The sequence below is a fragment of the Kitasatospora sp. NPDC059146 genome, from assembly GCF_042786665.1.
GTDB lineage: Bacteria > Actinomycetota > Actinomycetes > Streptomycetales > Streptomycetaceae > Kitasatospora.
Window position 1 is genome coordinate 1 of record NZ_JBHZCY010000033.1, and the last position, 57,671, is coordinate 57,671.

46 protein-coding genes (1 of these 46 running past the window's edge) are annotated in these 57,671 nt (G+C 75.1%); 20 read left to right on the forward strand and 26 right to left on the reverse strand.

The window, feature by feature from the left end; genetic code table 11:
• The 4 genes from ACFXPX_RS16875 to gdhA all read right to left on the reverse strand — a co-directional run.
• A partial coding sequence (locus tag ACFXPX_RS16875; protein ID WP_380641929.1) for a VOC family protein occupies positions 1-328 on the reverse strand: 328 nt, incomplete at its 3' end.
• Between the two features lie 95 nt (positions 329-423).
• Positions 424-1,332 (reverse strand): NADP-dependent oxidoreductase, encoded by a 909-nt coding sequence (locus ACFXPX_RS16880; protein WP_380641932.1) that lies wholly within the window; start codon positions 1,330-1,332, stop codon positions 424-426.
• A gap of 232 nt (positions 1,333-1,564) precedes the next feature.
• Positions 1,565-2,440, reverse strand: coding sequence for a GyrI-like domain-containing protein (locus tag ACFXPX_RS16885; RefSeq protein ID WP_380522591.1), 876 nt, complete (start codon positions 2,438-2,440; stop codon positions 1,565-1,567).
• A 109-nt stretch (positions 2,441-2,549) separates the two neighbouring features.
• Positions 2,550-3,965, reverse strand: a complete 1,416-nt coding sequence (gene gdhA / locus ACFXPX_RS16890) for an NADP-specific glutamate dehydrogenase (RefSeq protein WP_380641934.1) — start codon at positions 3,963-3,965, stop codon at positions 2,550-2,552.
• 300 nt (positions 3,966-4,265) lie between these two features.
• Between gdhA and ribA the strand changes: the two genes are divergently transcribed.
• The gene (gene ribA / locus ACFXPX_RS16895; RefSeq protein WP_380522589.1) at positions 4,266-4,895 is read left to right on the forward strand and encodes a GTP cyclohydrolase II; all 630 of its coding nucleotides are present in this window, start codon (positions 4,266-4,268) and stop codon (positions 4,893-4,895) included.
• A 117-nt stretch (positions 4,896-5,012) separates the two neighbouring features.
• On the opposite strand, the gene ACFXPX_RS16900 is transcribed toward ribA, so the two are convergent.
• From ACFXPX_RS16900 to ACFXPX_RS16910, 3 genes are all read right to left on the reverse strand, one after another.
• Positions 5,013-8,429, reverse strand: coding sequence for a hypothetical protein (locus tag ACFXPX_RS16900; RefSeq protein WP_380641980.1), 3,417 nt, complete (start codon positions 8,427-8,429; stop codon positions 5,013-5,015).
• Between the two features lie 216 nt (positions 8,430-8,645).
• Positions 8,646-10,766 carry a putative bifunctional diguanylate cyclase/phosphodiesterase gene (locus ACFXPX_RS16905; protein ID WP_380641936.1) on the reverse strand — a complete coding sequence of 707 codons (2,121 nt, stop codon included), beginning with the start codon at positions 10,764-10,766 and terminating at the stop codon, positions 8,646-8,648.
• 151 nt (positions 10,767-10,917) lie between these two features.
• Positions 10,918-11,724 carry an SAM-dependent methyltransferase gene (locus ACFXPX_RS16910; protein WP_375885001.1) on the reverse strand — a complete coding sequence of 269 codons (807 nt, stop codon included), beginning with the start codon at positions 11,722-11,724 and terminating at the stop codon, positions 10,918-10,920.
• A 158-nt stretch (positions 11,725-11,882) separates the two neighbouring features.
• On the opposite strand from ACFXPX_RS16910, the gene ACFXPX_RS16915 reads away from it, so the two are divergent.
• The 8 genes from ACFXPX_RS16915 to ACFXPX_RS16950 all read left to right on the forward strand — a co-directional run bounded on the left by ACFXPX_RS16915 (position 11,883) and on the right by ACFXPX_RS16950 (position 21,486).
• The gene (locus ACFXPX_RS16915; protein ID WP_380594340.1) at positions 11,883-12,371 is read left to right on the forward strand and encodes an SRPBCC family protein; all 489 of its coding nucleotides are present in this window, start codon (positions 11,883-11,885) and stop codon (positions 12,369-12,371) included.
• Positions 12,361-13,641 (forward strand): aminotransferase class I/II-fold pyridoxal phosphate-dependent enzyme, encoded by a 1,281-nt coding sequence (locus ACFXPX_RS16920; protein ID WP_380641939.1) that lies wholly within the window; start codon positions 12,361-12,363, stop codon positions 13,639-13,641. Before ACFXPX_RS16915 ends, ACFXPX_RS16920 begins: the two co-directional genes overlap by 11 nt.
• A 253-nt stretch (positions 13,642-13,894) precedes the next feature.
• A complete protein-coding gene (gene egtA / locus ACFXPX_RS16925) occupies positions 13,895-15,199 on the forward strand; it encodes an ergothioneine biosynthesis glutamate--cysteine ligase EgtA (protein ID WP_375885307.1) in 1,305 nt (434 codons plus the stop codon).
• Positions 15,196-16,641, forward strand: a complete 1,446-nt coding sequence (gene egtB, locus ACFXPX_RS16930) for an ergothioneine biosynthesis protein EgtB (protein ID WP_380641941.1) — start codon at positions 15,196-15,198, stop codon at positions 16,639-16,641. Before egtA ends, egtB begins: the two co-directional genes overlap by 4 nt.
• Positions 16,641-17,390 carry an ergothioneine biosynthesis protein EgtC gene (egtC, locus tag ACFXPX_RS16935; RefSeq protein WP_380641943.1) on the forward strand — a complete coding sequence of 250 codons (750 nt, stop codon included), beginning with the start codon at positions 16,641-16,643 and terminating at the stop codon, positions 17,388-17,390. Before egtB ends, egtC begins: the two co-directional genes overlap by 1 nt.
• Positions 17,391-17,435: 45 nt before the next feature.
• On the forward strand, positions 17,436-18,407 hold the full coding sequence (gene egtD, locus ACFXPX_RS16940; RefSeq protein WP_380641945.1) for an L-histidine N(alpha)-methyltransferase: 972 nt from the start codon (positions 17,436-17,438) through the stop codon (positions 18,405-18,407).
• Positions 18,408-18,575: 168 nt separating this feature from the next.
• Entirely contained in the window at positions 18,576-20,000 is a 1,425-nt protein-coding gene (locus ACFXPX_RS16945) for a sugar porter family MFS transporter (protein WP_375884984.1), read from the forward strand.
• A gap of 382 nt (positions 20,001-20,382) precedes the next feature.
• Entirely contained in the window at positions 20,383-21,486 is a 1,104-nt protein-coding gene (locus ACFXPX_RS16950; RefSeq protein ID WP_380641948.1) for a nitric oxide synthase oxygenase, read from the forward strand.
• Between the two features lie 219 nt (positions 21,487-21,705).
• On the opposite strand, the gene ACFXPX_RS16955 is transcribed toward ACFXPX_RS16950, so the two are convergent.
• On the reverse strand, positions 21,706-22,356 hold the full coding sequence (locus ACFXPX_RS16955) for a TetR/AcrR family transcriptional regulator (protein ID WP_375884982.1): 651 nt from the start codon (positions 22,354-22,356) through the stop codon (positions 21,706-21,708).
• A gap of 129 nt (positions 22,357-22,485) precedes the next feature.
• On the opposite strand from ACFXPX_RS16955, the gene ACFXPX_RS16960 reads away from it, so the two are divergent.
• The 4 genes from ACFXPX_RS16960 to ACFXPX_RS16975 all read left to right on the forward strand — a co-directional run bounded on the left by ACFXPX_RS16960 (position 22,486) and on the right by ACFXPX_RS16975 (position 27,458).
• Entirely contained in the window at positions 22,486-23,649 is a 1,164-nt protein-coding gene (locus ACFXPX_RS16960; protein WP_380641982.1) for an acyl-CoA dehydrogenase family protein, read from the forward strand.
• 76 nt (positions 23,650-23,725) lie between these two features.
• A complete protein-coding gene (locus ACFXPX_RS16965; protein WP_380532782.1) occupies positions 23,726-24,925 on the forward strand; it encodes a thiolase family protein in 1,200 nt (399 codons plus the stop codon).
• Positions 24,926-25,007: 82 nt separating this feature from the next.
• Positions 25,008-25,766, forward strand: coding sequence for a 3-oxoacyl-ACP reductase FabG (gene fabG / locus ACFXPX_RS16970; RefSeq protein WP_380407496.1), 759 nt, complete (start codon positions 25,008-25,010; stop codon positions 25,764-25,766).
• Between the two features lie 285 nt (positions 25,767-26,051).
• Positions 26,052-27,458 carry a S8 family serine peptidase gene (locus ACFXPX_RS16975; RefSeq protein ID WP_375884975.1) on the forward strand — a complete coding sequence of 469 codons (1,407 nt, stop codon included), beginning with the start codon at positions 26,052-26,054 and terminating at the stop codon, positions 27,456-27,458.
• Positions 27,459-27,663: 205 nt separating this feature from the next.
• Here ACFXPX_RS16975 and ACFXPX_RS16980 read toward each other — a convergent pair whose 3' ends face one another.
• A complete protein-coding gene (locus ACFXPX_RS16980) occupies positions 27,664-29,862 on the reverse strand; it encodes a hypothetical protein (RefSeq protein WP_380641951.1) in 2,199 nt (732 codons plus the stop codon).
• Between the two features lie 172 nt (positions 29,863-30,034).
• Here ACFXPX_RS16980 and ACFXPX_RS16985 point away from each other — a divergent pair, with 172 nt between their 5' ends.
• Positions 30,035-30,550 (forward strand): HAD domain-containing protein, encoded by a 516-nt coding sequence (locus ACFXPX_RS16985; protein WP_380641954.1) that lies wholly within the window; start codon positions 30,035-30,037, stop codon positions 30,548-30,550.
• Between the two features lie 146 nt (positions 30,551-30,696).
• Here the strand turns inward: ACFXPX_RS16985 and ACFXPX_RS16990 are convergent, their stop codons facing one another.
• The 13 genes from ACFXPX_RS16990 to ACFXPX_RS17050 form a co-directional block, all read right to left on the reverse strand.
• Positions 30,697-34,833 carry a LysM peptidoglycan-binding domain-containing protein gene (locus ACFXPX_RS16990; RefSeq protein WP_380641957.1) on the reverse strand — a complete coding sequence of 1,379 codons (4,137 nt, stop codon included), beginning with the start codon at positions 34,831-34,833 and terminating at the stop codon, positions 30,697-30,699.
• Positions 34,833-35,315, reverse strand: a complete 483-nt coding sequence (locus ACFXPX_RS16995; protein ID WP_375884965.1) for a hypothetical protein — start codon at positions 35,313-35,315, stop codon at positions 34,833-34,835. The genes ACFXPX_RS16990 and ACFXPX_RS16995 overlap by 1 nt, the downstream gene beginning before the upstream one ends.
• 149 nt (positions 35,316-35,464) lie before the next feature.
• The gene (locus ACFXPX_RS17000) at positions 35,465-35,833 is read right to left on the reverse strand and encodes a pilus assembly protein (protein ID WP_375884962.1); all 369 of its coding nucleotides are present in this window, start codon (positions 35,831-35,833) and stop codon (positions 35,465-35,467) included.
• A 140-nt stretch (positions 35,834-35,973) separates the two neighbouring features.
• Positions 35,974-36,348: a TadE/TadG family type IV pilus assembly protein gene (locus ACFXPX_RS17005; RefSeq protein ID WP_375884959.1), complete on the reverse strand. Its 375-nt coding sequence runs from the start codon at positions 36,346-36,348 to the stop codon at positions 35,974-35,976.
• A 47-nt stretch (positions 36,349-36,395) separates the two neighbouring features.
• Entirely contained in the window at positions 36,396-36,707 is a 312-nt protein-coding gene (locus tag ACFXPX_RS17010; RefSeq protein WP_380594652.1) for a hypothetical protein, read from the reverse strand.
• A gap of 61 nt (positions 36,708-36,768) precedes the next feature.
• Complete coding sequence (locus tag ACFXPX_RS17015; protein ID WP_375884955.1) at positions 36,769-37,647, reverse strand: hypothetical protein; 879 nt, start codon at positions 37,645-37,647, stop codon at positions 36,769-36,771.
• Positions 37,644-38,606: a type II secretion system F family protein gene (locus ACFXPX_RS17020; protein WP_380526866.1), complete on the reverse strand. Its 963-nt coding sequence runs from the start codon at positions 38,604-38,606 to the stop codon at positions 37,644-37,646. Before ACFXPX_RS17020 ends, ACFXPX_RS17015 begins: the two co-directional genes overlap by 4 nt.
• The gene (locus tag ACFXPX_RS17025; RefSeq protein ID WP_380641960.1) at positions 38,603-40,231 is read right to left on the reverse strand and encodes a CpaF family protein; all 1,629 of its coding nucleotides are present in this window, start codon (positions 40,229-40,231) and stop codon (positions 38,603-38,605) included. The genes ACFXPX_RS17020 and ACFXPX_RS17025 overlap by 4 nt, the downstream gene beginning before the upstream one ends.
• Positions 40,221-41,570: a hypothetical protein gene (locus ACFXPX_RS17030; protein WP_380641962.1), complete on the reverse strand. Its 1,350-nt coding sequence runs from the start codon at positions 41,568-41,570 to the stop codon at positions 40,221-40,223. The genes ACFXPX_RS17025 and ACFXPX_RS17030 overlap by 11 nt, the downstream gene beginning before the upstream one ends.
• Entirely contained in the window at positions 41,570-42,418 is an 849-nt protein-coding gene (locus ACFXPX_RS17035; protein WP_380593727.1) for an SAF domain-containing protein, read from the reverse strand. Before ACFXPX_RS17035 ends, ACFXPX_RS17030 begins: the two co-directional genes overlap by 1 nt.
• Positions 42,419-42,483: 65 nt before the next feature.
• On the reverse strand, positions 42,484-43,422 hold the full coding sequence (locus ACFXPX_RS17040) for a hypothetical protein (RefSeq protein ID WP_375884943.1): 939 nt from the start codon (positions 43,420-43,422) through the stop codon (positions 42,484-42,486).
• Positions 43,416-43,895 (reverse strand): hypothetical protein, encoded by a 480-nt coding sequence (locus ACFXPX_RS17045; protein ID WP_380641964.1) that lies wholly within the window; start codon positions 43,893-43,895, stop codon positions 43,416-43,418. The genes ACFXPX_RS17040 and ACFXPX_RS17045 overlap by 7 nt, the downstream gene beginning before the upstream one ends.
• Before the next feature lie 281 nt (positions 43,896-44,176).
• The gene (locus ACFXPX_RS17050; RefSeq protein WP_375884939.1) at positions 44,177-45,028 is read right to left on the reverse strand and encodes a hypothetical protein; all 852 of its coding nucleotides are present in this window, start codon (positions 45,026-45,028) and stop codon (positions 44,177-44,179) included.
• 149 nt (positions 45,029-45,177) lie between these two features.
• Between ACFXPX_RS17050 and ACFXPX_RS17055 the strand changes: the two genes are divergently transcribed.
• From ACFXPX_RS17055 to ACFXPX_RS17065, 3 genes are all read left to right on the forward strand, one after another.
• Complete coding sequence (locus ACFXPX_RS17055) at positions 45,178-45,636, forward strand: pyridoxamine 5'-phosphate oxidase family protein (RefSeq protein ID WP_375884936.1); 459 nt, start codon at positions 45,178-45,180, stop codon at positions 45,634-45,636.
• A 108-nt stretch (positions 45,637-45,744) separates the two neighbouring features.
• The gene (locus tag ACFXPX_RS17060; protein WP_380641967.1) at positions 45,745-46,197 is read left to right on the forward strand and encodes a MaoC family dehydratase; all 453 of its coding nucleotides are present in this window, start codon (positions 45,745-45,747) and stop codon (positions 46,195-46,197) included.
• A gap of 379 nt (positions 46,198-46,576) precedes the next feature.
• Complete coding sequence (locus ACFXPX_RS17065) at positions 46,577-47,746, forward strand: MBL fold metallo-hydrolase (protein WP_375885300.1); 1,170 nt, start codon at positions 46,577-46,579, stop codon at positions 47,744-47,746.
• A gap of 55 nt (positions 47,747-47,801) precedes the next feature.
• Here ACFXPX_RS17065 and ACFXPX_RS17070 read toward each other — a convergent pair whose 3' ends face one another.
• From ACFXPX_RS17070 to ACFXPX_RS17080, 3 genes are all read right to left on the reverse strand, one after another.
• Positions 47,802-48,749, reverse strand: a complete 948-nt coding sequence (locus ACFXPX_RS17070; RefSeq protein WP_380526875.1) for a DUF389 domain-containing protein — start codon at positions 48,747-48,749, stop codon at positions 47,802-47,804.
• Between the two features lie 129 nt (positions 48,750-48,878).
• Positions 48,879-51,605 (reverse strand): DUF6493 family protein, encoded by a 2,727-nt coding sequence (locus ACFXPX_RS17075; protein ID WP_380641969.1) that lies wholly within the window; start codon positions 51,603-51,605, stop codon positions 48,879-48,881.
• Positions 51,606-51,655: 50 nt separating this feature from the next.
• Entirely contained in the window at positions 51,656-53,011 is a 1,356-nt protein-coding gene (locus ACFXPX_RS17080) for an SWIM zinc finger family protein (protein ID WP_380593735.1), read from the reverse strand.
• A 126-nt stretch (positions 53,012-53,137) separates the two neighbouring features.
• Between ACFXPX_RS17080 and ACFXPX_RS17085 the strand changes: the two genes are divergently transcribed.
• Complete coding sequence (locus ACFXPX_RS17085) at positions 53,138-54,049, forward strand: acyl-CoA thioesterase (RefSeq protein WP_380593737.1); 912 nt, start codon at positions 53,138-53,140, stop codon at positions 54,047-54,049.
• A 176-nt stretch (positions 54,050-54,225) separates the two neighbouring features.
• The gene (locus ACFXPX_RS17090) at positions 54,226-54,876 is read left to right on the forward strand and encodes a TetR/AcrR family transcriptional regulator (RefSeq protein WP_375884924.1); all 651 of its coding nucleotides are present in this window, start codon (positions 54,226-54,228) and stop codon (positions 54,874-54,876) included.
• Positions 54,877-54,959: 83 nt separating this feature from the next.
• Here ACFXPX_RS17090 and ACFXPX_RS17095 read toward each other — a convergent pair whose 3' ends face one another.
• A complete protein-coding gene (locus ACFXPX_RS17095) occupies positions 54,960-56,270 on the reverse strand; it encodes a sulfite oxidase (protein WP_380593739.1) in 1,311 nt (436 codons plus the stop codon).
• Positions 56,271-56,597: 327 nt separating this feature from the next.
• On the opposite strand from ACFXPX_RS17095, the gene ACFXPX_RS17100 reads away from it, so the two are divergent.
• A protein-coding gene (locus ACFXPX_RS17100) for a BCCT family transporter (RefSeq protein WP_380526885.1) crosses the window boundary here: on the forward strand, positions 56,598-57,671 show its 5' portion. Its footprint extends 579 nt past the window's final position; only the first 1,074 of its 1,653 coding nucleotides appear in the window; its start codon is at positions 56,598-56,600; its stop codon lies off the right edge, out of view.

Sequence of the window (57,671 nt, forward strand, 5' to 3'; positions counted from 1 at the left end):
CCGAGAAGCGGCCCAGGTCCGTCACGTCGGTGGGCTCCTTGCGGACCTTGCCGCCGGCCGCCTCGGCCCTCGCCGCGGTGGCGTCGGCGTCGGCGACCGCGATGGCGACCGTCCAGGCCACCGGCTGCTGCGGGGCGTAGCGCGGGGTGACGGCGGCGGCCGCGGCCTCGCCCAGGAACATCTGGGTGTAGCCGTCGTCCTCGGGGCGGACACCGCTCTCGGGGCGCCAGCCGAACAGTTCGGCGTAGAAGACCCGGGCGGCGGCCGGGTCGTCGGTGCCCAGCTCGACCCAGCAGGGGGCATCGGTGGTGACGGAGGTCTGCTTCATGGCTCTCGGCCCTTGACTCTCGGTTCTCGGCTCTCGGGGACGCTCGGGCTGTGTTGCGGCGCCTTGACCTGACTGGCCATCAAAGCTCTGCTCTCTCAGGAGACTTCGAGCACCACCTTGCCGCGCGTGTGCCCGGACTCGACCTCGGCGAGCGCCTCGCCGGCGCGGCCGAACGGGTAGCGGCCGGTGACCTGGGGGTCGAGGTCGCCGGCGGCGACCAGGGCGGCGAGGGCGGCCAGGGTTTCGGAGCTGGTCGAGCGGGTGACGTAAGCGCCGCCGAGCTCGGCGGCGGTGGCCGGGTCGGCGGTGCTGACCAGCTCGGTCCGGTCGGTCCGGACTCCGGCCACCGCCCGTAGGGCGTCGCCGCCGACCAGGTCGAGGATGCCGTCGACACCGTCGGGGGCGGCCTCGGCGATCCGCTCGGCGACGCCGTCGCCGTAGCGGATCTGCGCCGCGCCGAGGGACTCCACGTACGACCGGTTGGCGTCGCTCGCGGTGCCGAGCACGACCAGGCCCCGGCTGCGGGCGATCTGGGCGGCGGCGCTGCCGACGCCGCCGGCGATCCCGAGGATCAGCAGCGTACGCCCGGCGCCGAGGGCGAGTTGGCGCAGCGCGTCATCGGCGGTGGCGACCGAGACGCCGAGCGTGGCGGCCAGGTCGAAGCCGACGCCATCGGGCTTGAGGGCGCTCAACTCGGCCCGCAGCAGGGTCTGTTCGGCGAAGGCGCCGGCGGCGACGAGGCCGAACACCTCGTCGCCGGGGGTGAAGCCGGTGACCCCGGGACCGATCCGCTGCACCACTCCGGAGGCCTCCTGGCCCATCACGGCGGGGAGTTGGCGCTCGCGGCCGAGGAAGCCCCGGCGGATCTTCCAGTCCACGGGGTTGACTCCGGCGGCCCGAACGGTGACCGCCAGTTGCCCCGGGCCGGGGTCGAGCACCGGGCGGTCGAGGAACTCCTGCGTCTCCGGTCCGCCGTAATCGATGAAGCCGAACGCCTTGGCCATCGGTGATCCCACTCCTCGGGTAGCGCCCTGCGGCACCTGCTCCCCCGCCCCAGCATGGGGGGCGCGGCGGGGCGGGGGCGGGCGCTGGTGGGCCGAACGGGGGCGGACGAACAAAAGACAGCTGACGGATGACAGATTTCAACATCTGTTATCCGTCAGCTGTCATCTGTTTTCTGTCATCTGTTAGCTGTCGGCTGTCGGCCGTTACCCGTCAGCCGCCACCTGCCGGCCGTCAGCCCCGCACCGCCCGCGTCACCGGGAGCCAGAGCTCCGCCTCCGCGTCGCCCGTCCCCGGGACGAAGCTGGTCCGGAGGATCTCCGGACCCGGGCGGGTCTCGTACGGGTTGGAGGGGAACCACTGGCTGTAGGTGTCCCCCCACATCTCCTGGAGGGCCTGCGGGAACGGCCCGCGGTTGGTGAACACCGCCCAGGTCCCGGCCGGGACGTGCAGGACGTCCAGGTCGTCCGGGACGACGGCGTCCTCGCGCGCCACCACCGCGTGCCAGTAGTCGAGTTCGGACCCCTCCTCCCGGTTGGGCGAGAAGTCGTCCGTCACCGACACGATGCCGAGCGGGTTCTTCGCCGTCAGGGCGGTGATCCGCTCGACGGTCTCCGCGCCCAACCCCCGGATGAACTCGGCGATGTGCGGGTTGACCCCCAGGTAGATCAAGGGGACCCGGGCCTTCTTCCCGACGATCCGGAAGTCCGGCTTCTCGACGATCCGGTACTCCATGCTGCTGCTTCCCTCCACGATGAGTCGGAAGGACATCCGGGGTTGGGAGATGAGCGCCGCACCCTCGCGCCGGGCCTCTCCGGGCCCGACCCCGTGCATCGCCCGGAACGCCCGGGCGAACGCCTCCCCCGAGGTGTAGCCGTAGCTGACCGCGATGTCGAGCAGCGTCCGCCCGCCGTCGAGGACCTCCGCCCCGGCGACGGTCAGCCGCCGGCGCCGTACGTATTCCGACAGCGGCATCCCGGCGAGCATCGAGAACAGCCGCCGGAAGTGGTACTCCGACGTCATCGCGATCCGCGCCAGTTCGGCCACGTCGATCTCCTGGTCCAGGCGCCGTTCGATGTGCTCCATCGCCCGGTTCAGGTGCTCCAGCACTGCCGCCCCGTCCTTCCCTTGCCGATCACCACCGTAGGAAGGACCCACCTTGCCGTACCCGACGATCGGTGCCCGCTCCGGTCGGGCACCGATCGCCGGGTGACCGGCCTCAGACCAGGCCCTGGGCCAGCATCGCGTCCGCGACCAGTTCGAAGCCCGCGATGTTCGCGCCCACCACGTAGTCGCCCGGGTGCCCGTAGCGCTCGGCGGTGGTGTGGCAGGAGTCGTGGATGTGCTTCATGATCCCGGCGAGCCGCTGCTCGGTGTGCTCGAAGGTCCAGGAGTCGCGGGAGGCGTTCTGCTGCATCTCCAGCGCGCTGGTCGCGACGCCGCCCGCGTTGGCCGCCTTGCCCGGCCCGAAGGCCACCCCGGCCTCCTGGAAGACCCGCACCGCCTCGGGGGTGGTGGGCATGTTGGCGCCCTCGGCGACGGCCAGCACCCCGTTGCGGACCAGGGCGAGCGCGTCGGCCTCGGTCAGCTCGTTCTGGGTGGCGCAGGGCAGCGCCACGTCGGCGGGCACGCTCCACACGCCCGGGCCCTCGACGAACCGCACGTGGCTGCCGCGCAGTTCGGCGTACTCGGAGATCCGTCCGCGCCGGACCTCCTTGACCTCCTTGAGCAGGTCGAGGTCGATGCCCTTCTCGTCCACCACGTAGCCGGAGGAGTCGGAGCAGGTCAGCACCGTCGCGCCGAGCTGCTGGGCCTTCTCGATCGCGTACACGGCCACGTTGCCGGAGCCGGAGACGAGCACCCGGCGCCCGTCCAGGCCGTCGCCGCGGCTGGCCAGCATCTCGGCGGTGAACAGGACGCAGCCGTAGCCGGTGGCCTCGGTGCGGACCTGCGCGCCGCCCCAGCCGAGGCCCTTGCCGGTCAGCACGCCGGCCTCGTAGCGGTTGGTGATCCGCTTGTACTGGCCGAACAGGTAGCCGATCTCCCGGCCGCCGACGCCGATGTCACCGGCCGGCACGTCGGTGTGCTCGCCGAGGTGCCGGTGCAGCTCGGTCATGAAGGACTGGCAGAACCGCATGATCTCGGCGTCCGAACGGCCCTTGGGGTCGAAGTCGGAGCCGCCCTTGCCGCCGCCGATCGCCAGCCCGGTGAGCGCGTTCTTGAAGATCTGCTCGAAGCCGAGGAACTTGACGATCCCGAGGTTCACCGAGGGGTGGAACCGCAGGCCGCCCTTGTACGGGCCGAGGGCGCTGCTGAACTCGACCCGGAAGCCGCGGTTGACGTGGATGTCGCCGGAGTCGTCCGTCCACGGCACCCGGAACATCAGCTGGCGCTCGGGTTCGCAGATCCGCTCGATGATCCGGGCGTCGAGGAGCTCGGGGCGGTGGGCGAGCACCGGGGCGAGGGTCTCCAGCACCTCGTGGACGGCCTGGTGGAACTCGGTCTCGCCCTTGTTGCGGCGGACCACGTCCGCGTAGAGCGATTCGATCGCGCGCTGCTCGGCGTCGAGGCGGGGCCGGTCGGCGGCGGGAGCGGCGGAGGCGGCGGAGGGAGTGGTGGCGCGGCTCGTGGGCATCTGATCAGGACCTTCCGTGGTCGTCGGTGGTCGTGCGCGAGGCGTTCCCGTGCCCAGGAAACGGGACGAAGTGTCGCAGTGTCCATGCCTCGGGTCCCGTCCCTTCCACATGCTGGACCGCCGTACGGGAACAGCGGGGGCGGGCGGGGTGTTGTTCGCCTCCGTAGTCGCCGCGGTCACCGGCAGTAAGCAGTTGTTCAAATTGGAACGACCGAGTACGGTCGACATCCGACCCGCCCTGATCCGTCCGGATCCGGAGCGGTTCACCCCGGTCCACCCCCGATCGACGGAGGCCCCACCATGCCTCAGCCCGGCTCCGCCACGGTGCGCTCGCACGTGCGCATCCCGCTGACCTTCCCGGACGGCTACCGCGCCGATGCGGAGGTCTCCACCTTCCACGGCCTCGCCGACGGCGCCGAACACCTCGCGCTCGCCCTCGGCACCGTCCCGGCCGGCGGAACCCCCCTGGTGCGGCTGCACTCCGAGTGCCTGACCGGCGACGTCTTCGGCTCGGACCGCTGCGACTGCGGCCCGCAGCTGCGCGAATCGGTGGAGCGGATCAGCGAGGCCGGCGGCTACCTGCTCTACCTCCGCCAGGAGGGCCGGGGCATCGGCCTCTACAACAAGCTGGACGCCTACGCCCTCCAGGACTCCGGCCTGGACACCTACGACGCCAACACCGCGCTGGGCCTGCCCGAGGACGGCCGGGACTACACCGCGGCCGCCCAGATGCTCACCGCGCTCGGCGTCGACGACGTCGACCTGCTGAGCAACAACCCGGACAAGGCCGCCCAGTTGGCCGGGCTCGGGATCACCGTCCGCCGTCGGGTGCCGACCGGCGTCCACCTGTCCGCGAGCAACGTCCGCTACCTGACCGCGAAGGTGGAGCGGACCGGGCACTCGATCGAGCTCTCCCGACTGGTCGGCTGACCACCGCGATCGGCGCGGGCGGGTCGGCACGGCCCGGACAGCCCGGACGGCGCGGTCGGGACGCTGCGAACCGGGCGGGGCAAACCGGACGGCGCGCCCCCGGGCCGGACGGGGCCGTCAGCCGACGCCGCCCCGCCCCCGGGCCCGCGCCGCCCGCAGCACCCCGTACGCCGCCAGCGGCAGCGCCACCAGTAGCGCGGCCCAGAAGGCGCCGTGCCCCCACCAGCCCGCGACCGCGCCGAACAGCCCCTCGAACACCGGGATCCGCAGCGCCTCCACCGGCCCCAGCGCCCCGGGCCACGCGCCCAGGAGCAGGGTGCCGAGGATCCAACCGACCAGCAGCACCCGGGCGGTGACCAGCGTGCCCAGGGTGCTCAGCAACGACACCGCGGCCAGCAGGACGACGAACCCCGCCTGGTAGGCCGCACCGGTCTGCCCCGTGCCCCAGGACTCCGGCGTGCGGTGCGGGCCGGTGGCCGCGAGCCGCACCTCGACCGCCGCCCACAGCAGCAGGACCAGCACCCCGGTACCGGTGAGCGCGAACCGCAGCCGGTCCCAGGTGCCGGCCCGGCCCGGCCGCCACGCCCCGGCGGCCTCCGTCCCCGCCCTCGCGCCCGCTCCCGTACCCGTCCCCGCCCTCGCGCCCGTACCGGAACCCGTCCCGGTACCCGCCACCCGGGCGGCCCGCGCGGCCCGCCGGTCGAGGTCCCGCCAGGCCTCCCGCACCTGCCGCCGGGCCCGCTGGGCGGGCCTCAGCAGCCGGTTGGCCCCCCGTTCGATCAGCACCACGGCCACCACGACCGCCACCACCGCCGCGATCCCGGCCCAACTCCCCATCCCGCCCTCGAACATGACCACCCGCTCGGCCACCGGCCGCGGCGCCTCCACCGCCGTCATCGGCGGTCCGAGCCGCAGGTAGCCGATCGCGAGCGCGCCCACCCCGGCCAGCAGCGCCGTACCGAGGCCGACCGGGGCCGGGAAGAAGGCGAGCACGGCGGCCGCCACGAAGGCCGCCCCCAGCTTCCCGGCCACCTGCTCGGCCGCCTGCTGCCCCGCGAGGTGCAGCGGCCCGCCGAACAGGTCCGGCGAGAGGTCGAGCCCGTGACCGGCCTCGACCGGGTAGCGCAGCACCGCTCCCGCCCACAGCAGCAGCCCGAGGCCCACCACCAGCAGGGCCACCGCCGCCACCCGGCGCGGCAGCATGGTGCGGGCGTACGGCCACCAGAGCCGCAGCCGGGCCGCCCGGTCCACCGGCGGCCGCCGGCGCCGCTCCCCCCACAGCCGCTCCGCCCAGAGCCGGGCCGCCCGCCCGGGCCGCGCACCGCCCTCCCGCAGCGCCCCCGGTTCCGGTTCGGGCCGCTCCGCCCGGCCCCGACCGCGCCGCCGCACCGCCTCCGCGGCCACCAGCGCCGCCCGCCCCGCGACCTGGTCCGGGTCGGCTCCCACCGCCCGCCGCCGCAGCGCCGACCAGCGCCGCCGCACCACGTCCCGCGGGGTGGCCGCCGCCGGGTCGGGCGCCGGCCGCCGGGCCGCCGAGCGCGCCGCCGTACGGGCCCCGGCGCCGACCGTCAGCGCCCCGTCCACCACCGCCGACGCGACCAGCGCGGCCAGCTCCGACACCCGTACCGGCAGCGGCAACCGGTGCAGCGCGGCGGGCAGCGGGGACAGCCGGCCGAGCAGCCGGTACCGCTCCTCCGGACGGATGCTCAGCCAGACCGCCAGCCGGTGCGCCTCCTCCCGCTCCTCGGGGCTGAGGCCGCCGTCACCGCGCCGGCCGCCGCCGACCGTCCGGGCCGTGCGCTCCACCTCGGCGAGCACGTCCGGGAGCGCGGCGAGGGCGAGCAGCCGGGAGCAGTGCTCGCCGGAGCACTCGGGGTGGAAGCAGTGGTAGCGCGCGGCGACGGCCGGGGCACCGCCGCGGACCAGTTCGTCGATGAACGCGGCGCCGTCCGGCTCGGTGGCGACGCGTTCCAGCCCGGCCGGGTCGACCGGCCGGTCACGGTAGTGCGGGACGGCTCCCGGTGCGAAGGCGGCGCCGAGGGCGAGCACCGCGACGCCGGCCACCGCCTCGCGCCGGGAGCCGGGGGCGCGGACCACGTCGGTGAGGTAGTGGAGGTCGAACACGGAGTCCTTGACCTCGTCGCGCAGCCAGTCGCGCAGCCGCTCCGCCCCGACCGCCGCGAGCCAGCGCGCCGCCGCACCGGAGTTGCGCAGCAGCACCTCGGTGAGCCGGACCGGGTCGGTGAACGGGTCGCCCAGGAAGGTGATCGGCCGCAGGGCCTGCGGGCGGCGCCGGATCACCGCCGGGCTGCCGCCGGCCAACCAGCTGCGGACCTCCGCAGCAGTCCAGCGGTCCTCCGGCTTCTTGGTGAACAGGCCCTGGAGTAGGAGCAGTTGACGCCGGTCGGAGACGGCGGAGAGGTCCACCTCCTCGCCCATGACGAGTTCCAGCTCCAGGTCGTGGTCGGCCGCCCGCTCGCCGTCCGCCCCGACGAACCGGGGCCGGCCGACGAACAGTTCGTACAGCACGTTGCCGAGCCCCCACCAGGGCCCGGCCTCGTGGTTCTTGCCGGCCAGCTGCTCGGGGGCCATGTAGGCGACGGTGACCATCATCGTGGAGGTGAACCGGCGGCTGTCGGTGAGCCGGTCGACGCCGCCGAAGTCGGCGATCACGAACTCCCCGGGGCCGCGGCCGGGGCGCACCAGGATGTTGACCGGCTTGAAGTCCAGCGGGTTGCGCTGGATCCGCCGCTGCCAGAACTCCAGCAGCGAGACCAGCTCGTAGACGATCTGCTCGGTGGTCCGCGGGTCGGCGTGGGCACCGCCGCGGCGCAGCGCGGCGACGTGCGCGGAGAGGGTGACGGGCAGGTACTCCATCGCCACCCAGTCGACCGGCACGCCGTGGTGGCGGACCCGCCCGTAGTCGATCAGGTGCGGGACGTGCCGGCGGAAGCCGTCGTTGCGCAGGTGGGCGAGCAGGTCGTGGTCCATCCGCTGGCCGCCGACGGCCACCTTGACCGCGGCGTCGGCGCCGCCGTCGGTGCGTCGGACGTACCAGACGGTGCCCTCCGCGCCGGCACCCGCCCTGCCCAGCGGGGTGAAGCGGTCCAGCAGGGCCTCGGGGAAGTCGTCCTCGAAGGGGCTGCCCGTGGGCGCGGGCCCGGCCGCGGGTGCGGGTGCGGGTCCGCCGCCCGGCGCGGGCCCCGGGCCGATGTTGTCCTGCCAGGACGGGCCGCCGGCTGCGGAGCGCGGTCGGCGCACCTCGGTGGCGGCCTCCGGGTCGTGGCGGGGCCCGGGCGTCCGCCGGGTGGCGGCCTCGGGATCGTGGCGGACCTCCTCCGCGGCCCGGTCCCGGGCTCCGCCCCGCCCGCGCCGCGGGTCCCACGACCCCCGGAACCGGGTGCCCCGCTCCCGGGAGCCCCAGTCGACCCTGGTCCGCGGCGACTCCTCCGGCCGCCCCCGGCGCCCGTCCCCCTCGCCCGGACCGCCCGGACCACCCGGACCATCCGGACCGGAGCCCTCCGTTGCGCCCATCACGGCGTACCCCTCCCCCGATCCCCGGGGCCGGTGCGGAGGCGTTGACCACGGGCGCACCGGTGCCGGGTGGTGATTTTGACGCGCCATCATCCCGCATACCGGGCAGGGCCGCAGGGCGCTTTCCGGATCGGTTCCGAGACGGTTCCGGAACCCGTGCGCGCGGAGGTGGGAGCCGAGCCGGGAGCTGCCGGGCCCGCCCCTCCCCGGGCGGGTTCACCCCTCCTCGACCGGGCGCCCCTCCGGCTCCTCGACGATCCGGCGGGCGATCTCCTCGGGCCGCACCGGGCGGCCGAAGTGCCAGCCCTGCGCCCAGTCGCAGCCCATCCCGCGCAGCCGCTCGGCGTCCTTGCGGGTCTCCACGCCCTCGGCGGTGACGTTCAGGCCGAGCGTGTGCGCCATCGACACCAGGCCGCTGACGATGCGCCACCCGGTGGCGCCGTCCTTCGCCGGGTCGTGCAGGTCGCCGACGAAGGACCCGGCGATCTTGAGCCCGGAGACCGGCAGGTCGCGCAGGTAGGAGAGGTTGGACCAGCCGGTGCCGAAGTCGTCCACCGCCAGCGACACCCCGAGGTCGACCAGCCCGTGCAGGGTGCGCAGCGCCTCGTCCTCGGGGCCGACCACCGTCGACTCGGTGATCTCCAGCTGCAGCCGGGCCGGGTCGAGTCCGGTGCCGTCCAGGATCCGGCCGAGGTCGGTGACCAGCGCGGCGCTGCGCGCCTGCCGCACCGCCAGGTTGACGTTCAGCTGCGGCGCGGCGTCGCCGTAGTGCTTGATCCAGTCCGCGGCCTGGCCGCAGGCCTGCTCCAGCACCCAGCGGCCGAGCGGCATGATCAGCCCGGTCTCCTCGGCGGTGGTGACGAACTCGTCCGGGCCGAGCACCCCGAGCTGCGGGTGGCGCCAGCGCACCAGCGCCTCCACGGCGGCCATCCGGCCGTCGGCGAGACGGTAGAGCGGCTGGTAGTCGATGAAGAACTCGCCGCGGTCGAGGGCGGCCGGCATCCGCACCGAGACCGCGTAGCGGCTGACCGCGCGGGCGTTCTCCTTGGGGTCGAACAGCGTCCAGCGGCCGCGGCCGGCCTCCTTGGCGCGGTACAGCGTCAGGTCGGCGGCCCGGACGGCGGCGCCGGGGGTGGTGGTGGAGACCCTCCGCTCCAGCACGCCGACGCTGGCGCCGACGGCGAGCTTGTGGTCACCGATGAGCACCGGCCCGGCCAGGGCCTTGAGCACGGTCTTGGCGGCGGCCACCGCCTCCTGCTCGCCGCGGCAGTTCTCCAGCAGCACCACGAACTCGTCGCCGCCGAGCCGGGCGACCAGGTGGCCGAGCGGGGTGAGGGCGGCCTTGAGGCGGGCGGCGACGGCGGACAGCAGCTGGTCGCCCATGTCGTGGCCGAGGCTGTCGTTGACCACCTTGAAGCCGTCGAGGTCGACGTAGCAGAGGCCGAAGCGGGCGCCCGGCTCCGGCTCGTCGAAGACCTTCTCCAACCGCTCGAAGAAGGCGGCGCGGTTGGGCAGGCCGGTGAGCGGGTCGTGGGTGGCCTGGTGGCGCAGCCGCTCCTGGAGGCGGTAGCGGTCGGTGACGTCCTCCAGCATCGCGACCTGGTACTGCGGGGCCCCGTCGTCGTCACGGATCAGCGAGACCGTCAGGTGGGTCCAGACCACCTCGCCGTCCTGCCGGTAGTACGGCTTGTCGAACTGGAAGTACTCCCGCTTGCCGCTGATCAGCTCCTCGTACGCCTCCCAGACGCCCGGGGTGTCCTCGGGGTGGACGAGGTCGTCGACCCGGCGCCCGACCATGTCCCCCGGCCCGGCGCCGAACAGCTCCTGCACGGCCTTGTTGACCGCGAGGATGGTGCCGTCGGTGTCACCGATCGCGATGCCGATCGCGGCGCTCTCGAACAGGGCGCGGAAGCGGGCCTCGGAGGCGCGCAGCGCGCGTTCGGCCTCCTTGCGGGCGGCGTCGGCGGCGGTGCGGATGGCCTCCTGCTCGCGCAGCGTGCGCTCGCGCAGGGCGTTCGCCCAGCCGGCCGCGAAGGCGCCGGTGAGGGCGGGGCCGCGGCCGTCGTGGAGCGGCTGGGCCTGAAGCAGTTCGACGGCGCGGGCGAGCAGCACCGGGTCGGTGAAGTGCCCGTCGACCAGTTCGGCACCGGCCCGGGAGGCCAGCCGGGGCTCGAAGGGGTCGTTCTGCTGGGCCCGGTGCAGCAGCGCGGCGGTGCGCGCGACCAGCCGGCCGAGCAGGCCGGGGTGGACGGCGATGCCGTGGTCGGCGGAGAGCAGCCGGGACCAGTCCTCGTGGAACCGCTCCGCGTCGCCGCCCGGCGGGGTCGCGCCGCTCACCGGAGCGTCCCGACGGCGCTGCCCGTCGCGGCGGAGGCCGGGGCGTCGGGGGTCACAGCGGCGGGGCTCACGGCGGCGCTGGGCAGGGCCGGGCGTCCGGCGGCCGCCGCACGGGGCGTGCGGGCGTCGGCTGCTCTCCCGGCGCGACCGCTCAAGGGCGGAACCCCACGCCCGCCACCCCGGCGATCCGCTCGGGGTGCTCGCCGACCGTGCCCGGCTGGTCGGGGCGCCACTGCGGCAGGTGCACCACGCCCGGTTCGACCAGCTCGAAGCCGTCGAACATCGCGGTGACCTGGTCGCGGGTGCGCATGGTCAGCGGGGTCGGGGTCATCCGGTAGAGCTTCTGGTGGTCCTCGGCCTGGTCCGGGCGGGCCTCCAGGGAGGCGTGCGAGAGGACCAGCGCGCTTCCGGCGGGGAGGCGGTCGCGGACCGCGGCGATCAGCTTCCAGGGGTCCTCGTCGTCGCTGACGAAGTGGGCGACGGCCACCAGCAGGACGGCCACCGGCTCGTCGCCGGCCAGCAGGGCGGACACCTCGGGGCGGTCCAGCAGGTCCTCGATGTCGCGCAGGTCGGCCTGGACGACGGCGCTGTGCGGGTCCTCCTCCAGCAGCAGGCGGCTGTGGGCGACGGCGACCGGGTCGCGGTCGACGTAGACCACCTCGGCCCCCGGGCGGATCGCCCGGGCGATCTCGTGCACGGCGCCGAAGGTCGGGATGCCGGAGCCGATGTCCAGGAAGCGGCTGATGCCCTGCTCGGCGAGGAAGGCCACGGCGCGGCGCAGGAAGGCCCGGTTGGAGCGCATGATCTGGGGCAGTTCGGGCCACAGGGCCATCGCCCGGCGGGCCATCTCCCGGTCGACCTCGAAGTTGTGGGAGCCCCCGAGGTAGTAGTCGTAGACCCGCGCGGCGTTCGGTTTGTCCAGGTCCATACCTTCCGGTACCCAGCTCGGTCGCCGCATGCCTGTGACTCCTTCACTCCGGATCCGGGGGCGCAGCGCCGGGAGGTGCTGCCGTGACTGATGAGACTACAAGCACACAAGATCCTCCCTTGCACCCCGAACGGGTGCAAGCGGACTGCACCCTTCCTCGCGGACGGCGCTCTCCCTAGGGTGGAGCCGTGGATCCCAACCACTACCGCTTCCGGGGCGAGTGGCGCCTCGCGGCACCGGCCCCGGCGGTGTACGCGGCGCTGGCGGACGTACGGAGCTATCCGCTGTGGTGGCCGGAGGTCCGCGCGGCCCGGGAGACCGGTGCGGGGTCCGGCGAGGTGGTGCTCCGGGCGCTGCTGCCGTACCGGCTGGTGATCGGGCTGGAGGCCCGGCGGCGCGACCCGGCGTCCGGCGTGCTGGAGGCGGCGATGCGGGGCGACCTGGTCGGCTGGTCGCGGTTCACCGTGACGGCGGACGGGCCGGGCGGTACGCGGTGCCGGGTGCTCTTCGAGGAGGACGCCCGCCCCGCCAAGCCCCTGCTGCGACGCCTCGCCCTGCCGCTGCACCCGCTGTTCCGGGCCAACCACGCGGTGATGATGTGCCGGGGAGGCCGCGGACTGGCGGCGTACCTGGCGGGTGACGACGGCGGACGAGGACGGCGAACAGATGACAGATGACAGATTTCAGCGAACAGATTTCAACTTTCGACATCTGTCAGCTGTCAGTTGTTCGCCGGACTCCGGCAGCGACCCCGGCCCCGGCAGCGACCCCGACTCCGAACGCGACCCCGGCCCCGACCCCGGCTCCGCGTTCGGCTTCGACGCCCCCTTCGACCGCACCGGCACCGGCAGCAGCAAGTGGGCCCGGGCCGCCGCCCCCGGCGTGATCCCGATGGGCCTGGCGGACATGGACCTCCCCGGTCCGCCCGCCGTCGCCGAGGCCCTGGCCCGGCGCGCCCGCCACCCCGCCTACGGGTACACCGTCTGCGATCCGGCCGGGCGGACCCTGGTCGCCGACTGGTACCGCGCCCGGCACGGCGTCGAGGTCGACCCGGACTGGGTCCTGCTGCTCCCCTGCGGCCCGCGCACCGCGCTGCGCCTGCTCCTGGAGACCGTCCGGACGGGGACCGCGGACCAGCAGGCCCCCGTCCTCTTCCCCACCCCCGAGTGGGGCGGCTTCGCCCAGCTCTGCCGCGCGGCCGGCCTCCCGTACCGCGAGCTGCCGCTGCGCCCCTCCCCCACCGGCTACCGCTCCCCGGGCGGCCCACTGCCCCGCCCCGCGTCCGCCGTCCTGCTGAGCAACCCCCACAACCCCTCCGGCACGGTGTGGCACACCGGGTACCTGAGCGGGCTGGCCGGGTGGGCCGCGGAGGCGGGCGCCCTGCTGGTCTCGGACGAGGTCCACGGCGACCTCACCCACCCCGGCCGGGCCCACCCCGTCGCCGTGACCACCGCCGACCCGGCGCACCGGCACGCCGTCGTCACCCTGAACTCGGTCGGCAAGACCTTCAACTGCTCGGGCATTCCCAGCAGTTGGGCCCTCGTACCGGACCCGGCACTGCGCGCCCGGCTGACCGACACCCTGGCCGGCTACGGCCTCTGGGAGGGCGGCCTGCTGGAGCAGACCGTGCAGCGGGCCGCGCTCGGCGAGGGCGGCCCGTGGCTGGACGCGCTGCTGGCACACCTCGCCACCGCCCGCGCCCGGCTCACCGAGCGGCTCGGCCCCGCCGTCCGCTCCGTCCCGCGGGCCTCGTACCTGCTCTGGCTGGACGCCGCCGCCCTCGGCCTGCCGCCCACCGGCGCCCGCGCCGCGCTGCTGGAGCGCTGCGGCCTGGAGGCCTCCGACGGCGCCGAGTTCGGCCCGGGCGGCGCGGGTTCGCTGCGCCTCAACTACGCCCTGCCGGGCCCGGTGCTGGACACCGTCCTGCAGCGCCTGGACCGCCTGTGACCGGGGCACGTGCCCCGGCCGGGCAGCCCTCCCCGGAGCCCCCGAGAACCCCGCATTCACCCGATCGCCATGGCCCTGACCTGCGAAAACGAACATTCACGCGATATTTGCGAAGCGCCCCCGCATGCTCCGTAGCAGACTGGGCAAAGTAGACCGGGCCGCAATCGTGATCCCGAGGATGGTGAGTCCGGTGATACCGACGTCCCGCACCACTCCGCCCGACCGGCAGAGCGCAGCACCGCCCCCGACGGGGGTGACCCCGTTGACCGAATCGGGGGCGCGCAGCCACGTGTCGGGCGTCTGCTTCAAGATCGGACCGCCCCGCCTGGTGGGGGTGGAGGTCGAGTGGTTCGTCCATGACGACCGATGTCCCGGCCGGCCGGTTCCTCCCGAACTGCTCCACGCCGCGCTGGAATCGCTGCCCCTGGGCGGCGCCGACGGCACCTCGCTCCCCTCCGGTTCGCGCCTCACGCTCGAACCCGGCGGACAGGTCGAGCTCAGCTCCCCGCCCGCCACCGGCCTGCTGGCCTGCGTCGACGACACCCGACGCGATCTGACCGCCCTGCGGGCCGCCTTCGCGGCGCAGGGCCTGCGCCTCACCGGCACCGGGACGGACCCGCTCGCCCGCCCCCGACGGATGGTGCTGGACCACCCCCGCTACCTCGCGATGGAGCGCTTCTTCGACTCGGCCGGGCCCTGGGGCCGGGTCATGATGACCGGCACCGCGTCCGTCCAGGTGTGCCTGGACGCCGGTGACGCGGCCGGCCCGCACGCGGTCGAGCGGCGCTGGCAGCTGGTCCACCGGCTCGGCCCGGTGCTGGTCGCCGCCTTCGCCAACTCCCCGCTCCTGGACGGGAAGCCGACCGGCCACCGGTCCACCCGGCAGACCGTCTGGTCCCGGATGGACCCGACCCGCACCCTGGCCCCCGAGCCGGACCACGGCGACCCCCGCGAGGCCTGGGCGCAGTACGTGCTGGACGCCGAAGTCCTGTGCGTGCGAAGGCCGGAGGGGCGGCCCTGGACCGCCCCGCCCGGCCTGACCTTCCGCGACTGGACCCGCGGCGCGGGCGAACGCCCGCCCACACTGGCCGACTTGGAGTACCACTGCACCACCCTGTTCCCCCCGGTGCGCCCGCGCGGCCACCTGGAGCTGCGGATGATCGACGCCCAGCCCGGTGACGGCTGGGTGGTGCCCACCGCCCTGGTCACCGCGCTGCTGGACGACCCGGTGGCCGCCGACACCGCACTCGCCGCGCTGGAACCGCTCGACGCCGCCGACCGGCGGGAGGGCGCCGCCGGTGCGCGCCCGCCGCGCAGCGGGGTCTGGCGCCGCGCCGCCACCCTGGGCGTCGCCGACCCCGAGCTGCGCCGCGCCGCCCTCACCTGCTTCGCCGCCGCCGACGCCGCGCTGGGCCGCCTGCCCGGCGCCGGGCGGCTGCGCGCCACCGTCGCCGAGTTCGCCGAGCGCTACCCCGCGCGCGGCCGCTGCCCGGCCGACGACCAGCTGGACGCCCTGCGCTCCGGCACCCGACGCACTCCCCCGGAGGAGGCATCATGACCGACGTCCGACCGCCCGCCACCCCGGGCACCGATCCCACCCCCGGGAGCGATCCCACCCCCGGCATCGATCCCACCCGCGGGACCGAGGCCCTGCGCGAGAGCATCGCCGCCGAACTGCTGGCCGCCCGCGCCCGGACCGCCGCGCTGACCGACTGCGTCGAGGACACCGACCTCACCGCCCAGCACTCCCCGCTGATGTCGCCGCTGGTCTGGGACCTCGCGCACATCGGCAACCAGGAGGAGCTGTGGCTGCTGCGCAACGTCGGCGGCCGGGACCCGATGCACCCCGAGATCGACCCGCTGTACGACGCGTTCGAGCACCCCCGGGCCGAGCGCCCCAGCCTGCCGCTGCTGCCGCCGGCCGAGGCCCGCGCGTACGCCCACGAGGTACGCGGCCGGGTGCTGGACCTGCTGGCCGCCAGCCCCCTGGAGGGCGCACCGCTGCTGGACGCCGGGTTCGCCTTCGGGATGATCGCCCAGCACGAGCAGCAGCACGACGAGACGATGCTGATCACCCACCAGCTCCGCCGGGGCGAACCCGCCCTGGCCGCTCCCCCACCGCCGCCCGCGCCCGCCGACGCCGCCACCCTGCCCGCCGAGGTCCTGATCCCCGCGGGCCCGTTCACCATGGGCACGGACACCGAGCCGTGGGCCCTGGACAACGAGCGCCCGGCGCACCGCGTCGACCTGCCGGCCTACTTCCTGGACACCACCCCGGTCACCAACGCCGCCTACCAGCGCTTCATCGCCGACGGCGGCTACCACGACCCGCACTGGTGGACCGCGGAGGGCTGGCAGCACCGGCTGCGGGCCGACCTGACCGCCCCGCTGTTCTGGCAGCGGCAGGACGGCCAGTGGCTCCGCCGCCGGTTCGGCGCCGTCGAACCCGTGCCGCCGAACGAGCCGGTGCTGCACGTCAGTTGGTACGAGGCGGACGCGTACGCCCGCTGGGCCGGGCGGCGGCTGCCGACCGAGGCCGAGTGGGAGAAGGCCGCCCGGCACGACCCGGCCACCGACCGGTCGCGGCGCTACCCCTGGGGCGACGGCCCACCCGGCCCCGAGCACGCCAACCTCGGCCAGCGGCATCTGCGACCGGCCGCCGCCGGAAGCTATCCGGCGGGCGAATCACCTTACGGGGTACGGCAGTTGATGGGCGATGTGTGGGAGTGGACGGCCAGCGACTTCCACTCCTACCCGGGGTTCCGGGCCTGGCCGTACAAGGAGTACTCGGAGGTCTTCTTCGGACCCGAGCACAAGGTGCTGCGCGGCGGCTGCTTCGCGGTGGCACCGGTCGCCTGCCGGGGCACCTTCCGCAACTGGGACTACCCCGTCCGGCGGCAGATCTTCTCCGGCTTCCGCACCGCCCGCAGCGCGGAGCACGACGCCCGCACCCCGGAGCGCGGCGCCCGCGGCGCGGAGCACGGGCGGGAGGGCGCCTGATGTGCCGTCACATCGCCTACCTGGGCGAGCCGGTGGCACCCCAGGAGCTGCTGGTGCGGCCGCCGTACGCGCTGCACCGGCAGTCCTGGGCGCCGCGCACCCAGCAGTACGGGACGGTCAACGTGGACGGCTTCGGCCTCGGCTGGTACGCGGACGGCGACGAGGTGCCCGCCCGCTACCGCCGGTCCGGGCCGATCTGGGCGGACGCCGGCTTCGCCGACCTCGCCCGGGTGGTCCGCACCCGGGCGCTGCTGGCGGCCGTCCGCTCCGCCACCGACGGCTGCGCGGCGGGCGAGGCCGCGGCCGCGCCGTTCGCCGCCGGGCGCTGGCTGTTCAGCCACAACGGGGCGGTGGCCGGCTGGCCCGGGAAGCTGGACGCGCTCGCCGCCCTGCTGCCGCCCGCCGAGCTGCTGGAGCTGGAGGCCCGGAGCGACTCGGCCCTGCTGTGGGCCCTCACCCTGCACCGGCTGCGCCGGGGCGAGAGCCTCGGCGAGGCGCTCGCGGGCACGGTGGCCGACGTCACCGTGCACACCACCGGACGGCTCAACCTGCTGCTCACCGACGGCACCGCGCTCGCCGCGACCACCTGGGGCGACACCCTGCACCACCGGAGCCTGCCCGGCCTCGGCACGGTGGTGGCCTCCGAGCCGTACGACGACGCCCCGGACTGGACGCCCGTCCCGGAGGGCTCCCTGCTCCTGGCCGACGCCGCGGGCGTCACCGTCCGGCGGCTCCCCAGCCACTACTGACCCTCCACTCTCCCTTCATCTTCTGAACAGAGGAACCACCCTGTCATGGACACATTCGATCTCACCCGACTGCTGCCCGCCGACCACTTCAGCACCGCGCTGCACCACGACGTGCGACACGGACTGACCGCCGACCCCAAGTGGCTGCCGCCGAAGTGGTTCTACGACGCCCGGGGCAGCGAGCTGTTCGAGGAGATCACCCGGCTGCCCGAGTACTACCCGACCCGCGCCGAGCGGGCCATCCTCACCGCCCGGGCCGGCGAGATCGCCGCCGCCACCCGCGCCCGCACCCTGGCCGAGCTGGGCTCCGGCTCCTCCGAGAAGACCCGGCTGCTGCTGGACGCGCTGCGCTCGACCGGCGACCTGGAGACCTACGTCCCGGTGGACGTCAGCGAGAGCGCCCTGGTCGCGGCCGGCACCGCGCTCGCCGCCGAGTACCCCGGGCTGGCCGTGCACGGCGTCCTGGCCGACTTCACCGCCCGCCTCGGCCTGCCCCCGGAGGGCGGCCCCCGGCTGGTCGCCTTCCTCGGCGGCACCCTCGGCAACCTGCTGCCGCAGGAGCGGGCCGGCTTCCTGCGCGGCCTGCGCGCCGCCCTCGACCCGGGCGACTTCCTGCTGCTCGGCACCGACCTGGTCAAGGACCCGGCCGTCCTGGTCGCCGCCTACGACGACGGCGCCGGGGTGACCGCCGAGTTCAACCGCAACGTGCTCAACGTGCTCAACCGCGAGCTGGGCGCCGACTTCGACCTGGAGGCCTTCGAGCACGTCGCGCTCTGGGACCCGGAGCAGGAGTGGATCGAGATGCGGCTGCGCTCGCTGCGCACGCAGACCGTGAAGATCCCGGCCCTGGACCTGCCGGTGCACTTCGACCGGGGCGAGGAGCTGCGCACCGAGGTGTCGGCCAAGTTCCGCCGGGAGCGGGTGGCCGGGGAGCTGGCCGCGGCCGGGCTGCGGCTGACCCACTGGTGGACGGACCCGGAGGGCCGGTTCGGGCTCTCGCTCTCCGCCCCGGCCTGAGCGAGCGAGGAGCGAGCCACCAGCGGGTTACCCCGGAGGCCCCAATTTGCTTGTTCACCTTACGAATTCTCAGAGCAAAACTTGAGCCTCCCCGCCTACAAGGCTTGAACGAATAGGGGTTACGATCTCGGCTACCGAGCTCAGCGTTGAGTACCAGGAGTCAAGATCGTGAGCGTCACCCAGAAGCCCTCCGGGGCGGCCGAGGCCACCGCGCCCGGCCGCCTCGGCTTCGTCGTCTTCATCACCGCCGCAGCGGCCCTCGGCGGCTTCCTCTTCGGCTACGACAGCTCCGTGATCAACGGCGCCGTCTCCGGGATCCAGGGGAAGTTCGGAGTCGGCAGCGGCGAGACCGGCCTGATCGTCTCCTCGGCGCTGCTGGGCTCCGCGGTCGGCGCCGCGCTGGCCGGCCGGTTCGCCGACCGCTACGGCCGGATCAAGGTCATGAAGGCGGGCGCGCTGCTGTTCGCGGTCAGCGCCGTCGGTTCGATGCTGCCGTTCTCCCCCTGGGACCTCGCGCTGTGGCGCGTCCTCGGCGGCGCGGCCATCGGCATCGCCTCGGTGATCGCCCCGACCTACATCGCCGAGGTCGCGCCGACCAAGTACCGCGGCCGGCTGGCCTCCTTCCAGCAGGCCGCCATCGTGCTCGGGATCGCGATATCCCAGCTGGTCAACTGGGTGCTGGCGGACGCCGCCGGCGGTGACACCCGCGGCCGACTGCTCGGCCTGGAGGCCTGGCAGTGGATGCTCGGCATCTGCGTCGTGCCGGCCGCGGTCTACTTCGTGCTCTCCTCGGTGATCCCGGAGTCCCCCCGCTACCTGATCCAGGCCGAGCGCCTGGACGACGCCCGCAAGGTGCTGGTCGAGGTCGAGGGCGAGGGCATCGACACCGACGCCCGGATCGCCGAGATCCAGTCGCTGATCGCCTCCGACCACCGCCCGCGCTTCCGCGACCTGCTCGGCGGCCGCTTCGGCCTGCTCCCGATCATCTGGGTCGGCATCGGCCTGTCGGTGTTCCAGCAGCTGGTCGGCATCAACGTGATCTTCTACTACTCGTCGATCCTGTGGCAGTCGGTCGGCATCGACCAGAGCAACTCGCTGCTGATCAGCTTCATCGGCTCGGTCATCAACATCCTCGGCACCGTGATCGCGATCCTGCTGGTCGACCGGATCGGCCGCAAGCCGCTCGCCCTGATCGGCTCGGCCGGCATGGCCGTCACCCTCGCCGCCGCCGGCTGGGCGTTCTCCTCCGCGACCGGCTCCGGCGACAACGTCACGCTGCCCGACCTCCAGGGCACCGTCGCGCTGATCTCCGCCAACGCCTTCGTGCTGTTCTTCGCGATGTCCTGGGGCGTGGTCGTCTGGGTGATGCTCGGCGAGATGTTCCCGAACCGGATCCGCGCCGCCGCGCTCTCCGTCGCCGCCTCCGCGCAGTGGATCGCCAACTGGGTGATCACCGTGTCGTTCCCGTCGCTCGCGCGCTGGAACCTCTCGGCGACCTACCTGGTGTACGCGGCCTTCGCGGCGCTGTCGCTCGTCTTCGTGGCGAAGTACATGAAGGAGACCAAGGGCGTCCGCCTGGAGGACATGGGCTGACCGAAGCCCCCCACAGCCCTCACAACCCGACGCCTTCCGGTCGTACGATCCGACCTTCGGCCCCCGCACCCTAGCGCGCTGAGCGCGGGTGCGGGGGCCGAATCGTTCACTCCCTGCGGTGGGCCGGACACCTCCGGTACTCCTGTTCGCCAGGAGGGATGTGTCCTTGATCTTCAACCGGCTCCGCACCCGCAGAACCGCCACCGCCCCGAGCGGCGGCTGTCCGTACGCCCACGCGCACCCCGCGCCGGACTTCGCACCACCCGTACCGCCGACCCCCGGACCGGGGCTGCGGCCGGACCCGGCCCCGGACCCACGGCTGACCCCGCAACAGACTTCGGAGCGGACTTCGGAGCCGGCACCGGCGCCGCAACTGCCGCCCGTGCCAGCGCCGTTCACCGACCCCGGGCAGGCCGCCGAGTTCGTCCGGCAGTTCCACCGCGAGCAGCCCACCGCCGGCGGCCCGGGGCCGAGGCTGCGCGCCGTCCGGGAGGAGATCGACCGCACCGGCAGCTACCACCACACCCCCGCCGAACTCGCCTACGGCGCCAAGCTCGCCTGGCGCAACGCCGCCCGCTGCATCGGCCGGCTGTACTGGCGCAGCCTGGTGGTCCGCGACCTGCGCCACCTGTCCGACCCCGACGACATCGCCGCCGAGTGCTTCGAGCACCTCCGGCTGGCGGGCAACGGCGGCCGGATCCGCCCGGTGGTCTCGGTGTTCGCCCCCGACCGCCCGGACCGCCCGGCCCCGCGGATCCTCAACCAGCAGCTGGTCCGCTACGCCGGGCACCGGGTCGACGGCGATGTGGTCGGCGCCGTGGTCGGCGACCCGGCGGGCGCCGAACTCGCCGCGCGGGCCCGCGAACTCGGCTGGAAGTGCGCCGAGGACCGCTTCGAGGTGCTGCCGCTGCTGCTCCAGGAAAGCCCCGAGGCGCGCCCGCGCTGGTACGGCCTGCCGGACGACACCACCCTGGAGGTGCCGCTCAGCCACCCCGAGCACGCCTGGTTCGCCGACCTCGGGCTGCGCTGGTACGCGGTGCCCGCGATCAGCGACATGACGCTGGAGATCGGCGGCGTCCGCTACCCCACCGCGCCGTTCAACGGCTGGTACATGGGCACCGAGATCGGCGCCCGCAACCTGGCCGACGCCGACCGCTACGACATGCTCGGCACCGTCGCCGAAGGGCTGGGCCTGGACACCTCCAGCGAGCGCACGCTCTGGCGCGACCGCGCCCTGGTCGAGCTCAACCTCGCGGTGCTGCACTCCTTCCAGGAGGCCGGGGTGACGATCGCGGACCACCACACGGAGTCGGCGCGCTTCCTCAAGCACGTCGCCCAGGAGCAGCGCCTCGGCCGCCCGACCCCGGCGGACTGGAGCTGGATCGTGCCCCCGGTCTCCGGCGGGCTGACCCCGGTCTACCACCGGTACTACGACCCGGTGGACCCGGAGCAGCGGCCGGCCTTCCTGGCCCGCGAGCCCTGGTGACCAGGGCGGCCGCCCCGACGGCGCCGGACACCCCGGCCCGGCCGGTCGCCCGCGACTAGGGCCTGTCCGGCGGATCTTGGCAGATCAGCGCGCGGCGTTGGGCGCCCGGCTGGGCGTGCGCCCGAGTCGGCCTCGTACTGGACGTACTTGGGCGATTCGGGCGTGCGTCCAGGCGGGATGCCCGGCGTCGCGCGCCTGGCAAGATCCGCCGGACAGGCCCTAGGAGGGCGCCCGTACGGCCAGGCGCTCGAAGCGCAGCACGAGCCCGTCCAGCAGCGCCTCCAGGCCGGTCTCGAAGGCGCCCTCGTCGACCGACCCCCGGTGCCCCGCGAGCCGGTGGGCCTCGCCGAGGTGCGGGTAGTCGGCCGCGTCGTACACCTCGGCGTCCGCCGGGAAGCCGGCCGCGAAGGAGGCCAGCGCGGAGCCGGTGACGAAGTAGCGCATCAGCGCGCCGATCCGGGTGGCCTGGCCGCGCGGCCACCCGGATCCGACCAGGTGGCCGAACACGGCGTCGGCCAGCCGCAGCGCGTTGGGCCGCCGCCCCGGCCCCTGGGCGAGCACCGGGACGATGTTGGGGTGGGCGGCCAGCGCGGCGCGGTAGGAGCGGGCCCAGGCGCGCAGCGCCTCCGGCCAGGGGGTGGCCCGGTCGTCGAACATCGACAGGTCGACCTCGCCGATCACGCTGTCCACCACCGCGTCCAGCAGGTCGTCCTTGGTGGCGAAGTGGTTGTAGAGCGAGGGCCCGCTGACCGACAGCCCGGCCGCGAGGCGGCGGGTGGAGAGCGCCTCCAGACCCTCGTCGTCGATCAGCCGCAGGGCGGCCGTGACGATGCGCTCACGGCTGAGCAGCGGGGTGCGCGGGCGAGCCATCGGGTCGCTACCTCCGGTCGGGTGGGGTGGGGACCGATTCTGGCAGGTGCCCCTTCCCAGCGCGGGCGGGTGGGGTCTACAGTCCACACGTAAAACTTGCAGCGCTAGTTTAACGAGGTGGGCACCGTCGTGAACCTGGAGTTGTCCGAGGAGCAGGCCGCCGTCCGCGAGCTGGCCGCCTCGTTCGCCGACCGCGAGATCGTGCCGTACGCCGCCGAGTGGGACCGCGCCGAACAGGTGGACCGCGCGATCATCGGCAAGCTCGGGAAGGTCGGCTTCCTCGGCCTGACCATCCCCGAGGAGTACGGCGGCAGCGGCGGCGACCACCTCGCCTACTGCCTGGTCCTGGAGGAGCTCGGGCGCGGTGACTCGGCCGTGCGCGGGATCGTCTCGGTCTCGCTCGGCCTGGTCGGCAAGTCGATCAACGCCTTCGGCACCGAGGAGCAGAAGCGGCACTGGCTGCCCCGGCTCACCTCGGGCGAGGCCCTGGCCTGCTTCGCCCTCACCGAACCCGGCACCGGATCGGACGCCGCCCACCTCACCACCCGGGCCGTGCGCGACGGCGACCACTGGCTGATCAGCGGCGCCAAGACCTTCATCACCAACGGCACCTGGGCCGACGTCGCCCTGGTCTTCGCCCGCACCGGCGGCGACCACCCCGAGCAGCAGGGCCACCGGGGCATCACCGCCTTCCTCGTCCCCACCGGCCTGCCCGGCTTCGGCCGCACCGAGATCCACGGCAAGCTCGGCCTGCGCGGCCAGGCCACGGCCGGACTCGACCTGGACGGCGTCCGGGTGCCCGACAGCGCCCGGCTCGGCGAGGTCGGCAAGGGCTTCACGGTCGCGATGGCGGCCCTGGCCAAGGGCCGGATGTCGGTCGCGGCCGGCTGCGTCGGCATCGCCCGGGCCTGCCTGGAGGCCGCCGTCCGCTACGCGGGCGAGCGCGAGCAGTTCGGCAAGCCGATCGCCGCGCACCAGCTCGTCCAGGAACTGCTGGCCGGCATCGCGGTCGACGTCGAGGCGGCCCGGCTGCTCACCTGGAAGGTCGCCGACCACATCGACCGCGGCCTCCCGTTCGCCACCGAGTCCTCCGTCGCCAAGCTCTTCGCGAGCGAGGCCGCCGTCCGGGCCGCCAACAACGCGCTCCAGGTGTTCGGCGGCTACGGCTTCATCGACGAGTACCCGGTCGGCAAGTACCTGCGCGACGCGCGGGTGATGACCCTCTACGAGGGCACCAGCCAGATCCACCAACTGCTCATCGGACGCGCCCTGACCGGCGTCAACGCCTTCTGACCGGCCACCGCGTTCCGCCCCACCACTCTCCGACCCGCCACTCCGCGACCCGCCACCCCTCGACAAGGAGCACGACGTGCGACCCGTCTACTTCGCCGCAGCCCGCCGCACACCCATCGGCCGGCTGCGCGGAGCGCTCGCCACGGTCCGTCCGGACGACCTCTCGGCCACCGTGCTGCGCGCCCTGCTCGCCGACGTACCCGCCCTCGACCCGGCCCGGATCGACGACGTCTACTGGGGCGCCGCCAACCAGGCCGGCGAGGACAACCGCAACGCCGCCCGGATGGCCGTCCTGCTGGCCGGCCTGCCGGAGACCGTCCCCGGCGCCACCGTCAACCGGCTCTGCGCCTCCGGCCTGGAGGCCGTCACCCTCGCCGCCCGGGCGATCGGCTCCGGCGAGGCCGACGTGGTGCTGGCGGGCGGCTGCGAGTCGATGACCCGCGCGCCGTTCATCCTGCCGCGCCCCGACGAGGCGCTGCCGCACCGGATCGAGACCTACGACACCCGGCTCGGCTGGCGGCTCACCAACCCCCGGATGGCCGAACTGCACGGCGTGCTCAGCATGGGCGAGACCGCCGAGGAGGTGGCCGGCCGGTACGGCATCGGGCGCGAGCGCCAGGACGCCTTCGCGCTGCGCAGCCACCAGCGGGCCGCCGCCGCCCGCAAGGACGGGCACTTCGACGCCGAGCTGATCCCGGTCGAGCGCCCGGACGGGGTGACGGTGAGCCAGGACGAGGGCATCCGCGAGGACACCAGCCTCGACAAGCTCGCCCGCCTCAAGCCGGCCTTCCGCCCGGGCGGCACCGTCACGGCCGGGAACGCCTCACCGATGAACGACGGCGCGGCCGGGCTCGTCCTGGTCAGCGAGGAGGCGCTGCGCGACCTCGGACTGCAGCCGCTCGGCCGGTACGTGGCCGGGGCCTCGGCCGGGGTGCACCCCGACGTGATGGGCATCGGCCCGGTGCCCGCCACCGCCAAGGTGCTCGGCCGGGCCGGATGGGACCTCGCCGACCTGGACACCGCCGAGCTGAACGAGGCCTTCGCCGCCCAGGCGCTGGCCTCCGCCGACGGCATCGGGTTCGACCCGGAACGGGCCGACGAGGTGGTCAACCCCAGCGGCGGGGCGATCGCCCTCGGCCACCCGCTGGGCGGCTCCGGCGCCCGCATCCTCACCACCCTGCTGCACCGCATGCGCCGCACCGGCGCCCGGCGCGGCCTGGCCACGATGTGCGTGGGCGTGGGGCAGGGTACGGCCGTGCTGGTCGAGAACGCCTGAGACGGGTCGGGACAGGTTGAGCGGGGTTTCGAGTGAGCGGGGTTCGAGTGAGCGGGAGCATCCAGTGAGCGGAGGAACGGACATGGCACGGTTCGCGGGGAAGGTCGCCGTGGTGACCGGCGCGGCGCAGGGCATCGGCGCGGCCACCGCCCGTCGGCTGGCGGAGGAGGGCGCGACCGTCGCGGTGGTCGACCTGACCGCCGAGCGGGCGGCCGGGACGGTCGCCGAGATCACCGCCAAGGGCGGCACCGCCCGGGCCTACGGCTGCGACGTGGCCGACTACGACGCCGTCGACGAGGTCTTCGCCCGGGTCGCCGAGGAGCTCGGCGGACTGCACATCCTGGTCAACAACGCCGGGATCACCCGGGACAACCTGTTCTTCAAGATGCCCAAAGCCGACTGGGACACCGTCCTGACGGTCAACCTGACCAGCGCGTACAACTGCAGCCACGTGGCGCAGAAGTACATGGTCGCGCAGAAGTACGGGAAGATCGTCTCGCTCAGCTCGCGCTCCGCGCTCGGCAACCGGGGCCAGGCCAACTACGCGGCCGCCAAGGCCGGGATCCAGGGGCTCACCGCGACCCTGGCGATCGAGCTGGGCCCGTTCAACATCAACGTCAACGCCGTCGCCCCCGGCTACATCGCCACCCCGATGACGGCCGCCACCGCCGAGCGGGTCGGCGCCACCGCCGAGGACCACCAGACCGAGGTGGCCTCCCGCACGCCGCTGCGGCGGGTCGGGCAGCCGGAGGAGGTCGCCTCGGTGGTGGCCTTCCTGGCGAGCGAGGAGGCCTCGTACGTGAGCGGGCAGACACTGTACGTCAACGGTGGGGCCCGGTAGCTCCGGCCGGGGCGGCTCTCCCGCACCCGTGAGCGAAGTGGGTGGGTGCTGGGTGGATACGGTTGACATTCAGTGAATATTGCTGACGCGCCCTCACATGGCCGTCCCAGGTGCACGGTTACTTTTCCCTGGGACGGCCTTTACCCTTTCGCGTGGCCGATCATGACCATGTGCCTGGTCAATCGACCCCACCAAATGACTATGGCATGATCATGCGGCACTCGATGGGATGTCCGAACCGACCCGACCGGACCTGGTCGGGCCCTCTGCGTCCCAAGGAGTCCCATGGGCAGCCCCGCCTCCCTCCGCCGTGCCCTGGCTCTGCTCGCCGTGGGGGCCACCGCCCTCACCGCCGGCACCGTCGCCGTTCCGGCCGTCGGCGCCGCGACCGCCGCCCCCGCGCACGACCTCTCGGGCGTCCACGTCCGCCCGGCCTCCTTCGGCCACCACCTCGCCACCACCCGCCCGGCGCCGCTGAGCACCACCCAGTGCGTCAGCCAGATCGGCATCCACTGCTACTCGCCGGTCCAGTACCAGGCGGCCTACAACCTGGCCCCGCTGTACAAGGACGGCATCACCGGCAAGGGCCGGACCATCGTCATCGTCGACTCCTTCGGCTCGCCGACCATCCAGCACGACCTGGAGGTCTTCGACAAGCAGTGGGGCATCAAGGACACCCAGGTCGAGGTGCGGAAGTGGGGCAACGTCCCCGTCTTCGACCCGAAGAACCCCGACCACACCGGCTGGGCCGGCGAGACCACCCTGGACGTCGAGTACGCACACGCGATGGCCCCCGACGCCCACATCGTCCTGGTCGAGACCGGCGTCGCCGAGACCGAGGGCACCACCGGCCTGCCCGAGATGATGGACGCCGAGAAGGACCTGATCAAGAAGGGCGTCGGCGACGTCATCTCGCAGAGCTTCGGCGCCACCGAGAACACCTTCCCGGGCTACGACAAGGGCGACTTCAAGTCGCTGACCGACCTGCGCTACGCCTTCAAGGCCGCCGCCGACCGCAACGTCACGGTGCTCGCCGCCTCCGGCGACAACGGCGCCACCGACTCGCAGACCAACGGCACCGACCTGTACCCGTTCAAGGTCAACTCCTGGCCGTCCTCGGACCCGCTGGTCACCTCCATCGGCGGCACCCAGCTGACCCTGGACGACAACGGCAAGCGCACCGCGGCCGACAAGGTGTGGCACGACAAGTCCGGCGCCGGCGGCGGCGGCGTGTCCGGCATCTTCTCCCGCCCGTGGTACCAGGCCGGCGTCTCCGACGTCACCGGCAACCACCGCGGCACCCCGGACATCAGCATGAGCGCCGCCGTCGACGGCGCCGCCTGGACCTACGAGTCCTACGACCCGACCGCGGTCGGCTGGCACCTCACCGGCGGCACCAGCGAGGCCACCCCGCTGTTCTCGGGCATCGTCGCGCTGGCCGACCAGCTCGCCGGCCACCGCCTCGGCCAGCTCAACCCGAGCCTGTACGGCCTGAGCCTGCTGCCGAGCAAGTGGAGCGGCATCGTCGACGTCAAGGACGGCGACAACGGCTGGGGCGGCGTCACCGGCTACAACGCCGTCGAGGGCTACGACCTCGCGAGCGGCCTCGGCACCATCGACGGAGCCAAGTTCGTCCACGCGATCGCGGGCGACGTGCAGTTCGACGACAACAGCCAGGGCAACGAGCAGTAAGCGGTGAGGCAGTAAGCAGTCGGTCAGGACGCGGAGCCTGACAGCTGACAAGTAACAGCGAACGGATAACAGATTTCAACATCTGTTATCCGTTCGCTGTTTTCTGTTATCTGTTACCTGTCTTCTGTTCGCTGTTCGGTGTTCGCGGCCTGCCGTCCCCCCTCGGCGGCCCGCCGAGGGGGGACGAGGGCGACCGGCCCGACCGTCAGCCCTGGTCGGCCACCACCGGTGCAGCGGCGGCGAGTTGGGCCAGGTAGCGCTCGGCTGCACGGAGCTTGCGGTTGTCCGGGCCCGGGAGGAAGGCCCGCAGCTCGATGATCTCCGGGGCGATCCGGATCGCCTCCGCCCGGTCGGCGATCGAACGCCAGCAGGCCTCGGCGTTGGTGGCCGCCCGCTGGGTCTCCTGGTGGTCGGCGCCCTGCGAGCGGAGCAGCGTCAGGGCGACCTCGCGGTAGATGCCGGCCGCCTCCGCGGTCCGGCCGGCGAGCCGGCACACGTGGGCGCGCACCTGGCGCACCTGGAGGACCGGCTCGGAGACGGCCCCGTGCTCGGCGATCGCCTCCAGTTCGAGGGCGAAGGCGAGGTCGGTGGCGGCGGCGTGGTCCCCGGCGTCGGCACTGCGGACGATCCGTCCGATCACCTCGCGGTAGTCCTCGCGCGGCGCGTTGGCGGCCGGTGCCTCGGCCGGGGCGGGCGGCTGGTCGGCCGGTGCCTCGGCAGCCGGCACCGCGTCGGTCGGAACCTCGGCGGCCGGTTCCACGTCCGTCGGGGAGACGTCGGCCGGGACGGCATCGGTCGGCACCGCGTCCTGCGGGGCCTCGGCCGTCGGACCGCTCTCGTCCGGGACGGCGTCCCGGGGCTCCTCGACCGGCTCGACTGTCTCGGTGGGCTCGGTGGGCTCGGTGGGCTCGGTGGGCTCGCCAACCCCCGTGGCACCAACGGCGGTTCCGGCTGCCTCGACCGGCTCCGCGTCCTCCGGCCGGGCCTTGCGCAGCGTGACGCCCGCCGCCGAGGCCTCCTCCGCCGACGACGCGGCATCGGCCGCGGCCGTGGCCGTGACCGCCGCCCCGGCGGGCTTGTGCAGACTCACCCCCGAAGCCGTGTCAGCGGGCTGCTCGCCCGCCTTGCGCAGGCTGACCGGGCGGGACGGACGGGGCGGGGTCGGCGGCACTCCGGGCTTGACCAGGCTCACCGGCCCGCCGACGGGCGTGACGGGCAGTGGGGCGGGCGCCACCGGTGCCCGCCCGGCCACGGCGTCCTGCGGCTCCGCCTGCCGCGGCAGCGGCAGCGGCAGCGGTGCCACGGCGGGCAGCGGTAGCGGCAGTTCGGACGGCACCGCGTCCGCGACGGGCAGCGCCTCCGGCAGCGGCAGCACGACGTCCGCCACCGGGGCCTCGCCCCGGCGGGCGGTGTTGCGGAAGACCGGGCGGTCCGGGGTGTGGGTGGCCAGGATGACCACGTCCGGCCGCAGCACCGAGTACACCTGCTGGCGCAGCTGCTCGGGGGCGAGCACCTCGCCCGCGCCCGGGCGGCCGCCGTGCAGCGCCTCGATCAGGGCGCGGGTGAAGGTGCCGATCTGCTCCGGGTCCGGGCTGACGACCGCCCACAGCGGGATGCCCTCGGTGAGCGGCGAGACGGTGCCCTGGAGGTAGGGCCAGGCGTTCTGGTCGGCGCTCAGGTCGGCGATGACCAGGGTCTGCCACTCGGCCGGACGGTGGCTCAGTTCGGCGGCGATCGCCTGCCAGGGCAGGCCGTCCTGCCTGGCGTCGCGCAGGGTGAGCTGGAGCTGCCCGCCGCGCTTGTCGGCCACCACGTGCCCGCCCAGGTGGACCAGCAGCGGGCCCGGGTGGCGGGAGGCGGCGCGCAGGTGGGCGAGGACGGTGTGCGGATCGCTGGCGCCGGGGAGGTGGACGGCGTCCACCGCGTCCGCGGCGAGCAGCACCTGCGGCGACACGGCCGCGAGCATCGCGGACAGCACCGGTGCCTGGGCGGGACCGCCCCGGCCCCAGGTGCGGCGGCCGGAGTTGCCGTAACCGCCCTCGATCACCAGGATCCGGCCGCGCGGCGCCGCACCGAGCCCACCCGGGGCCGACGGGGCCGCCGGAGCCGCCGGCACCGCAGCCGCGGACGGCGCCGGTGCCTGGGGCTGAACCTGGGGCTGGGCCCCCGCGGCGGGCAGGCCGGTGAGGGTCCATCCGGTGGGCGCGACCGGCGGCGCGGGCGGCACCGGGGCGGTGAACGCCGCGGGCGGCAGCGGGGGCGCGGGCGGCGGCTCGTACAGTGCGGCGGGTCCGGGCGGGTGCTCCTCGGGCCGCCCTGCGCGCTGCTGCGGCGGTACGGCGTCCCAGGGGCCCGAGTCCGCAGACGGCTCGGGACCTCCGGAAACAGCAGTCGTCTCCGCCATCTTCTGGTCACCGCCCCGCCCCGCCGCGTCCGCGGCGTCTGATGCCCTTGCCTTCGTGGTGCCAGCCACCACGTCCCGTGCGCGCCACCCTACGAGATCCCGGCACACCCGAGCCAGGCCGGGTGGCCGATCGGCGTGCCACGGCGCGGGCACCGGCCACTATCGTGCCGTCATGACCGATCCGGGGCTCCCCCTGCTGTTCCTCGACGTCGACGGGCCCCTGATCCCCTTCGGCGCCCCGCCGCCCGGCGGCTACCCCACCTACCCGGGCCCGGGCGCGGGCCCGTCCGGCAACCCGCTGGTGGCCCGGGTCGACCCGGGGCTCGGGCCCCGACTGCTCGCCCTGCCCTGCCAACTGGTCTGGTCCACCACCTGGTTGACGGACGCAAACGCCTGCCTCGCGCCCCGGCTGGGTCTGCCCCGGCTGCCGTACGTGGACTGGCCGGACACCGACCTGCCGGGTGACGGCAGCACCCTGCACGCCCAACTGCACTGGAAGACGAGCACCTTGGTCGCCTGGGCGGCCGGACGCCGGTTCGTCTGTGTGGACGACGAGATCACCCCGGCCGACCGGCGCTGGGTCGAGGCCAACTCCCCGGCCGCCGCGCTGCTCCACCGCGTCGACCCCCGAGTCGGCCTCACCGAGGCCGACTTCACCACCGTCGACACCTGGCTGCACGCCACCTGACCGCGCTCCGCCTGACCGCACGCCCCCGCCACGACCGACACCGACCGGCCGGACCCGGTGGATCGGGTACGGCCGGTCGGACATCCGGGCGGCCTCGCCTGCTCGGGAACCGTCGACTCAGGACCGGCGGCTCAGGAACCGTCGACTCAGGACCCGGCGAGCAGGTCCCGCAGCAGGGCGACCGTGTCGGCGTCCAGGTCCCGGCCGGTGCGACGGCTCAGTGCGTCGAGGCGGTTGACCGCGCGCAGCAACTGGTCCCGCGCGCCGGCCGACGCGTAGGCGTAGAAGAGGTCCCGGTGCAGGAGTTCGACGTCCGGGGCGACGGCGAGGCCGCGGAAGACGGCGGCCTCGGCGCTGCGGTGGTCGCCGTACTGGAGGCGGCGGGCGGCGAGTTCGTGGGCGGTGTCCACGATCGCGGCGATCATGTCCTGGCGCTCGGCCTCGGCCCAGCCGTAGGAGGCCGGCGGCGCCTCGGCGAACGGGGCACCGCGGACCAGCGCCAGGGCGTGGGCGAGGGCGGCGTCGGCGGTGGCACTGGTGCTGCGCATGCCGCGCCGGTAGAGACTGCGGAACTCGTCCCAGTCGCAGGTGACGACGGGGGCGAAGGAGTAGCCCTCGGTGGTGTCGGTGGGCAGGTGGGCACGGCCGTCCGGCGTGCTGCCGAACCAGGCCGCCAGGTCGGCGAGTTTGGCCGGCAGCGGGCTCCTGGCGTCGGCCGCGGTGGGGTGCGGGTCGAGGTGGGCGGCGCCCGGGTGCAGGTCGTGGTCGAGCGCGTGGTGGTCGGCGCCCGGCCGCAGCGCGAGGTAGACGGCGAGTTCGGTGAGCCGGGGCAGCGCCCCGGGTTCGACGGCGCCGGGGGTGCCCGCGACGTCGACCGGGCCGAGCAGCCGGATCCGGGGGGCGTTGCGCGGGGTGTGCGCCTCCGGGGAGCGCAGGATGGCGAGCAGGTCGTCGCTGTCGCTGCGGCCGGACGTGGTCCGGGCGACGGGCGCGACGGCGGCCGGGCCGGGCTCGACCGTGGCCGGCGCCGTACTGGCGGAGCCGCCCTCTCGGCCGCGGCCAGGACCACCCTCGGGACCGGGGGCGGCCCCGGGGACGACCCTGGGGGCGGGGGCGGGACCGACGCCGGGTTCCGGCCGGGCCGGGACGCGCGGGTCGACGCCGGTGGGCGCGGGCGCGCTCTGGTGCGTCGGCACCGGCTCGGCGGGTGACGCGGGCGACACGGGCGAGGCGGGCGAGGCAGGCACGACGGGCGCAGCGGGCACGACGGGCGCCTGCGGGGCCACGGGCCGCACCGGCTGGACGGGGAGCACCGGCACCGAGGCCTCGGCCGGGCCGTCCACCGCCGTCGACTCCGCAGGCCCGGCGGGCCCGGCGGGCCCGACCGGCGCCTCGGCGGGCTCCGCGAATTCCGGGGATTCTGCGGACTCCCCGGACTCCCCCGGCCCGCCCGGCAACCGCAGGTCGCGGGTGGCCTCGTCGGCGGGCTGCTCCGTCCCGGTGGCCGCCTGCCGCCCCTGCCCGTTGACGGCGAAGCGCGCCGGACCGGGCGGCGTGGGAGCAGGGACGGCGGCGGGCGCGGTCGCAGGAGCGGGCGCGACCGGGTCGGTCCCGGCGAACGGGCTGGCGCCGGTCCCGATGACCCGGGTCAGCAGCCGGGGCCCGGCCGCCGCCCCCGCGTCCTCCTCGGCCGCCGCCCCCGGGGCGCCGACGGCGGCCAGCACCGGTACGGCGAGCGGGAGTTCGGTGGTGTCGGTGTCCTCGTCCGGGTCGAGGCCGGGACCGTCCAGGGTCCAGGCGGGTGCCGGGTGCTGGGTGGTGTCGTCGGCGGCCCGGAGCAGTTCGGCGACCTGGTCGTACTGGTGGTCGTCCAGCCGCTGGAGTTCGACGCTCAGGTGCAGGCCGGGGACGGCGGCCTGGCCGGTGGTCGGCAGGGTCCAGCGGGCGACCGGTCCGGTGCCGCGCTCGGGGGCCCGGGTGATGACGGCGACGCAGGTGCGCGGGCGGGCGTCCAGCAGGCGGCCGAGCTCGGCCGGGGTGTCCCCGCCGGGCTGCTGGGCGCAGAGCACGATCTCCGGCACCCAGGACTCGTCCGCCTGGCCCCGGCTGCGGGCTTCGCGCGGGCTGGTGGCCTCGGCCGCGACCAGGGTGGCGCGGGCCTTGGCGGTGCGCGGGCCGAGCGCGGCGAGCGCCGCCTCCAGGGTGGGGTGGCGGTGGACCCGCTCGGCGGCCGGTCCGGTGATCGGCACCTCCTCGGCGAGGTCCACCAGGTGCAGGTGGAGCCGGTCGGCCAGCGGGCTGTGGGCGAGCTCGATGGCGAGGGTGCGCAGCACGGCGCGGGCGTCGTCGGGGTGCCCGGACAGGTGGAGCAGCCGGACGGCCTCCAGGTCGGCGAGGACCACCGAGCCGTCGGGCGAGGTGCCGAGGGTGACCAGCGCGGGGTAGGGCGCGGGGGTCTTGCGGGCCTGGGCCGGGCTCAGCAGGTCGGAGGACTCCTCGCTGCACCACCAGACGTTGGCGGCGTGCGCGGCGCGGAACGGCGCGATCGGGGTGGCCGGGCCGGACAGGTGCAGCTCGATGGTGTGGTCAGGGGTGATCCGGGCCGCCACGATCGCGGGCAGCCGCTTGCCCCCGCGGGTGGTGTGGCGGGCCAGGGTCCGCAGCGAGCGGTCGAGCAGCTCCAGGCCGGCCTGGTCCTGGCGGACCATCAGTTCGTTCTCGAAGGCGGCGGCCTCGGCCTCGGGCATCGCGATGCGGTGGCCGGGGCGGCGGCCGCGCTGCTGGGTGCCGCGCTTGTAGGCGACGGTGCCGACCATGACGGCGGCGAGCAGCACGCCCACGGTGGACGCGGCGAGGGCGACGCTGTAGTCGTCGCTGGGTGCCGGGGAGGCGTGCGCGGCGGGAGCGGGTGCGGGCGCGCGGTCGGGGGCGTGGGTCGGCGCCGGGGACTGGGTGGCCGGCGCGGGCTGGGGCGTGGCGGCGGGGGCGGGCGTCTGCCCGGCTCCCGCTCCGGCCCCGGCCCCGGAACCAGAACCCGCAGGCGCTGGTGCAGGCGTGGACGCGGGCGCGGGCGTCTGCCCGGGCGCCGGTGCGGCCGCTCCGGGCACGGTGAGCACCATCCCCGGCTCCAGCACGTCCGGGTCGGTCAGCCGTTCCCCGTCCGGCGCCTGGACACCCTTGTTGGCCTCGAACAGCTTCGGCCAGGCCTCGGCGTCCCCCAGCTCCCGCTGGGCGATGGCCGACAGGCTGTCCCCGGACCGGACGGTCACCGTCTTCTGCCCGCCCGCCTCCGGCTCCGTCCCGGCCTGTGGCACCTGCGCCGCGGCGGCCGTGGCCGAGGCCGAGGAGTCACCCGGCGAGGAGTCACCGGCCGAAGGGGCCTGGCCCGGCCCGGAGGACTGGGCGGGCGCCGGGGCCTTCGCCTCGTCCGGCTTGGCGTCCGTCGGCATCAGCAGCTGCCAGCCGGGCTGGATCGGCCGCTCCGCGTCGAAGCGGGTGCCCGAATCGCCCATCACCCGGCCTTCGTTGAGCTTGGCGATCTCCACCCAGCGCTCCCCGGAGCCCAGTTGGCGCTCCGCGATGGACCACAGGCTGTCGGCCGGGCGGCTGTCCCGCACGGTGTAGGTGGGCTGCTGGTCCGCCGACTGGACGGGCGCCGCGGCGGGTTGCGCGGCGGGCAGTGCGGCCCGGTGCACGCCCGGGGTCAACTGCGCCTGGGCGGAAGGGCCCTGGGTGAGTTCGGGCACCGCGGCGAAGGCCGAACCGGCCACCGGCAGCAGCGCCAGCACCGAGCCGACCAGCCCGGCCGCCATCCGCTGGCTCCAGCCGAAGGCCGGGATCCGGCGGGCGATCCGGCCACGCAGCTGGGCGGGGACCTCCAGCAGGACGGAGAGCGCGAAGCACGCCCAGGCCAGCCAGCCGACCACCACCAGCAGCCAGAGGAACAGCCGCCCGTCGTCCGGACTGGTGAGCGCCTCGCCCACCCCGCCGGAGGCGACCTCGCCCATCGAGGCGACCGCCCGGGTGCCGTACAGCAGCAGGGCGGGCACGCCGAACAGCAGGGCGAGCAGGGTGACCAGGGCGGCGAGCCCGGCGAGCACCGCGCCGCCGCGGCCGGGTCGGCGGCGCCCGGGGCGGGCGTGCCCCCTCACCGTCGGCTTGCCGCCCTTCCGGGTTCCGCCGTTCCCGGTTCCGCCCGGGCCGGTGCCGGCCCCAACCGTACGGGCCTGGGCGGTACGGGCCTGGGCGGTACGGGCCTGGTCCTTGGCACGTGGCGCGGCCATCAGTGGGTCTCCGCTTTCTCGACTCCGTGGACGAGGGTCGCACTGCCCTTGCCCGTTACCTTCCGCTCCCCGAGGGCGCCCAGCAGGACCGGCCGGTAGTCGGCCCGCACGGTGACGGTGACGACCCTGTCGTCGTCGGAGAAGACGACCTCGTCCACCTTCAGGCCGTACCGGTCGAGGTAGATCCCGGCGGCCTGCCGGACGTAGTCCTGGCGGACCTTGAAGCCCTTCCCCTGCAACACGTCCGCCTGGTCGAGCTGCTGGCCGCCGACCCGCGCGGCCTCCTGGGCGTAGGCGTCGGTGCGTTCGGCGACCCGCAGGCGGCCGCCCGCGTCGATCACCAACGCGATGACGAGCACCAGGTAGGCGGCGCAGATCGCCACGAAGAGGGCGACCGCGCCCCGGTCGGACCGCCGCCCGGCCGTACGCCGTCGGCGGTCCCGCAGCCCGCTCAGCACCCGCACCCTCTCCCCCCGATCCACACGGTGTCTCCCCACCGGCTCCCCACCGGGCGCCCCTCGGTGTCGTTGCGTCATCCCCCGAGCGCTCTCCGCTTGCGTCTCCCCCGCGCGGGCCGTCCCCAATCCCCCGGCCGCGCCCGTTGCGGCCCGCGCGCCGCCGCCTGCCGTCGTCATGTGCCGCGGTAGCGGTCCATCACCGAGGTGAACTCCCCGACGAGGTGCTTCGTCACGGGCAGCCCGGACGGTCCGCCGAGCAGGTCGGCGAGTTCGACGTCGCAGGTCACGGTGACCGTCACGGCCACCACCCGGCCGCCCGGCAGGTCCATCGGCGCCTCGGACACCTGGACGTCCGAGGTGCGGCAGGACACGCCCTGCTGGCGCAGCGTCGCGAGCGCGGATTCCTTGGCGGGCCCGTCCACCCCGGCGACGCTGCGCTGGAGCGAGCCGGTCCGGGCCCCGACCCGGGCCGCGGCCTCGACCGTGCCGGCCGCGGTCTGCACCCGCCCGGCGGCGATCGCGAGCAGCACCAGTCCGACCACGCCGGGTACCACGATCGCGGCCTCGATCGCGATCCCGCCCCGGTCCGGCCGCCTCGGCCTCCGCAGCCGCCCGCGCCACCCCGGCCGCGCCGCCCGCCCCGGCCGTCCCGACCGGTCGGCACCGGCCCGCGCCGACCGCCTCACGGCTTCACCACCGGGGGGACGAAGCGCTCGCGCGGCGCCTCGGCGAACTGCCGGACGGTGGGCCCGGTGAGCCCGGGGATCAGCAGCGGCGGCGTCAGCTCCACGGTCACCTTGATGGTGTCGTCCGAACTGCCGTCCGTCCCCACCTGGTACGCGTGCACGCCCTGCCGGTCCAGGAAGTCCCGGGCCTGCCGCGCGGCGGCCTCGGTCGCCGCCGACGCCGTCGCGTTGCCCTGCACCCGGCCGGCGTCCACGCCCTCCCGGGCGGCGGTGAGCGCGACCTGCCGGTCGTACCAGATCAACGCGGCCTGGACGACCAGCAGCAGGAGCAGCAGGACGACCGGGAAGACGATGGCCAGACTGATGCTCATCGATCCCCGGTCGCCCCGACGGCGGAGCGGACGACGACGGACCCGGATCACTTGGTGGCGCCCCCCGCGCCGCCCGCGGCGCCACCGCCGGGCAGGTTCGGGTCCTGCTCGACCCTGGTGACCACCTTGTCCTTCAACAGGTACAGCGCGGTCGCGACGGCCCCGGCGACGAACACCAACGCGATGATGGCGAGGGCGAGTTCGATGCTGATGGCGCCGCGGTCGCCGCGTGCCCGGGCGGCCCGCAGCCGGCCCGTCCGCAGCGTGAACAGCAGCAGGGCGAACTGCACGGGCAGCAGGACGGGCCGCAGGACGGGCCGCAGCACCCGGCCTGCCAGCTGGGCGAGTCGTACGGTCATCGGGGTCTCCCGGGGTGTGGTGTGTGGTGTCAGCTGCTCGGTCGGGAACGTCACGGGAAGGTCAGTTGAGCATCTGGTGGAGTGCGGGGAAGACGATCAGGACGGTCATCAGCAGGGTCAGGGCGGCGCCCGGCGCGACCATCCGCTCGCTGTCGGCGTTGGCCCGGGCCAGGTCCTCGGCGAGCAGTTCGCCGCGCAGGCCCTTGGCCCGGGCCCGCAGGGTGTCGTACACGGCGGCGCCGTCGGTGCCGGACAGCCGCATGATGTCGGCCACGTCCTGGAGCGGGGTGAGGCCCAACTCCTCGGCCAGCGCGTCCAGTCCGGCCCACGGCGGGAGCCGGTCGGTGGCCGCGCGCTCCAGCGCGTCGCGGATCCGCCGGAACACCACGCCCTGCCCGACCGAGGCCGCCCGGCGCAGCGCCTCGGCGGGGCCGCAGTCGGCGGCCCGCTCCATCGCGACGAGTTCCAGGTAGGCGGCGATGCCGTGCAGGTACTCGGTGCGGGCCTCCTTGGCCTCGCCGCGCACCACGCCGTCCGGGACGAACCACAGCAGCCCGGCCAGCAGCGGCCCGGCGACGAGCGGCAGCGCGAACGGCAGGCCGACGTCCATCAGCACGGCCATCGCGCCCAGGTAGGCGGGCAGCAGCAGGCCGAGCGCGGCGAACAGCAGCTTGTGCACCATGAAGCGGGCCGGGGTGCGGCCGATCAGGGCGAGTTCGCGGCGCGGGATCGTCACCCCGCGCAGGGTGAGCGAGCGCTCGCCGATCCGGTCGTACCAGCGCGGCCGTTCGTCCGGGTCCGGTTCGCGGTCGGCCGGGGTGCGGTGCAGCCGGTCCAGCGCCTGGCGCAGGTCCGGTGGCGCGGGGCGCAGTTCGGCGACCAGCAGGGCGAGGCCGCCGGCCGCGACGGCGCCGGCCAGCACGGACCAGGGGGAGATCACCGGACCTCCCCGAGCCGCTCGGCCGGCTCCGGCGCGGACCCGCGCAGCCGGCGCCCGCTCCTGCTGCGCCGGTCCGGGGCGAGCAGCCGGGGCACCGGCGGGTGCGCGGCCAGGGCCCGCATCCAGGCGATGATCGCGACGAACAGGGCGGCGACCACGGCCAGCACGATCTGGCCGAGGAAGGTCCCGTACGGGCGGGTGTACTCGCTGTTGAAGGAGCCGATCGTGACGACCAGCACGATGATGCCGACCAGCCAGCGGATGGTGGTGCGGTGCTTGGCCCGGTCGGCCTCGATGGCGCGGCGCTGGCGGACCTCCTCGCGCACCGACTCGGCCATGTCGGAGAGCGTCCGGGCCAGCCCCGGGCCGCTGTCCCCGGCCCGCAGCACCAGGGCGGCGAGCACCTTGTCGGCGGTGGCGTCGGCCAGGCTGTCGGCGAAGGCGTGCAGCGCCTCCTCGGGCCGCCAGCGGGCCTGCAGCCGGGCGGCCAGTTCGCCGATCTCCTCCTCCAGGGCGGCGGGGGCGGTGCGGCGGCTGGTGACGATCGCCTGGTTGAGGCCGACCCCGAGCAGCAGCACGTCGGCGATCCGCTGGGTCCACTCGGAGAGCGCCTCCAGCCGCTCGATCCGGTGGGTGTCCGGGCGGGTGGTGTCGAACAGCCAGGGCAGGCCGAAGACCGCCAGCGGCACCAGCAGCGCGGTCAGCGGGATGCGGGTGAACAGCCAGGCCAGCGGGGCGCCGACGAGGGCCAGCGGCAGCTGGATCCGGCGCAGCCGCACCATCCGCAGCGAGGCGCTGCCGGGGGCGCCGTACCAGAACACGTGGGCGCGGCCCGCCAGCGGGTTGTCCCGGCCGGCCGGCTCGTCCTCGTCGGCGGGTTCGCTGCCGCGCGCCCAGGCCACCAGGGCGACCAGGCCGCCCGCGAGCGCCAGCCCGCACAGGGCGAAGAGCAGCATCATCGCGGGCCACCGCCGATCCGCAGCTGGAGCGGGGCGGCCCAACTCCCGTACCGGGAGCCGAGCAGCGAGGCGTCGAAGCCGGCCCGGCGCAGGTCGTCCAGGCACTGCGGCGGGGTGTGCGGGACGGCCCGCGGCTCGCCGAGGTCCGGCCGGGGGCCGAACACGGTGTTCAGCGCGGGCCGGCCGCTCTCGCCGAGGCCGGTGACCTCCAGGACGTGGGAGACGAAGCGGTGCCGGCGGCCGCCGACGGCGGTCTCGTCGACCATGGAGACGTGCACGATGAGGTCCAGGGCGTTGGCGGTGAGCCGGTAGGCGAGCGCGTCGGTCATGTGCGAGCCGTACTCGAGGCAGAGTTCGGCGATGCGGTCGACGACCATGTGCGGGCCGCGGGCGTGCAGGGTGCACATCGAGCCGCCCTCGCCGTTGGTCATCACCCGCAGCATCGGGACGACCTCGCCGGAGCGGACCTCGCCGACGATGATCCGGGAGAGGGTCATCCGCAGCGCGGCCGGGATGAGGTCGCCGATCGTCAACTCCCCGGCCAGGCGGCCCTCGACGCGCTCACCGTTGCCCTCCCGGGCCTCCATCGGGACGACCTGGCGCAGGTGGCCGAGGGTGTGCAGCCAGAGCTCGAACTCCGACTCCAGGGTGCCGATCCGCTCGTCCGGCGGGATCTCGGCGGCCATCGCGCGCAGCAGGCTGGTCTTGCCGACGCCCTGGGTGCCGGTGATCATCACGTTCTTCCGGGCCCGGATCGCGGCGGCCAGGAAGGCGGCCAAGGTCCCGTCCAGGGTGCCGAGTTCGACCATCTCGGGGAGTGTCGCGGAGGCCACCCGGTGACGACGGATCGCCACGTACGGGCGGGGCGTCACCTCGGTCAGCGCCTGGAGGCGCATGCCGCCCTCCAGGCGCAGGGCGAGGGTGGGGCTGGCGGTGGACAGGCTGCGCTCGCCACCGCCGTGCTGGCGGGCCAGGTCCTGGAGCAGTTCGACGAGTTCGGCGTCGCTGTCGGCCACCGGCGGTACCTGGCGCAGGGGTTGGTGCACCTTGGAGACCCATACGTCGTCGCAGCCGTTGACCAGGATGTTCTCGATCTCCGGGTCGTCCAGGTAGGGCTGCAGCCGGCCGGCCCGGAACAGCAGGTCGAAGACGGCCTCGGCGAGGGCGCGGTCCTGCTCCCGGGTGGGCGGGATGCCGTGGGTCTGGGCGTACGCGTCGGACCAGCGGGCGACCGCCTCCTCGATCAGCGCACGGCCGCGCTGCCGGCGGGTGGCCCGGTCCGGCTCGGCCCCGGAGGTGGTGGTCAACCGGGTGATCTGCTGGTGCAGTTCGGCCGCGACCTGGCGCTTGAGCTCGCGCGCGACCTGGGTGTCGACGGCCGGCCGGGTGGCGCTGCCGCGCACGTCCAGCGAGGGCAGCTGGGCGGGCACGGCGGTCGGCCCGGCGGCGGCGCCGCCGCCCGGGACGGCCGGCCCCTGGGTCGCGGACTGCGGCAGCCCGGGCTGGGGCGCGACGGGGCCCGGCCGGTACGCCTGCGGCGGCGGTGCGGCGGCCGGGACGGGCGCGGCCCAGGGCAGGGCGGCCGGGTCGGCCGTCGGGTGCTGGTGCAGGGGGCTACCGCGCACGGAGCACCTCCCCGGGGTCGTAGGGGTGGCGGTCGTCGGTCCGCCGGTCGGTCACGGTCGGCTGCTGGAGCTGGTAGGGGCCGTCCTCCTCGCCGGCCGGCCCGGCGGCCCCCTGGACGTGCGCCGGGAACGGCGCCGGGGCGGCCGGCTGCGGCGCCAGCCCGGCGAGCGGCGCGACCGGGCCGGTGACGATCACCGGCGGGGCGTACGAAGGCGGTTCCGCCTCACCGGGGACGGGCCCGGGGGCCGCCTGGCCGTACCCGGGCCGGCCGTGGCCGGACTGCGGGTGGGTGGGCTGCTGGTAGCCGGGCTGCGGGTGGCCGGGCTGGGCCTGCCCCTGGTACGTCCGGTCCGGGTACACCTGCTGCCCGTACCCGGTCTGCCCGTACGGGCTCGGCGCGGGCATCACGGGCGCGGGCGGCGTCGGCGCGGGCGGCACCGGCGTCGGCGCCACCGGCGCGGCCGGCCCGCCGGTCGCGGTACCGGTCGCCGCGGGCCCGCCCGGCGCCGCGCCCAGGGCGGGCGCCGGTGCGGCCGCCGGGCTCGCGGTGGGCGCGAGCCGCTGCCGCCGTCGGCGGACCAGCAGCTGCACCTCGTCCGCCGCCGACCGCGCCGTGCGCATCAGCTCCGAGCGGATGAACCGCCGGTCGGTGGTGTCCCCGCCGTCGGAGAGCACCCGGGCGGTGCGGGGGGCGTGCGGCAGCTCGCCGAGCACCGGCAGGCCGAACTCGCGGGAGACCTCGGCGCCCGAGTACGGCCCCTCGGAGACCAGCAGCAGTCCGAGCGCGTCCGTCCCGGTCCCGGCGGCGGCGAGGTCCTCGCCGAGCGCGGCGAGCCGCGGCCGGGCGGCGCTCAGCCCGCGCAGCGTGCTGCGGACCGTCACCGCCACCACGTCGGCCCGGCGGGCCAGCACCGCGCCGGCCCCGGTGGCGCCGGAGCGGCCGAGGTCGACGATGACGTCGTAGCCCTGCTGCTCGATGCCGTGCAGCAGTTCGGCGAGCGGCTCCCAGGTGTAGGTGAGGCCGGAGGCCTGGACCGGGTCGGTGAGGCCGGGCAGCAGCAGCCGCTCGGCGTCGCCCTCGGGCGAGAGGTCGATGAGCTGTTCCCAGATGGTCTGGGCGAGCAGTCCGCGCCGGTCGGCGACGGCCAGGTTGCGCAGCCCGTACACCGCCTCGACCCGGCCCTCCAGGGCGCCGGCCAGCACCGCGCCGCCGTCCGGGTCGGCCTCGACCAGCAGGATCCGGCGGCCGGGCTGGAGCGGCCAGGCGAGCAGCAGTGCCAGGGCGGTGGTGGTCGCCCCGGGCGCGCCCGGGCCGCCGACCACCGCGATCACCGCCATCAGGCGCCACCCGCCCCGGCCGGGGTCGAGGGCCCGCCGCCGCCCGTGGGGGCCGCGCCGCCGGGGGGCGTCGTGCCCGAGGGTGCGGCGCCGGTGGGGGCCGCGCCGGAGGGGGCGGTCGAGGGTGAGGCCGGGGCGCCGCCGTCCGCGGCCGCGCGCGGGGCCAGCAGTACCTGGATCCGTCCGCCGGCCACCCACTGCGCCAGCCGCGGCCCGTCCGCCGTGCCGACCGCCACGTCGACCACCTGGCTGCCGTCGGTGTCCACCCGGCCGACGGTGATGACCGTCGCAGCCAGCGAGTCGGGCCGGCCGTTGTCGGGGGTGTTGACCACGACGATCTGCACCCCGGGCTGGAGCCGGCTGGCGGGCAGCTGGGTGCGCTTGGCCGACACCCCGACCACGATCTGCCCCGGCTGCACGGTCAGGCCCCGCGCGAGGTCCGAACCGGTCAGCATGGCACCGCGCTTGAGGTCGGTGGCGGCCCGCAGGCCGACCGCCCTGGCCCGGTCCTGGGCGGAGACCGGCCGCAGCGCCGGGTCGCCCGCGATCCGGGCCACCACCAGGTCGTCGTCGGTGATGACCTGCCCCCAGGGCACGTCCCGGGCGAGCGCCAGCACCGCGACCCGCTGACCGGTGCTGTTGTAGAGGACGGCGCCGCCGAGCCCGCCGGCCGCGATCAGCGCGACCGCCATGGCGAGCACCGCGGGGCGCCGGCGCCGGGCCCGCAGGGTGCGGCCGGGCGCGTGCGGCGTGGCCCGGCCCTGTTCCTGCTGCTCCGGTACCGCCACGGACACCGCGGCGCCCGCCGGCGTGCCGGACCCCGGCGTCGCGAATGTACGGTTCTCCACCGGGTTCCGCCCTTCCCTCGTTCGCTCTTCTGCTCGTCAGTGGCCGAACGGCCCTTGTGGTGCCGTCAGTTGAGGACCTGCACCTCGGCGACCTTGAGCGCGAGGTCCGCTCCGCGCGGCATGTCGATGTCGAAGGTCTTCGCCTGCGGCCCGGTGATCACCACATGGGCCCGCCAGTGCGCGGTCACGGTGCCGGTGAAGACACCGCCCTTGCGGGTGCCCGAGCCGGCCGCGAACTCGTAGCCGCAGTCGGGGGACTTCGCGTCCTTGTAGACGGGGTCGTACGGTGTCCCGGCCGTGGCGCAGTCCACCGTCATCCCCTGGCCGAAGTCCCAGGTCATGCCGTCCAGTTGCGCGGTGACGGTGACGGAGGCGCCCGGCACCGTGAGCGAACTCGGCTTGGGCGCCACCATTCCCTCGGCCCAGAGCCAGACCGGCGCCTTCACCACCGCGGTCTCCTTGGGCGCGAGGCCCGCCTTCGGCGCCGGGAAGACCATCCGGTCGGCGAGCAGCTTCGCCTGGACGGTCAGGTTGATCACCGGGGTCGCACCCGCCGCGTTGCTCACGAACTGGGTCTGCAGGCCGTCCTGCCCGCCGGCGGTCTGCGGGCAGACCTTGGAGTAGACCGTTCCCTCCGAGGGCTTGTGGCCCTCCCAGGCCTTGTCGCCCTCGGCCGGCTGCTGGTCCAGGGGCCGGAAGTAGCACCCGACGTCGCTGTTGAAGTAGCCGCGCTCCGGGTCGTAACAGGCCCACTGGGTGTCGTGGTAGCTGCACAACTGCGGCCCGCCGCCCCCGGTGTCGCCCCCGCCCTGCGAGGTTCCGGGCGTGCTGGTGCTGCTGCCGCCGGTGCCGGTGTGCGAGCAGATCACGTTCAGGGAACAGTTATCCGCCCCGGTGCCCGGTGGTTCGTCCGCCGTCGCCGTCACCGCCGAGGACAACAGCAGTCCGGCGGACAACGAAGCGACGACCGCGAACCGTCGGGCCGGTTTCCTTGCGTTCAGCATGTCCGGTCCACCTCCCGCTTGAAGTCGTAGATCAGCCAGTGCGCTTGGAACCATCGCAGGGACGCGGTCGCGGCATAGCGGTTCAGTCGGCCGACCGGATCCTTCGCGGTACGGGTGACGGCATCGACGCTGTGCCAGTCCGAGAGGTCGACGCAGTCCTCGATCACGGCGGTCTGCGGATCGGCATTCAGGTCGACGGCCTTCACCACCGCCGAATTCCGCGGCATTCCGGTCATCACCAGTTTGGCGTCGTGGAGTTGACGGAGGTCGACCAGGGCGTCGGACAGGGCCCGACCGGAGGAGTACGCCTCGAACGCGGAACCGTCCGAATCCGTACGCCCGTAGGCCGTGGCCTGCGCCTGCCACCAGTCCTGATACGTCCTCAGGGCCAGCCGCCCCCGGGCCCCTTCCGGCCCGTCGGTCGGCGCGATCGCGCCGTTTGCCGGACCACCCGAAGGAGTTAACGGGTTCACTCCCGCAACCGTGGGCACGGGCGACCCGAGACGATCCACGGAACCACCGCCACCACTACTCGCACAAGCGCCGAGCAGCAACACCAGAACCGCCCCGCCAGTCCCGATCGCCCCAGGGCGCAACACATTTCCGCGCTGCCGCATCGCCCCACCTCGTCGCGACCGAGCCGATCCGTGATCAACGGTCGCCAGGAGAATTCCGAAGACCCGCCGATGTTTCCACTGGGGATCGATTCTTCGCCAACCCACCCCATCACGGCAACACCTCAGGCCCCCTGACCTTACGCGGAAGGCGGTTCCGTCGGGGCACTTTCCCGCCACAGAACGGCCAACAGTTCTTCGGAAAGCGACAATCCGGCCAATGCGCCCCGAACAGCGGCCCGATTGCGCATCAACAGGCGCCCGCCGTGCGGCGGAACGAGCAGGCGCGCGCCCGGCGTACCCGGACCGCCGGACGGATCGCCCCCGTCCAGCAGTCCGGCCACGGCGGGCTGGAGGTCCAGCGGGGCGACCGCCGCCGGGGCGCCCGGGACGCCGTGGTGCAGGACGGTGGTGAGCGCCCGGCTGAACGAGCCCTCCTCGCCCGGCAGTACGGCGTCCCGGCCGCGTCTGCCCGGGGCGTAGCGGCCGATCCGGCCCCACAGCGGGACCCGGGAGTAGCTGAGCAGTTCGCCCGCGCTGTCCTCGCCGGGCCGTTCCAGCGCCGTCCAGGTGTCCCGGTCGGCCACCGCGTCGACCAGCAGCAGGGCCTCCTCCTGGTCCCCGTGCACCATCGCGCTGACCACCCAGTCCCAGGCCAGGCCGCGCCGGTAGGCGTTGCCGGGGGTGCTGCCGCCGGTGACCAGGGCGAGCCGGCGCCCGCGCGGGTCGGCCACCAACTGGCCGACCAGGCAGACCACCAGCCAGCGGCCGGGGCGCCGGGCCGCGTCCCGGACGGCCGTGAGCATCGCGTTGGCGTCCGCGTCCGGCGCCACGGCCGTCACCCGGCAGCCCGCGGCGCCGGTGTCGAAGCACATCCCGGGCAGCACCTCGGCCAACAGCCGGGCGCCCGCCGGGGCGTGCGCCGACCCGCCGTAGGCCCGCTCGGGCCCGCCGTCCGCACCGATCACCACCAGATCGACCCCGCCGGCCATCCGTCCGCCCCCTCCTGCGCCCGCCCCTCCACCGATCCCGACGCGGGGCAGGCTACCGCTCCGGCCGGGCGCCGACGGGGCTCCCGGCCCGTCCGCTCAGGGACCATGGGCCCTATCGACGCCCGCGCCGACCGAGGACGATCGGACGCATGGAGCGTGAGGACCGAGTGCAGACCCTGAGCGAGGCCGAGTGCCTACGGCTGCTCAGCACCGTGCCCGTCGGGCGCGTGGTGTACACCGAGCACGCGCTGCCGGCCGTCCTGCCGGTCTCCTTCGAGGTCCTGGACGGGCGGCTGGTGCTCGCCGTGCGCCGGGGAAGTGCCACCGCGCGCGGGCTCGACGGCACGGTGGTGGCCTTCCAGGCGGACCTGCTGGACCCGGTGACCCGCACCGGGTGGAGCGTGCTGGTGCACGGCCGGGCCGACGCCGTCAGCGAGCCCGAGCAGGTGCGCCGGGTGCTGCGCTCCGGGCTGCGGCCGTGGGTGGGGGACCCGGAGCCGCTGTTCATCGCCCTGGTGCCGGAACTGGTGAGCGGCCGCCGGCTGTTCCCGACCGGGCAGGGCTCGCTCGGGCAGGGCTCGCTCGGCCGACCGCTGCTGCGGCCCTGAGCTCGGGTTTCGCACTCCGCTCCTGACAGGTACCGGCGGGTAGGCATACGCTTCCGGCGTCCTGCCCCCGTGACCCCTCCCCGGGGCCGTCCCCTCCAGGAGCGCACCGTGACGACCTTCGCCTCCCTCGCCGAGCTGACCGCCGCCGTCGGCACCGAGCTGGGCACCAGCGAGTGGCACACCATCGACCAGCGGAAGATCGACCTGTTCGCCGAGGCGACCGGCGACCACCAGTGGATCCACGTCGACCCGGAGCGGGCGAAGGAGAGCCGGTTCGGCTCGACCATCGCGCACGGCTACCTGACCCAGTCGATGATCCCGGTGCTGGCCAAGGAGTGCTACGGCGTCGAGGGCGTGCGGATGGCGCTGAACTACGGCTCGGACAAGGTGCGCTTCCCGGCCCCGGTGCCGGTCGGCACCGCGATCCGGGCCACCGCCGAGCTGCTCTCGGCCACCGAGGTGCCGGGCGGGGTCCAGGCGGTGGTGCGCTTCACCATCACCAGCGAGCGGAGCGACAAGCCGCACTGCGTCGCGGAGGCGATCACCCGCTTCTACGCGTAGCGGCGGGCCGGCGACGGGCGCGGGGCGCGGGCGCCGGGCACCCGCACCGCGCGGGGGCCGGGCTCGGCGCCGGCGGCGCGTGCCGGGTACGCCGATTGGACCGCGCCGGGCTCTTCGCCGGGTCCGAACGGCCCACGGCGAGTAACGTCCGACGAGATGGTTGTCGTACCCCAGTGGCCCCACGGCCCCCGGGGTACGCGCCCCGGCCTGCCCGGTAGCCGTGACCGTCCCAGGAGGAGCCGTGCCCCGCCCCGTCCCGTGGTTCTCCCGTCTCGCCGGTCTGACGTCACAGCTCGCACCGCCGCCCAGCGCACCGGACGCCGACCGGGCCGCGCTCGGCTGCGGCGCCCCGGAGCGCGCACTCCCCGGCCTCGCCGGACTGCCCCGCGCCGCCTGGCACCGGGTCCGCACCGACGCCTTCGGGGCCGACCCCCGGGGCGAGCGGCTGGCCCGGATCCGCCGCTCGCCGCAGTTCTCCGACGGCGCCTTCCGCAACCCGGTGCCCACCCGCCGCCTGGTCTACGAGCGCAGCCCGCTGGAGATCACCCTCGCCCAGCTGAGCGGGGACAAGACCCGCCGGGCGCCGTCCGCCGCGGTGCCGGTGCACCGGCTGCTCCCGGTCGACCTCGCCGCCCCACCCGCCTCCGGACTGCGGCTCACCTGGCTGGGGCACGCCACCGTGCTCGCCGAGATCGGCGGGCGGCGCGTCCTGATCGACCCGGTCTGGGGCGAGCGCTGCTCCCCCTTCGGCTGGACCGGCCCCAAGCGGCTGCACCCGGTACCGCTGCCGCTGTCCGAACTCGGGCCGGTGGACGTGGTGGTGATCTCGCACGACCACTACGACCACCTCGACATGCGCACCGTGAAGGCCCTGATCGGCAGCGGCGCGGTGTTCGCCGTACCGCTCGGGGTCGGGGCGCACCTGGAGCACTGGGGCGTGCCGGCCGGGCGGATCGTCGAGCTGGACTGGTGGGAGTCGGCCGAGGTCGCCGGACTGACCCTGACCGCCACGCCCGCCCGGCACTACTGCAGCCGGGGTCCGCGCACCAGCGCGCTGTTCCTCTGGGCGTCCTGGGTGGTCGCGGGCGGCGGGCACCGGATCTTCCACAGCGGGGACACCGGCTACTTCCCCGGCTTCGCGGAGATCGGCCGCCGGCTCGGCCCGTTCGACGCCACGATGATGCAGGTCGGGGCGTACAGCGAGTTCTGGCCCGAGGTGCACATGACCCCGGAGGAGGGCGTCCGGGCGCACCTGGACCTGGGCGGCGAGCTGCTGCTGCCGATCCACTGGTGCACCTTCAACCTGGCGATCCACCCCTGGGAGGAGCCCGCCGAGCGCGTGGTCACCGCCGCCCAGGCTCTCGGCGCCCACCTGGCGGTCCCCCGCCCCGGCAAGCCCTTCGAGCCCGCCGACCCGCCGGCCCTGCGGCTGTGGTGGCGCGCCGTCGCGGCCAGGCCGCGCGGCATCGAACCGCTGGTCGCGGAGCGGACGGAGGTGCGGGAACAGGCGACGGGTTTCAGCGAACAGATTTCAAACTCTGTCATCTGAAATCTGTTCGCTGAAATCTGTCATCTGTTATCTGTTCGCTGTTATCTGTTCGCCGTCAGCTGTTCGACGCCGTCCCCCGGCGGCGCCGGATCACCGCCCAGCCCGCCTCCTGCACCACCAGGGTGAGCACCCCGGCCAGCACGATCCCCAGCAGGTTCAGCAGCAACTGCACGCTGGATCCCCAGAATTGGTCGACCTTGCCGTACCCGAGCGCGACCGCCGCATTGGCCGCGGCGGGCACGGTGGTGACCGAGATCGCGACGCCCACCAGGGTGCCGGCCTTCGCCGAGGTCAGCGAGAGCAGCCCGGCGACGCCCGCCAGGAAGGCGACCACGAAGGAGGTCGCGTCGGGCTGCCAGATGAACGAGGTGTTCGGACGCGCGGCGTCGAACCGCTCCTCCGAGAAGAGCCCCAGCGCGTCCATCAGCAGTCCGAAGCAGACCGTCAGCGCCATCGCCACCAGGAAGCCCGTGACCAGGGCGTTCAGCGAGCGCAGCGCCGGGCGCGCGCGGCGCTGGACGATCGCCACGCAGAGCCCGGCCAGCGGCCCGAACTCCGGGCCGACCGCCATCGCGCCGACGACCAGGATGGCGCTGTCCAGCACCGAGCCGCAGGCCGCCAGCATGGTGGCGACGGTGAGGAAGGCCAGGAACACCCAGGTGAGGGTGGACTCCTCGTGGGTGATCTCGGAGACCGATTCCCACACCAGCGCGTCGGCCCCCTCCCCCGGGGCCAGCCGCTCGGCCTCGTCGGCCGCCGCCGAGAGGCTCAGGTCGAGCGCCGAGACGTCGATCGCCCCGCGCTCGACCAGGCCCGTCCCGCGCAGTGCGCCCAGCACCTCGTCCAGCGCCTCCCGGGCCACGTCGCAGAGCACCACGTCCCCGGCGGGCCGGACGGCCGCGTCCGGCAGGACCACCACGTGGGTGACCCCGACGGAGTCGTCCAGGCAGCCGAGCACCGGCTCGCGCAGGTCGGGCGGGACGATCAGGCGAAGGTGCAGCACGGGCTCTCCGGTACGTAGCGGACGGATCGGAAATCCCGCCCACCCTAGAACCTGACGCCCCGCCCGCCCTCGCGGCCCGCTCTCTCGGCCCGTCCCTCGCGGCCCGTCCCGCCGACACATGAGCCCCGCTCAGCCCGCGAGGACGTCCCGCAGCGCCCGGGCCTCCTTCACCACCCGGCTCGACCCACCCTGCTCCGCCGCCGCCGTCACCTCGGCCACCGCGCCCCGCGCCCCGCCCCGCCGGGCGCAGTCCGCGGCGAGCGCGAGCAGGTCCCCGAGCCCGCGGACGGTCGGCCCGGACGTGCCGAGCAGCTCGGGCAACGCGGCCCGCAGCACCGTCCACACCGTCCGGTGCGCGCCGGTCTCCGCCGCCTGGCCGAGCACCGCCACCAGCCGGGTCGGCTTGACCGCCCCGAGCGGGACCAGTTCGCCCAGCTCGCGCCCGAGCAGCCCGCCGTCGAGCTCCCCGCGCGCGGCGAGCACCAGCAGCGCGTCGAGGGCGCCGGTCCGGTCCTCGGCGTGCCGGGCGCCCAGCCCGTACGCGAGCGCCAGGTGCAGCGCGAGTCCGGCGGGGCCGCCGGACTCGGCGAGCAGCGGGAGGTGGCGCGCGGCCCCGCGCTCGTCCCGGTCGGCGCCCGCGGCGAACTGGTCGAGCCAGCGGGCGGCCAGCTCCTCCCGGTGGTGGGGCAGGACCGCCACCCAGTGCGGGACCGGCCGCCAGACCCACTCCTCGACGGCGCGGGCCCGGGAGACGCTGGGCCCGGTCGGGTCGAGCAGCTTGCGGAACTCCGGGGCGAGCCGCTCGCCGGCCGGCCCCGTCGGCCCGGAGCCGGTGCCCGGCTGGGCGACGACGATCCGCTCGATCTCCTCCCACCAGCGGTCCAGGTAGGTCCGCCGGCTCCGCACGCCCCGGCCGGGCGCGAAGAGCACCCGTTCGGAGGGCTGTCCGGGCAGGCCGCCGGTGCGCAGCCAGTGCGCCAGCCACCGCCCGGCGGGCGAGGTGAGCGCCTCGGCGGCGGCCAGCACCTCGGGCTCGGCGGTCGGCCGGACCCTGAGCAGGGCCGCGCACAGGTCGGCCTGGCCGGGGGTGATGCGCGCCGCCTGGTACCCGGCGAGGCGTTCGACCAGCGCCGCCGGTTCGATCGCCCCGGTGGTGTCGGTCGGGACGGCGAGCAGGTAGGGCGGGCGGTTGGCGGTCACCTGCCAGGCGGCCTCCTCCAGCCGGGCGGCGAGGACGGTGCCGTGCGGGCTGGTGCGGGGGCCGCGCAGCGGGGTGCGTCCGCTGCCGGTGAGGGCGTCCCAGAGCCGGCGTGACGGCGTCTCGCCCGCCAGCGCGGCCACCACGTAGGAGATGTCCCGGGGCGTGCAGTCGGCCCAGTGGCCGGCGCCCTGCCAGGGGTGCGTCCGGCGGACGGGTTCCAGTGCCGCGAGGAGCGCGGCCCGGTCCAGGTGGGCCTGCCGGACCAGTCCGTCCAGCACCCGTTCGAAGGCGGCGACCTCGGGCTCCCGGGCCGCGAGCAGCGCGGAGAGCTCCTCGGCCAGCTCGGCCGCCGAGCCGATCGGTGCCCCGAGCGGGCGCGGCCCGGGCACCGGCGGCAGGATCTCCTCCGATCCGCCCGCCGGGTCGTCGCCGCCACCGCCACCGCCACCGACCGGGGCGCCGAACAGTTCCCCGGCCCGGGCGTGGTGGGCGGGGTGGAGCAGTTCGGCGGCGCCGCGCAGCTCTGGCAGCACGGCCGTGCCCGCCGCGGCGAGGTGACGGGCCACCACGTTCAGCGCCCGCTCCTGGACGCCGGGGTCCGGGTGGCCGAAGGCTCCGGCTGCCGCGAGCACCACCGGCCCAGAGCGGTCGGGCGCGCGCCGGGCGGCCTTCTCCAGCCAGGCCAGTTGGGCCCTGACCAGCTTCTTCTCGGTCCGGAACAGCACCACCGCGGAGGCCTCGGTGAGCGTCTCCGGCTCGATCAGCCCGGCCTCGTCCAGTCCGGCGAGCACCTCCTGGGCGTGGCCGGCGATCACCGACAGCCCGTCCAGCAGCGCCAGGACGTCCCGTACCCTGGCCGCGTACTCCTCGGGTGTCGGGTCGAGCGCGCGCAGCAGTTCCAGGAAGGCCCGCTGGTCGGCGGCCTTGCCGCCGCGCAGCAGCCGGGCCAGGCAGCGGTCGAGCAGTTCGACCCGGTCCACCAGCCCGGTCGCGGCCAGGTCGGCGATCGCCTCGGTCCAGACGTCCCCGCGGCGGGGGCTGTGCCGGCGGGTCAACGTGCCACCGATGTCGGCGAGTTCGAGGATCCGGGGCAGTAGGACGGGCATCAGGGCGTCGGCCCGCAGCCGCTCGACCAACGGCGGCCGGGGGCCGTACTCGGTGGACAGGGCGCCGAACCAGCCCCGGACGAAGGGCTCGCTCACCGGCACGGCGCAGCCGGTGCGCCGGACGATCGCCTCGACCAGCGGGTGCATCGACCAGCCCCAGGAGCGCACCGGCCGCTGGGCGAGCCGGGTGGCCACCTCGATCTGCCACTCCTGCGGCTGGGACTCGACGACCACGTGCAGGGCCGGGTGCCGGGCCCAGTCGCGGCTGCCGAAGTCGGTGCCGGCGAGCCAGGTGGCGGCGCCCGCCGGGCCGGGGTGGCAGCCGGCTCCGGCGATCAGCAGGGCGCCCCGGGTGTCCGTCCCGGACTGCGACCAGTCGTCGCGCAGCTCCTTGCGCAGCTCCCTGAGCGCGGCCAGGCACTCCCGCCGCTGGACCTTGTCCAGCTCGGCCAGCAGTTCCGGGACGGCTTCGACGAACCCGACCCGGACGGCCGCGAGCAGTTCCCCGACCGGCCCCGCGGTCCGCTCCACGATCTCCGCCTTCGCCATCTTCGCCACCTTCACCGCTCTGTCCACCCTTTCCGCCTTCTCCCCCGTGCTCATGCCCCGGCCTCGCGCACCATGCCGACCGCCAGCGCGTGCTTGCACGGCCCGCGCCCGCCGCGGTACTTGGCCCACCACAGGCAGGTGCAGCTCACCCGCCCCGACGCGTCCGTCCGCACCCGCTGGATGTGGTCGTCCACCGTGACGACGGCCGTTGCCCCGTCGCCTTCCAGCCGCACCGCACCCGCCGCGACCAGCGCCCGGGCGGCCCGCAGCCGGGGGTTGGCGGCCTCGGCGCGCCCGGCGTCGTACGGGAGCCGCCGGTGGAAGTGGGCGGCCTCGGCGGTGTCGTAGCCGATCTGCCCGGCGGTGCCGAGCCGGGTGAGCGCGGCGCGGACCCGCTCGACGCCCAGCCCGGACTGCTCGGCCAGCTCGGCGACCTCGATCCGGGGCTCCCAGGCGAGCAGTACCGCGATCAGCTCGGCGTCCTGCTCGACCGTGCCGGTGGCGAGCGCGTCGAGTACGCCGCCCTCGCCGGAGAAGCCGCGCGAGGCGTCCGGCGAGAGGGTGAGGGTCAGCCGCATGCCGGGCAGCACGACCTCCCAGGCGCAGGCCGTCGGGGCCGGGCCGGCGACCGGCCCGTACACCCGCAGGCCGAGCGCGTGCCGCAGCACGCGCTGCAGGGCGACCAGCCGCTCGGGCCCGGGCAGGCAGACGGCGCCGGGCACCGGACGGGTGGTGGGCCGCAGGGTGCGCCCGGCCGGGACGACCCAGCCGACGCCGCCGCGGCCGCCGCGCGGCAGGGAGCGCAGGAAGCGCACGGCCTCGGCGGCGCCGAGTTCGGCGCGCAGGTCGAAGCCGGCGGCGACCACCTGGGTCTCGGCGAAGCCGCGCAGCCAGCGCTCCGGCAGCGGCACCTTCCGCTCGACCAGCGGGCCGTCGAGGCCGGTGACCTCCAGGGCGTCCGGCCCGACCGCGAGGTGCAGCGGCTCGGCCGGGCCGATCCTGGTCAGCGCCTCCCGCAGCGGGTCGTTGACGTCCACGTTGGTGGTGCCGTGGCCGATCTCGCCGCCGTCCAGCCCCGCCCCGAGCACGTCGAGCCGGGCGTACACGCCGCAGCAGCCGGAGAAGGACTCGAAGCGCAGCCGGTCCCCGTTCGCGGTGACCACCGGGTCGAGCGAGGCCCGCAGCCGCGGCTGGTGGTAGCGGGCGGCGGCGACGTCCGCGACGGCGAGCAGTGCGGCGGCGGCCGGGGCCGGCTCGGCCAGGAAGCCCGCGAAGAAGCGCGGGTTGGCGGCCGCGCCGAGCGGGGTGGCGCCGCCGGAGGTGGCCAGGTCGAGGCTCCGGCCGGCGGCGCCGTCCAGGACGGCCGACGGGCGCAGGTAGGCGTACGCCTGTGCGGATTGCGTCATGGGCAGCACGCTAGGTGACCGGTCCGACATCCCCTCGCCCGGTCGGCGTAGTGAAACACGTTCTACCCGGGGTCCGCGTTACCCAGGTCACACCACCGCACGGTTGGCTTCTGCCACTATGGGCCGGTGACCGACCTGACAGAACAGCAGAGACCGACCGAGCAGGCGCCCGCCCCGGCCACCCCGTTCGCCGCCCTGCTGGAAATCGAGCAGCTGAACGAGAACACGTTCCGGGGCCACTGCCACGCCGGCGCCCCGATGCGCGCCTTCGGCGGCCACGTCGCCGCCCAGGCCCTCGCCGCCGCCGGACGCACCTGCGCTCCGAAGCGCGCGGTGCACTCCCTGCACGGCTACTTCCTGCTGCCCGGCGACCCGACCCGGCCGATCGAGTACCAGGTCGACCGGCTGCGCGAGGGCTTCACCTACACCACCCGCCGGGTCCGGGCGGTGCAGGACCGGAAGGAGATCTTCAACCTCACCGCCTCCTTCAAGCTCCCCGAGCCGGCCGCCGGCGACCGCCAGCGCGAGGTGCCCCCGCTGCCCGACCCGGAGACCCTGCCGGACGCCTTCTCGCACTGGGACGAGGAGCTGCGCACCGCGATCAAGGCCTCCGACGGCTTCCGCGACCTCGAACTGCGCTTCGTGCCGCCGGACGCCCCGGGCCTGCCGCCGGCCGTCCCCGGCATGCCCCAGCAGTTCGTCTGGCTGCGCATCGCCACCCGCCTGCCGGACACCGACCCGCTGCTGCACACCTGCGCGCTCACCTACCTGTCCGACCTCACCCTGGCCTCCACCGCCGGGCTGCACGAGCAGGCGAACTTCTTCCAGCGCATCGAGCCGCCCCGACTGCTGATGACCTCGCTGGACCACGCGATGTGGTTCCACCGCCCCTTCCGGGCCGACGAGTGGCTGCTCTTCGCCCAGCGCAGCCCCTCCGCCTCGGACGGCCGCGGCCTGTCGCTCGGCGAGTTCTACGACCGGGACGGCCGGCTGGTGGCCTCCGCCACCCAGGAGGCGCTGATCCGCCGGATGCCGTGAACCGGGCGGCTCCCGGAGGCCGCCGGGAGCCGCGCGGGAGCCGCCCGGAAGGCCTGCGGACGCCCCCGCCCGCCGCCCGGACGAAGCCCGGACGAAGCGCGGTGGACGGCGGGCGAACGGAAGGGGGCCGGTCGGCGTCATACTCCTGAGCGGCCCCGGCCCGTATCATGGTGCGGGTGACCAAGGTTGACCTGTCACCACGGCCGGTGGAGGCGATGTCTCCGCGTCAGCTCGAACGCCGCGAAAGCCTGATCGCGGCCGCGCTCGCCCTGGTGAACGAGATCGGCGTCGAGCGGCTGCAGATGAAGCAGGTCTGCGAGCGGTCCGGAGTCGCCCTGGGGACGGCGTACCGCTACTTCTCCTCCAAGGACCACCTCCTGGCGGCGGCGATCGCCGAGTGGCACCGGCTGCTGCTGGCGGACCTGGTGGCCGAGCTGCGCGGACCGCGCGCCGGGCTGGGGGCCACCGACCGGGCGGTCCGGTTCGTCCGGGGCGGGATGCGGGCCTACCAGCGCCAGCCCGAGCTGGCCCGGTTGCGGGTCGCCGTCGCCGCCTCCACCGATCCCTTCGCCAGCGAGGCCCTGCAAGGCATGGCCCGGGCCGACAGCACCGCGCTCCAGGTGGTGACGGCCGAGGTGCCGGCGGCGGCCAGCGACCTGGTGCGCCACATCGTGGCGCACGCCTGGCAGGGGGAACTGACGGCCTGGGTGACCGGCCGCACCACCCTCGGGGACGCCAGACGGCGGCTGGAGGACGTGGTGCGCCTGGTGCTGACCCCGTACGAGACCCCCTACCCGGCCCCGTACGAGGTCCAGTCCACCGGCTGAGCCCGCGCGCCCCGAACCCGGACAGCCCCGAACCCGGACGGCCCCGAACCCGGGCGCCCCGGCCCGGGCGTCCCGACGGCCGCTCAGACCACCGTCACCGGGTGCGCCACCACCGCGCCGAACAGGTAGCCCTCGCGGTTGAGGGCCGCCCGTTCGGGCTGGGTGGCGCCGCCGCGGTCGGTCGCGCGGGCGCGCAGCTCGTACCGGCCGGGCCGCTCGGGGCGCCAGCCGACGCTCCAGCGCGCCCAGTCCCCGGCGGGCGGCTCCCCGTCCAGTTCGGCGGGCCGCCAGCTGCGGCCGCCGTCGGTGCTCACCTCGACCAGCCGCACCGGGGCCGTGCCGGACCAGGACCGCCCGTACAGGCGGTGCTCGCGCCCGGCCTCCAGTCGGGCGCCCTCGGCCAGTTCGAAGGCGGACTTGACCACCTGGGTGGTGAGCGCGACGCCGTCGGGCGGCCAGCCCGGGCCGTACATCCGGTAGAAGACGGTGTTCCAGGGCGACCGGAGCGGGTGGTCGGCCACCTCGATGCTGCCGACCCACTTGATCGAGGCGATGCCGACCCAGCCGGGCACCACCAGTCGCACCGGCGCGCCGTGGTCGGGGGTCAGCGGGGCCCCGTTCATCTCGTAGGCGAGCAGCGCGTCGTCCAGCGCCTTGGCGATCGGCAGCGGCCGGCGCACCGGGCCGTGGTTGGTGCCGTCGACGACGTAGTCCGGGTCCAGGCCGGCGGGCAGCACGTCCACCGCGCGGTCGGTCAGCCCGGCGGCCCGCAGCACCTCGGCGAGCCGCACGCCCCGCCAGGCCGCCGAGCCGACGCTGCCCAGCGTCCACGGGGTGCCGGGGACGCGCTGGCCCTGCTGGCGGTGGAAGTAGCCGCGGCCGTTGCCCGCGCACTCGATCAGCGCCTCGGTCCGGGTGGCGGGCAGCGCCCGCAGGTCGGCCAGGCCGAACTCGACCGCCCGCTCCGGCCCCGGAGCGCCGTGCAGGCCGCTGCCGAACAGCCGTAGCCGCCAGGTGGCCGGGTCGATCAGCGGGGTGCTGGTGTGGTTGCGGACGAAGAACCGTTCCACCGGGACGTGACGGCCGACGGCGGCCCCGCCGTCGGCCTCGCGCAGCGCGTCCCACCGCATCTCGGCGTTGGTGTCGCGCCGGACGAACCACCGGGCGGGCAGCGGTTTGACGATTCCGGGCAGCTCGATGCTTCCCGACGGGTCCATGCTTCCGGGCACGGGCCTGGCACCTCCTCGACGGCGGGGCACGACGGCATCCGGACGGCACTGTCCGGATGGCGCTCCCGCTCTCCCAGCGTAGGCGCTCCGGCGCTTTCCGTGACCAGGCCGGCGGGCGGCGGTTCCCGCCCGGGCCCGGCCGAGTACGCCCCCGGCGCCCGCCACCTAGAACTCCCCTCCGGGCAGCGGCCGATGGCCGAAGCCCTGCCCCAACCCCGCGCATCCGTCGAGGAGTTGGCCAAGGGCCGAACCGCCCCCACCTCCACCGGGCCGGGGGCCGACGCGGGCAGCCGCCGAAGCGCTCTCCTCCGACCCCGACCCCGGCCCCGCGACCGCGCACCCGCCGGGCGGGGGCGGGCGGCCTGACGGGACGAAGGTCCCCACCCTCCGCCTGCCCGGCGCGCCCTCCCGCCGCGCACGCCGCCAACTGGACATAGTGCGACATACATCTTGAATCCCCCGTGTTCCCCGTATGTCGAGAGGTCCTCCCGCATGAGCAGCCAGCCGCCGCAGCCCTCCCCGCTTGTGCAGGAGCCCGACGAACCCGGCGAACCCGCCGCCACCCTCCCCACCGACCGGGCGGTCTTCGGGATCAGCGCCGTCCTGGTGCTCGCGGTGGTCGCCTGGGGCGTGTTCGCCGAGGACTCGCTCGGCCGCACCTCCAGCACGGCGCTCCGCTGGGTCCTGCACAACTTCGGCTGGCTGTTCGTGGTGGCCGCCGACGTCTTCCTGGTCCTCACCGTGCTGCTCGCCTTCAGCCGCTTCGGCCGGATCCGGCTCGGCCGCGACGACGACGAACCGGAGTTCTCCACCCTCGCCTGGGTCGCCATGATGTTCAGCGCGGGCATGGGCATCGGCCTGATGTTCTACGGCGTCGGCGAGCCCCTGCAACTGTTCGCCGCCCCGCAGCCCGGCTCCGGCCTCGAACCGCAGAGCGCGGCCGCCGCCCAGCAGGCGCTGGAGTTCTCGCTCTTCCACTGGACCCTCCACCCCTGGGCGATCTACGCGGTCGGCGGCCTCGCCCTCGCCTACACCACCTTCCGCAAGGGCCGGGGCAACCGGATCTCCGCCGCCTTCGTCCCGCTGATCGGGCAGCGCGGCGCGGACGGCTGGCAGGGCAGGGCGATCGACCTGCTCGCCGTCTTCGCCACCGTCTTCGGCTCCGCGACCAGCCTCGGGCTCGGCGCGCTCCAGGTCGCCGACGGCCTCGGCTACATCACCTCCGTGCGCAACACCCAGAACGCCCAGCTCGTCATCATCGGCTCGCTGACCGCCGCCTTCGTGCTCTCCGCGTTCTCCGGCGTCCACAAGGGCGTCAAGTGGCTCTCCACCGCGAACGTCGTGCTGGCCTCGCTGATCATGCTCTTCGTCTTCGTGTTCGGGCCGTCGGTGTTCGTCCTCGACTCGATCCCGTCCACCGTCGGCGGGTACCTCTCCGACCTGCTCGGGATGTCCACCCAGACCGGCGCCTTCACCGACGAGAGCTGGCTCGGCTCCTGGACGATCTTCTACTGGGCCTGGTGGCTCTCCTGGGCGCCCTTCGTCGGCACCTTCATCGCCCGGATC

Bases quoted from the DNA above. Each gene is read 5' to 3' on its own strand.
- ACFXPX_RS16880 (WP_380641932.1), bottom strand. From the start codon at position 1,332: ATGGCCAAGGCGTTCGGCTTCATCGATTACGGCGGACCGGAGACGCAG.
- gdhA (WP_380641934.1), bottom strand. From the start codon at position 3,965: ATGCCCACGAGCCGCGCCACCACTCCCTCCGCCGCCTCCGCCGCTCCC.
- ribA (WP_380522589.1), top strand. From the start codon at position 4,266: ATGCCTCAGCCCGGCTCCGCCACGGTGCGCTCGCACGTGCGCATCCCG.
- ACFXPX_RS16900 (WP_380641980.1), bottom strand. From the start codon at position 8,429: ATGGGCGCAACGGAGGGCTCCGGTCCGGATGGTCCGGGTGGTCCGGGC.
- ACFXPX_RS16910 (WP_375885001.1), bottom strand. From the start codon at position 11,724: ATGCGGCGACCGAGCTGGGTACCGGAAGGTATGGACCTGGACAAACCG.
- ACFXPX_RS16920 (WP_380641939.1), top strand. From the start codon at position 12,361: ATGACAGATGACAGATTTCAGCGAACAGATTTCAACTTTCGACATCTG.
- egtB (WP_380641941.1), top strand. From the start codon at position 15,196: ATGACCGACGTCCGACCGCCCGCCACCCCGGGCACCGATCCCACCCCC.
- egtC (WP_380641943.1), top strand. From the start codon at position 16,641: ATGTGCCGTCACATCGCCTACCTGGGCGAGCCGGTGGCACCCCAGGAG.
- egtD (WP_380641945.1), top strand. From the start codon at position 17,436: ATGGACACATTCGATCTCACCCGACTGCTGCCCGCCGACCACTTCAGC.
- ACFXPX_RS16955 (WP_375884982.1), bottom strand. From the start codon at position 22,356: ATGGCTCGCCCGCGCACCCCGCTGCTCAGCCGTGAGCGCATCGTCACG.
- fabG (WP_380407496.1), top strand. From the start codon at position 25,008: ATGGCACGGTTCGCGGGGAAGGTCGCCGTGGTGACCGGCGCGGCGCAG.
- ACFXPX_RS16975 (WP_375884975.1), top strand. From the start codon at position 26,052: ATGGGCAGCCCCGCCTCCCTCCGCCGTGCCCTGGCTCTGCTCGCCGTG.
- ACFXPX_RS16980 (WP_380641951.1), bottom strand. From the start codon at position 29,862: ATGGCGGAGACGACTGCTGTTTCCGGAGGTCCCGAGCCGTCTGCGGAC.
- ACFXPX_RS16985 (WP_380641954.1), top strand. From the start codon at position 30,035: ATGACCGATCCGGGGCTCCCCCTGCTGTTCCTCGACGTCGACGGGCCC.
- ACFXPX_RS16990 (WP_380641957.1), bottom strand. From the start codon at position 34,833: ATGGCCGCGCCACGTGCCAAGGACCAGGCCCGTACCGCCCAGGCCCGT.
- ACFXPX_RS17005 (WP_375884959.1), bottom strand. From the start codon at position 36,348: ATGAGCATCAGTCTGGCCATCGTCTTCCCGGTCGTCCTGCTGCTCCTG.
- ACFXPX_RS17010 (WP_380594652.1), bottom strand. From the start codon at position 36,707: ATGACCGTACGACTCGCCCAGCTGGCAGGCCGGGTGCTGCGGCCCGTC.
- ACFXPX_RS17020 (WP_380526866.1), bottom strand. From the start codon at position 38,606: ATGATGCTGCTCTTCGCCCTGTGCGGGCTGGCGCTCGCGGGCGGCCTG.
- ACFXPX_RS17030 (WP_380641962.1), bottom strand. From the start codon at position 41,570: ATGGCGGTGATCGCGGTGGTCGGCGGCCCGGGCGCGCCCGGGGCGACC.
- ACFXPX_RS17040 (WP_375884943.1), bottom strand. From the start codon at position 43,422: ATGCTGAACGCAAGGAAACCGGCCCGACGGTTCGCGGTCGTCGCTTCG.
- ACFXPX_RS17050 (WP_375884939.1), bottom strand. From the start codon at position 45,028: ATGGCCGGCGGGGTCGATCTGGTGGTGATCGGTGCGGACGGCGGGCCC.
- ACFXPX_RS17055 (WP_375884936.1), top strand. From the start codon at position 45,178: ATGGAGCGTGAGGACCGAGTGCAGACCCTGAGCGAGGCCGAGTGCCTA.
- ACFXPX_RS17075 (WP_380641969.1), bottom strand. From the start codon at position 51,605: ATGGCGAAGGCGGAGATCGTGGAGCGGACCGCGGGGCCGGTCGGGGAA.
- ACFXPX_RS17080 (WP_380593735.1), bottom strand. From the start codon at position 53,011: ATGACGCAATCCGCACAGGCGTACGCCTACCTGCGCCCGTCGGCCGTC.